Annotated in this window: 58 protein-coding genes and 1 other RNA gene (1 of these 59 running past the window's edge); 27 read left to right on the top strand and 32 right to left on the bottom strand. The window is 58.0% G+C overall.

Features of this window, described 5'->3' with window-relative positions; all coding sequences use genetic code 11:
• The 15 genes from QMP16_RS06595 to QMP16_RS06525 all read right to left on the bottom strand — a co-directional run.
• Nucleotides 1-1102, bottom strand: partial view of an ABC transporter ATP-binding protein gene (locus QMP16_RS06595; protein WP_282151711.1) — the 5' portion only. It extends 536 nt beyond the left edge of the window; 1102 of the gene's 1638 nt are visible here — the first part of the coding sequence; it begins with the start codon at nt 1100-1102; its stop codon lies beyond the left edge, outside the window.
• Nucleotides 1099-1914, bottom strand: a complete 816-nt coding sequence (locus QMP16_RS06590; protein ID WP_108859503.1) for an ABC transporter permease — start codon at nt 1912-1914, stop codon at nt 1099-1101. Before QMP16_RS06590 ends, QMP16_RS06595 begins: the two co-directional genes overlap by 4 nt.
• The gene (locus QMP16_RS06585) at nt 1914-2870 is read right to left on the bottom strand and encodes an ABC transporter permease (RefSeq protein WP_058276793.1); all 957 of its coding nucleotides are present in this window, start codon (nt 2868-2870) and stop codon (nt 1914-1916) included. Before QMP16_RS06585 ends, QMP16_RS06590 begins: the two co-directional genes overlap by 1 nt.
• Nucleotides 2871-2885: 15 nt before the next feature.
• On the bottom strand, nt 2886-4472 hold the full coding sequence (locus QMP16_RS06580) for an ABC transporter substrate-binding protein (RefSeq protein WP_282151710.1): 1587 nt from the start codon (nt 4470-4472) through the stop codon (nt 2886-2888).
• Between the two features lie 125 nt (nt 4473-4597).
• Nucleotides 4598-6592: a CocE/NonD family hydrolase gene (locus QMP16_RS06575; protein WP_282151709.1), complete on the bottom strand. Its 1995-nt coding sequence runs from the start codon at nt 6590-6592 to the stop codon at nt 4598-4600.
• 51 nt (nt 6593-6643) lie between these two features.
• Entirely contained in the window at nt 6644-7747 is a 1104-nt protein-coding gene (locus tag QMP16_RS06570) for a glycerate kinase type-2 family protein (protein WP_282151708.1), read from the bottom strand.
• Nucleotides 7747-8184 carry a D-aminoacyl-tRNA deacylase gene (gene dtd, locus QMP16_RS06565; RefSeq protein ID WP_282151707.1) on the bottom strand — a complete coding sequence of 146 codons (438 nt, stop codon included), beginning with the start codon at nt 8182-8184 and terminating at the stop codon, nt 7747-7749. Before dtd ends, QMP16_RS06570 begins: the two co-directional genes overlap by 1 nt.
• Before the next feature lie 25 nt (nt 8185-8209).
• Complete coding sequence (locus tag QMP16_RS06560; protein ID WP_282151706.1) at nt 8210-8878, bottom strand: nitroreductase; 669 nt, start codon at nt 8876-8878, stop codon at nt 8210-8212.
• 79 nt (nt 8879-8957) lie between these two features.
• Complete coding sequence (locus QMP16_RS06555) at nt 8958-10046, bottom strand: TFIIB-type zinc finger domain-containing protein (protein ID WP_282151705.1); 1089 nt, start codon at nt 10044-10046, stop codon at nt 8958-8960.
• Nucleotides 10043-10585 carry a hypothetical protein gene (locus QMP16_RS06550; RefSeq protein WP_282151704.1) on the bottom strand — a complete coding sequence of 181 codons (543 nt, stop codon included), beginning with the start codon at nt 10583-10585 and terminating at the stop codon, nt 10043-10045. Before QMP16_RS06550 ends, QMP16_RS06555 begins: the two co-directional genes overlap by 4 nt.
• A gap of 3 nt (nt 10586-10588) precedes the next feature.
• Nucleotides 10589-11737: an SPFH domain-containing protein gene (locus QMP16_RS06545; RefSeq protein ID WP_282151703.1), complete on the bottom strand. Its 1149-nt coding sequence runs from the start codon at nt 11735-11737 to the stop codon at nt 10589-10591.
• 21 nt (nt 11738-11758) lie between these two features.
• The gene (locus QMP16_RS06540) at nt 11759-12697 is read right to left on the bottom strand and encodes a DUF2927 domain-containing protein (protein ID WP_282151702.1); all 939 of its coding nucleotides are present in this window, start codon (nt 12695-12697) and stop codon (nt 11759-11761) included.
• Nucleotides 12698-12728: 31 nt separating this feature from the next.
• Nucleotides 12729-13919 carry a toxic anion resistance protein gene (locus QMP16_RS06535; protein WP_282151701.1) on the bottom strand — a complete coding sequence of 397 codons (1191 nt, stop codon included), beginning with the start codon at nt 13917-13919 and terminating at the stop codon, nt 12729-12731.
• Between the two features lie 30 nt (nt 13920-13949).
• Nucleotides 13950-14864: a 5-bromo-4-chloroindolyl phosphate hydrolysis family protein gene (locus QMP16_RS06530; protein ID WP_282151700.1), complete on the bottom strand. Its 915-nt coding sequence runs from the start codon at nt 14862-14864 to the stop codon at nt 13950-13952.
• A gap of 174 nt (nt 14865-15038) precedes the next feature.
• Nucleotides 15039-15929, bottom strand: coding sequence for a pseudouridine synthase (locus tag QMP16_RS06525; protein ID WP_282151699.1), 891 nt, complete (start codon nt 15927-15929; stop codon nt 15039-15041).
• Between QMP16_RS06525 and QMP16_RS06520 the strand changes: the two genes are divergently transcribed.
• The gene (locus QMP16_RS06520) at nt 15910-16359 is read left to right on the top strand and encodes a nucleoside deaminase (protein ID WP_282151698.1); all 450 of its coding nucleotides are present in this window, start codon (nt 15910-15912) and stop codon (nt 16357-16359) included. The two genes, QMP16_RS06525 and QMP16_RS06520, sit on opposite strands and share 20 nt — an antisense overlap.
• 2 nt (nt 16360-16361) lie before the next feature.
• Here the strand turns inward: QMP16_RS06520 and QMP16_RS06515 are convergent, their stop codons facing one another.
• On the bottom strand, nt 16362-17054 hold the full coding sequence (locus tag QMP16_RS06515) for a metal-dependent hydrolase (protein ID WP_058275616.1): 693 nt from the start codon (nt 17052-17054) through the stop codon (nt 16362-16364).
• 60 nt (nt 17055-17114) lie between these two features.
• Between QMP16_RS06515 and QMP16_RS06510 the strand changes: the two genes are divergently transcribed.
• The gene (locus QMP16_RS06510; protein ID WP_282151697.1) at nt 17115-17771 is read left to right on the top strand and encodes a ceramidase domain-containing protein; all 657 of its coding nucleotides are present in this window, start codon (nt 17115-17117) and stop codon (nt 17769-17771) included.
• Here QMP16_RS06510 and QMP16_RS06505 read toward each other — a convergent pair.
• Both QMP16_RS06505 and QMP16_RS06500 read right to left on the bottom strand, forming a co-directional pair.
• Nucleotides 17762-18325 (bottom strand): DUF4202 domain-containing protein, encoded by a 564-nt coding sequence (locus tag QMP16_RS06505; protein ID WP_282151696.1) that lies wholly within the window; start codon nt 18323-18325, stop codon nt 17762-17764. The genes QMP16_RS06510 and QMP16_RS06505 overlap by 10 nt on opposite strands.
• A 144-nt stretch (nt 18326-18469) precedes the next feature.
• Nucleotides 18470-18634, bottom strand: coding sequence for a hypothetical protein (locus QMP16_RS06500; RefSeq protein WP_282151695.1), 165 nt, complete (start codon nt 18632-18634; stop codon nt 18470-18472).
• A gap of 236 nt (nt 18635-18870) precedes the next feature.
• Here QMP16_RS06500 and gatC point away from each other — a divergent pair, with 236 nt between their 5' ends.
• The 5 genes from gatC to rnpB all read left to right on the top strand — a co-directional run bounded on the left by gatC (nt 18871) and on the right by rnpB (nt 22500).
• Entirely contained in the window at nt 18871-19158 is a 288-nt protein-coding gene (gene gatC, locus QMP16_RS06495) for an Asp-tRNA(Asn)/Glu-tRNA(Gln) amidotransferase subunit GatC (protein WP_058275619.1), read from the top strand.
• A gap of 3 nt (nt 19159-19161) precedes the next feature.
• A complete protein-coding gene (gene gatA, locus QMP16_RS06490; protein WP_282151694.1) occupies nt 19162-20649 on the top strand; it encodes an Asp-tRNA(Asn)/Glu-tRNA(Gln) amidotransferase subunit GatA in 1488 nt (495 codons plus the stop codon).
• Between the two features lie 40 nt (nt 20650-20689).
• Nucleotides 20690-21388, top strand: a complete 699-nt coding sequence (locus QMP16_RS06485; RefSeq protein WP_282151693.1) for a hypothetical protein — start codon at nt 20690-20692, stop codon at nt 21386-21388.
• The gene (locus QMP16_RS06480) at nt 21372-22049 is read left to right on the top strand and encodes an N-acetylmuramoyl-L-alanine amidase (protein WP_282151692.1); all 678 of its coding nucleotides are present in this window, start codon (nt 21372-21374) and stop codon (nt 22047-22049) included. Before QMP16_RS06485 ends, QMP16_RS06480 begins: the two co-directional genes overlap by 17 nt.
• 51 nt (nt 22050-22100) lie before the next feature.
• An RNA gene (gene rnpB, locus QMP16_RS06475) (RNase P RNA component class A) lies at nt 22101-22500 on the top strand.
• An 8-nt stretch (nt 22501-22508) separates the two neighbouring features.
• Here rnpB and QMP16_RS06470 read toward each other — a convergent pair.
• The 3 genes from QMP16_RS06470 to QMP16_RS06460 form a co-directional block, all read right to left on the bottom strand.
• A complete protein-coding gene (locus tag QMP16_RS06470; protein WP_058275623.1) occupies nt 22509-22841 on the bottom strand; it encodes a GYD domain-containing protein in 333 nt (110 codons plus the stop codon).
• A 68-nt stretch (nt 22842-22909) separates the two neighbouring features.
• Nucleotides 22910-23752 (bottom strand): DUF2182 domain-containing protein, encoded by an 843-nt coding sequence (locus QMP16_RS06465; RefSeq protein WP_282151691.1) that lies wholly within the window; start codon nt 23750-23752, stop codon nt 22910-22912.
• A 13-nt stretch (nt 23753-23765) separates the two neighbouring features.
• Entirely contained in the window at nt 23766-24401 is a 636-nt protein-coding gene (locus QMP16_RS06460) for a DUF1326 domain-containing protein (RefSeq protein WP_108859367.1), read from the bottom strand.
• Between the two features lie 316 nt (nt 24402-24717).
• On the opposite strand from QMP16_RS06460, the gene QMP16_RS06455 reads away from it, so the two are divergent.
• The 3 genes from QMP16_RS06455 to QMP16_RS06445 all read left to right on the top strand — a co-directional run bounded on the left by QMP16_RS06455 (nt 24718) and on the right by QMP16_RS06445 (nt 26432).
• Nucleotides 24718-25422, top strand: a complete 705-nt coding sequence (locus QMP16_RS06455; RefSeq protein ID WP_282151690.1) for a DUF533 domain-containing protein — start codon at nt 24718-24720, stop codon at nt 25420-25422.
• A gap of 126 nt (nt 25423-25548) precedes the next feature.
• Nucleotides 25549-25716 (top strand): 50S ribosomal protein L33, encoded by a 168-nt coding sequence (gene rpmG / locus QMP16_RS06450; protein ID WP_007799108.1) that lies wholly within the window; start codon nt 25549-25551, stop codon nt 25714-25716.
• A 209-nt stretch (nt 25717-25925) separates the two neighbouring features.
• On the top strand, nt 25926-26432 hold the full coding sequence (locus tag QMP16_RS06445; RefSeq protein WP_282151689.1) for a hypothetical protein: 507 nt from the start codon (nt 25926-25928) through the stop codon (nt 26430-26432).
• Nucleotides 26433-26608: 176 nt separating this feature from the next.
• On the opposite strand, the gene QMP16_RS06440 is transcribed toward QMP16_RS06445, so the two are convergent.
• A complete protein-coding gene (locus QMP16_RS06440; RefSeq protein ID WP_282151688.1) occupies nt 26609-27385 on the bottom strand; it encodes a Bax inhibitor-1/YccA family protein in 777 nt (258 codons plus the stop codon).
• A 181-nt stretch (nt 27386-27566) separates the two neighbouring features.
• A complete protein-coding gene (locus QMP16_RS06435; protein ID WP_058275628.1) occupies nt 27567-27776 on the bottom strand; it encodes a DUF1127 domain-containing protein in 210 nt (69 codons plus the stop codon).
• Nucleotides 27777-27903: 127 nt separating this feature from the next.
• On the opposite strand from QMP16_RS06435, the gene QMP16_RS06430 reads away from it, so the two are divergent.
• Nucleotides 27904-28785 (top strand): LysR family transcriptional regulator, encoded by an 882-nt coding sequence (locus tag QMP16_RS06430; protein ID WP_109313181.1) that lies wholly within the window; start codon nt 27904-27906, stop codon nt 28783-28785.
• A gap of 7 nt (nt 28786-28792) precedes the next feature.
• Here QMP16_RS06430 and QMP16_RS06425 read toward each other — a convergent pair whose 3' ends face one another.
• The gene (locus QMP16_RS06425) at nt 28793-29749 is read right to left on the bottom strand and encodes an NADPH:quinone oxidoreductase family protein (RefSeq protein WP_282151687.1); all 957 of its coding nucleotides are present in this window, start codon (nt 29747-29749) and stop codon (nt 28793-28795) included.
• 320 nt (nt 29750-30069) lie between these two features.
• Here QMP16_RS06425 and QMP16_RS06420 point away from each other — a divergent pair, with 320 nt between their 5' ends.
• From QMP16_RS06420 to QMP16_RS06410, 3 genes are all read left to right on the top strand, one after another.
• The gene (locus tag QMP16_RS06420; RefSeq protein WP_058275630.1) at nt 30070-30441 is read left to right on the top strand and encodes a helix-turn-helix domain-containing protein; all 372 of its coding nucleotides are present in this window, start codon (nt 30070-30072) and stop codon (nt 30439-30441) included.
• A gap of 44 nt (nt 30442-30485) precedes the next feature.
• A complete protein-coding gene (hisN, locus tag QMP16_RS06415) occupies nt 30486-31277 on the top strand; it encodes a histidinol-phosphatase (RefSeq protein WP_282151686.1) in 792 nt (263 codons plus the stop codon).
• A 114-nt stretch (nt 31278-31391) separates the two neighbouring features.
• A complete protein-coding gene (locus QMP16_RS06410; RefSeq protein WP_282151685.1) occupies nt 31392-32726 on the top strand; it encodes an 8-oxoguanine deaminase in 1335 nt (444 codons plus the stop codon).
• Here QMP16_RS06410 and guaD read toward each other — a convergent pair.
• On the bottom strand, nt 32723-34012 hold the full coding sequence (guaD, locus tag QMP16_RS06405) for a guanine deaminase (RefSeq protein ID WP_282151684.1): 1290 nt from the start codon (nt 34010-34012) through the stop codon (nt 32723-32725). The genes QMP16_RS06410 and guaD overlap by 4 nt on opposite strands.
• Nucleotides 34013-34152: 140 nt before the next feature.
• Here guaD and mgtE point away from each other — a divergent pair, with 140 nt between their 5' ends.
• Entirely contained in the window at nt 34153-35547 is a 1395-nt protein-coding gene (gene mgtE / locus QMP16_RS06400) for a magnesium transporter (protein ID WP_282151683.1), read from the top strand.
• On the top strand, nt 35544-36107 hold the full coding sequence (locus tag QMP16_RS06395) for a 5-formyltetrahydrofolate cyclo-ligase (RefSeq protein ID WP_282151682.1): 564 nt from the start codon (nt 35544-35546) through the stop codon (nt 36105-36107). The genes mgtE and QMP16_RS06395 overlap by 4 nt, the downstream gene beginning before the upstream one ends.
• 5 nt (nt 36108-36112) lie before the next feature.
• Here QMP16_RS06395 and QMP16_RS06390 read toward each other — a convergent pair whose 3' ends face one another.
• The gene (locus QMP16_RS06390) at nt 36113-36346 is read right to left on the bottom strand and encodes a putative hemolysin (RefSeq protein ID WP_058275635.1); all 234 of its coding nucleotides are present in this window, start codon (nt 36344-36346) and stop codon (nt 36113-36115) included.
• Between the two features lie 89 nt (nt 36347-36435).
• Here QMP16_RS06390 and QMP16_RS06385 point away from each other — a divergent pair, with 89 nt between their 5' ends.
• The 3 genes from QMP16_RS06385 (at nt 36436) to QMP16_RS06375 (ending at nt 39959) form a co-directional block, all read left to right on the top strand.
• Complete coding sequence (locus QMP16_RS06385; protein WP_282151681.1) at nt 36436-37251, top strand: TIGR00282 family metallophosphoesterase; 816 nt, start codon at nt 36436-36438, stop codon at nt 37249-37251.
• A 90-nt stretch (nt 37252-37341) separates the two neighbouring features.
• Entirely contained in the window at nt 37342-39120 is a 1779-nt protein-coding gene (locus QMP16_RS06380) for an SLC13 family permease (protein WP_282151680.1), read from the top strand.
• A gap of 98 nt (nt 39121-39218) precedes the next feature.
• Nucleotides 39219-39959, top strand: a complete 741-nt coding sequence (locus tag QMP16_RS06375; RefSeq protein ID WP_282151679.1) for a YbaY family lipoprotein — start codon at nt 39219-39221, stop codon at nt 39957-39959.
• 14 nt (nt 39960-39973) lie between these two features.
• Here QMP16_RS06375 and QMP16_RS06370 read toward each other — a convergent pair whose 3' ends face one another.
• The 4 genes from QMP16_RS06370 to QMP16_RS06355 all read right to left on the bottom strand — a co-directional run bounded on the left by QMP16_RS06370 (nt 39974) and on the right by QMP16_RS06355 (nt 45100).
• A complete protein-coding gene (locus QMP16_RS06370) occupies nt 39974-41635 on the bottom strand; it encodes an FAD-binding dehydrogenase (protein WP_282151678.1) in 1662 nt (553 codons plus the stop codon).
• An 11-nt stretch (nt 41636-41646) separates the two neighbouring features.
• Nucleotides 41647-42504 (bottom strand): bile acid:sodium symporter family protein, encoded by an 858-nt coding sequence (locus QMP16_RS06365; RefSeq protein WP_282151677.1) that lies wholly within the window; start codon nt 42502-42504, stop codon nt 41647-41649.
• Between the two features lie 72 nt (nt 42505-42576).
• Nucleotides 42577-43311 carry a glutamine amidotransferase gene (locus tag QMP16_RS06360; RefSeq protein WP_282151676.1) on the bottom strand — a complete coding sequence of 245 codons (735 nt, stop codon included), beginning with the start codon at nt 43309-43311 and terminating at the stop codon, nt 42577-42579.
• 16 nt (nt 43312-43327) lie between these two features.
• Complete coding sequence (locus tag QMP16_RS06355; protein WP_282151675.1) at nt 43328-45100, bottom strand: SLC13 family permease; 1773 nt, start codon at nt 45098-45100, stop codon at nt 43328-43330.
• 110 nt (nt 45101-45210) lie between these two features.
• On the opposite strand from QMP16_RS06355, the gene QMP16_RS06350 reads away from it, so the two are divergent.
• Together QMP16_RS06350 and QMP16_RS06345 are read left to right on the top strand one after the other, a co-directional pair.
• A complete protein-coding gene (locus QMP16_RS06350; RefSeq protein ID WP_282151674.1) occupies nt 45211-45951 on the top strand; it encodes a YebC/PmpR family DNA-binding transcriptional regulator in 741 nt (246 codons plus the stop codon).
• Nucleotides 45952-46106: 155 nt separating this feature from the next.
• Entirely contained in the window at nt 46107-47378 is a 1272-nt protein-coding gene (locus QMP16_RS06345) for a permease (protein WP_282151673.1), read from the top strand.
• Here the strand turns inward: QMP16_RS06345 and QMP16_RS06340 are convergent.
• Entirely contained in the window at nt 47375-48271 is an 897-nt protein-coding gene (locus QMP16_RS06340) for a LysR family transcriptional regulator ArgP (protein WP_282151672.1), read from the bottom strand. The genes QMP16_RS06345 and QMP16_RS06340 overlap by 4 nt on opposite strands.
• A gap of 86 nt (nt 48272-48357) precedes the next feature.
• Between QMP16_RS06340 and QMP16_RS06335 the strand changes: the two genes are divergently transcribed.
• The 6 genes from QMP16_RS06335 (at nt 48358) to QMP16_RS06310 (ending at nt 54135) form a co-directional block, all read left to right on the top strand.
• On the top strand, nt 48358-48957 hold the full coding sequence (locus tag QMP16_RS06335; RefSeq protein WP_282151671.1) for a LysE/ArgO family amino acid transporter: 600 nt from the start codon (nt 48358-48360) through the stop codon (nt 48955-48957).
• Nucleotides 48958-48997: 40 nt separating this feature from the next.
• Entirely contained in the window at nt 48998-49906 is a 909-nt protein-coding gene (locus QMP16_RS06330; protein ID WP_282151670.1) for a DMT family transporter, read from the top strand.
• Between the two features lie 88 nt (nt 49907-49994).
• Entirely contained in the window at nt 49995-50567 is a 573-nt protein-coding gene (betI, locus tag QMP16_RS06325) for a choline-binding transcriptional repressor BetI (protein ID WP_108859390.1), read from the top strand.
• The gene (gene betC, locus QMP16_RS06320) at nt 50564-52072 is read left to right on the top strand and encodes a choline-sulfatase (RefSeq protein ID WP_282151669.1); all 1509 of its coding nucleotides are present in this window, start codon (nt 50564-50566) and stop codon (nt 52070-52072) included. The genes betI and betC overlap by 4 nt, the downstream gene beginning before the upstream one ends.
• A 73-nt stretch (nt 52073-52145) precedes the next feature.
• On the top strand, nt 52146-53804 hold the full coding sequence (gene betA / locus QMP16_RS06315; protein ID WP_282151668.1) for a choline dehydrogenase: 1659 nt from the start codon (nt 52146-52148) through the stop codon (nt 53802-53804).
• 91 nt (nt 53805-53895) lie between these two features.
• Complete coding sequence (locus tag QMP16_RS06310) at nt 53896-54135, top strand: YdcH family protein (protein ID WP_109313161.1); 240 nt, start codon at nt 53896-53898, stop codon at nt 54133-54135.
• A 72-nt stretch (nt 54136-54207) separates the two neighbouring features.
• Here QMP16_RS06310 and QMP16_RS06305 read toward each other — a convergent pair whose 3' ends face one another.
• The gene (locus tag QMP16_RS06305) at nt 54208-55608 is read right to left on the bottom strand and encodes a helix-turn-helix domain-containing protein (protein WP_282151667.1); all 1401 of its coding nucleotides are present in this window, start codon (nt 55606-55608) and stop codon (nt 54208-54210) included.
• Nucleotides 55609-55646: the final 38 nt, after the last annotated feature.

Here is a 55646-nt window from a genome sequence, read left to right as displayed (position 1 = left end):
CGTCGGCCATCTGGTAGATCATCTGCAACTCACGCAGGTCTTCACGGCTGCGGCCCTTCAGATCGCCACTGAGCTTGCGGCCAGCAAAGGTGATCTCACCATCACGCGGCGGCAGCAAGCCTGTGATCACCCGCGCCAGTGTCGACTTGCCCGAGCCGGATTCGCCGACGACGGCCAGTGTCTGCCCCGGGTGAAGTTCGACATTGACGTTGTGTAGCACGTCGAAATTCAAACCCTTGTAGCGCGCGGTAATACCTTCGACGCTCAATACCGATTCCGGTGTGGGTTTTTTCTCTTCGTGCTCGATCGAGCGGACCGAAACCAGCGCCTTGGTATACTCTTCCTGCGGGTTGTTGATGATCTGGTCGGTATTTCCATACTCGACCGTATTGCCCATCCGCAGAACCATGATGTCATCACTGACCTGAGCGACAACGGCGAGGTCATGCGTGATATAGAGCGCAGCAACGCCAGTATCGCGAATGGCCTCTTTAATCGCCATCAGAACGTCGATCTGAGTGGTCACATCCAGTGCTGTGGTCGGTTCATCAAACACCACAAGATCAGGCTCGGGGCACAGCGCCAGCGCCGTCATGCAACGCTGTAGCTGACCGCCCGAGACCTGGTGCGGGTAACGATCACCGATATTGTCCGGATCGGGCAGCCCTAGCTTGGCGAACAGTTCCCGGGCACGGCCTTCGGCCTCTTTACGCGAAAACTTCTTATGTTCGACCGCCGCTTCGACCACCTGATCCATGATCTTCTTGGCCGGGTTAAACGACGCGGCCGCGGATTGCGAGACATAGGCAACTTCGCCCCCACGCAGATTGCGGATATCGCTATGCGGGGTCTTCAGAATGTCGCGCCCGTTGACCCAGACTTCGCCACCGGTCAGTTCGACGCCACCGCGGCCATAAGCCATGGACGCCAGACCGATGGTCGATTTACCGGCACCGGATTCACCTATCAGCCCCAAAACCTTGCCGCGTTCGAGGTCAAAGCTGACCCCATGCACGATTTCGATGTCATGGGGTTTTTCACCCGGCGGATAGACGGTCGCGCCGATCTTGAGGTTGCGGACCTTGAGAAGGGTATCACTCATCCCCGGCCTCCTTTCAGCGATGTGGTACGGTTCAAAACCCAGTCAGCAACAAGGTTGACCGAGATGGCGAGCGTCGCGATGGCTACAGCGGGGTACAGGGCCGCGCCGATGCCATAGACGATTCCGTCCTTGTTTTCCTTCACGATGCCGCCCCAGTCCGCCAGCGGCGGTTGGACGCCCAGGCCCAGGAACGACAGGGTCGAGATGAACAGGACCATGAAGATGAACCGCAGCCCGAATTCAGCCACCAGAGGCGACAGAGCGTTTGGCAGTATTTCCCGGAAGATGATCCAGCGCCGGCCTTCACCGCGCAGCTTTGCGGCTTCGACATAGTCCATCACGTTGATGTCCACGGCGACCGATCGAGACAGTCGGTAAGGACGTGTGGCGTCCAACAGCCCCATCACAAGGATCAGGATCGGAACGGTAACCGGAACAATCGCCAGGATAACCAGTGCCAGGATCAGCGTTGGGATCGACATGATCAGGTCAACCGTCCGGCTCAGCGCCTGGTCAGCCCAACCACCCAGAACCGCAGCCAAAAGGCCCAGCGAGGTGCCAGTGATAAAGCTGAGGATCGTAGCCATCGCAGCGATAAAGATGGTCGTGCGACCACCATAGATCATACGTGTCAGCAGATCGCGCCCGATATTGTCCGTGCCCAGCAGATGCTCGGCGCTTGACGGTTCCCACACATCACCGACCACTTCGGCCATTCCGTAAGGGGCGATCAGTGGGGCTGCGATCGCTATGAAAAAGTACAGTCCGGTGAAAAACAGACCGACGGCGGCCGAAATAGGAATGTTCTTCATCATTTCGGATGCCTCAGTCTTGGGTTGGCAAGGATAGACACAATATCGGCAACCATGTTGAGCCCGATATAGACCGCGGCAAAGACGACGCCGCAGGCCAGAACGACTGGCACGTCACGCTTGGTCACCGAATCCACCAAATATTGCCCCATGCCGGGATATACGAACACCACTTCAACAACGACGACGCCCACAACCAGATAGGCCAGGTTCAGCATCACAACGTTGACAATGGGGGAAATCGCGTTGGGAAACGCGTGGCGCGCAATGACCTGAAAATTCGAGAGGCCTTTCAGTTCGGCCGTTTCGATGTAGGCCGATTGCATCAGGTTCAGGATTGCAGCGCGGGTCATTCGCATCATCTGCGCCAGAACCACCAGTGTCAGAACGAAGGCAGGCAAGGCGATGGCATTGAGCTTTTGCCCGAAGGACATTGTGTCGTTGATCATTGCGAGTGAGGAGAACCAGCCCAGTTTTACTGAGACGAAGTAGATCACCACGTAACCGATCAGGAATTCCGGGATCGAAACCGTTGTCAGGGTGATGGCAGAGATCAGTTTGTCAGGCCAGCGGTTGCGGTACCGAACGGCCAGAAGGCCTAGAAAGATAGCAAGCGGCACGGATACGACGGCTGCAGCACATGCCAGGAAAAGGGTGTTCCCTAAGCGCTTTCCGATGCTTTCTGCGATGTCGAGTTTGTTGGTCAAAGACTGACCCAGATCGCCCTGCAGGATGCCGCCCAACCATTCGAAATATCGGGTTAAAGCGGGACGGTTGAGGCCCATTTCCTCGCGCAGGTTTGCCAGCGCCTCGGGGGTTGCGGATTGGCCAAGGACCGCTTGCGCAGCGTCCCCAGGCAGGGCTTCGGTGAGGCCGAAAATCAGAGCCGATGCACCGAAGAGAAGCAGGAGTCCCAGCGCGAGGCGCTGGGAAACCAGTTTGATGATAGGATGCATTATCCGTGGGCCCTATCAGGCGAACCACATCTTGCGTGACATGTTGCCATTCATCATCTCTTGGGTCGGGTCGCTTTCCCAACCTTCGAGCTGATTGGTGACGCCTTCGACAAAATCGTTGAACATCGGGCAGATCAGACCGCCCTGGTCGCGGACCATCATGCCCATTTTGCTGTAGATGTCCTTGCGTTTGTCGTTGTCCAGTTCGGCCCGTGCTGCAAACAGCATTTCGTCGAACTCTGGCACCTTGAAGCGGGTGTCGTTCCAGTCGGCAGTCGACAGATACGCTGTCGCGTACATCTGATCCTGCACCGGACGGCCACCCCAATAGGATGCGCAGAACGGCTGAACGTTCCAGACCTCGGACCAATAGCCATCGTTGGGCTCGCGCTTGATTTCCAGCGGGATACCGGCCTGAGCCGCGCTTTGCTGGAACAGGGCCGCTGCGTCAACGGCACCCGGGAAGGCGCCATCTGCGACACGCAGGATGATCGGCGAACCGTCATGGCCCGACTTCGCATAGTGCTCTGCCGCCTTTTCAAGGCTGAAGTCGCGTTGCGGGATAGAGCCGTCAAACAGCGGGTATGCCGCATTGATCGGCATGTCGTTGCCAATTGTGCCGTAGCCGCGCAGAACCTTGTCGACCAAGTCCTGGCGGTTGATTGCGTGTTTCAGCGCCAGCCGCAGTTCGTTGTTGTCGAACGGCGCGGTGTCGCAATGCATGATGAACACATAATGTCCACGGCCGGCGGTCGAGTGCACCGTCAAGTTCGGGGCGCGGCCCAGCAGATCGGCGACCTTTGGTTCGACGCGGTTGATCGCATGAACCTGACCGGATTGCAGAGCAGCCGTACGGGCAGTCGCATCGTTGATGACAATTACTTCGACGCTGTCGAAATTGCCGAAATCGGGGTTCCAGTGGTTGGCAAATTTCTTGAACACGTGGCGTACGCCGGGCTCGTCGACTTCCAACTGGTATGGTCCGGTGCCAATGCCAGCACCTGGGTTTTCCATTCCGCCATCAGGCTGAATGATCAGGTGATAATCGGCCATCAGATAAGGCAAGTCGGCATTTGGCTCAGTCAGTGTGACCTGGAAATTGTCGCCATCGGCCTTCATTGACTCGATGCCCTTCATGATACCCAGGGCACCGGACTTGGAGTCTTCGTTCGAGTGGCGCTCCATGGTTTTCAGCACGTCTTCGCTGGTCATGGTCTTGCCGTTGTGGAATTCGACGCCCTGACGCAGTTTGAACGTCCAAACTTTGGCGTCCGCGCTGCCTTCGACGGCTTCAGCCAGGCGCGGCTCGATCGACCCGTCGGGCGCAACTTCCACAAGCTGGTCACCGAATTGTTTGCCGTTCTGGAACGGCACCGAGCTGGCATAGGTCGCCGGATCCAGCGAGTTGGTGGATTCGCCGCCCTGCAAGCCAAATTTTAGATCGCCGCCCTTGTTCGGTCCTGCCGCGCGCGCAGCGTCAGCGAACATGGTGCTGGCCATCGCCGCCGACACACCCAGAGCCGCCGCTTTCCCCATGAATTCGCGACGGGTCAGTTTGCCCGCAGTGACCTGACCGGCCATGTGAGTGAGTTGTTCGTTCATTTAGTGATCTCCCAGTTGATTGAATTTCAGCCCTTCCCGGGCATTTTTATTGACGCATGAGTCAAGTTAGGCGCATTTCGGTCTACCGAGCAAGGACAAATGTCTGACCTTTGGCCACCAAAATATCACATCTGGTTTCGTGGAACGGCGTCCTCCGTTTGTTTAGAGAATACCAAAGTTTCGTTTTCAAAAGCACTTATCTGTGCCTTGAGAAAAAAGTTCTCACGATCCGACCACATTTCGCAGGATGTTTCCGTGCGCAGGTCTATCCCGTCCCGACTGATCTCCTGTGTCCAGCGGCACTGCCCGTGCGCGGATAGCGGGTCGTCGGGGTTGATGGTCCAGCGCTCATATGCTGTGCCACCATGCGTAAGCCCGTGGTGATTGTCCTTTACGCGACCAAAATCGTCTTCGATGATCATCCGGGTTTCACCTGAATTCAAGTCAGTTTCCACCCGGCGAGAATTGCTGCTTTTCCGCAGCGACGTCACGTCAATCGGGGTTTCAGAATCGGGTGGTTGAAACACATGTTCATCATCACCTGCAGTCGGCCGTTTCGGGATCGTAATCGTACCACCTGCCAGGTGCAGTTCGACGGGTTCGGGTGAGGGCCAGATCAGCGGCCAATACGCGCTGGAAACAGCCACCCGTACGCGATGCCCTTTGGGAACGCGATAGGCGATGTGATCCAGGTCCAATGAGATTTCGTAGGGCGCTCCGGGCGTCAACGGAGTTGGTTGCGCGTGGCAATCTCGGTGCGACAGGTTCAGAACGCCATAGGTGATCCGGGTTGAGGCCCCATCCGGATGGACATGATTTAACCTAACGGCAATCTGTGCCTGCGGTCGGTCGGCACTGACATTCAGGCAAATGCGCGGAGCGCCGACAATATCCAGATCTTCCGACAAAGGCGGGCCATCGAAACAGGCGGACAACGCATCATCGGCGCGCTGATCGCCAGGCATGTCGGGTCCCAGCCAAATTGCGCAATACTCGCCGCCATCCATGCCGCAGGTTTGGGGCGACTGGACCCGCATATCCAGCGGCTCATCTTTTCCGAGCCCACCGTCGGACAGGTTCAGTGTCAGGTTGGACAAATGCGAGGTCGCGCCGGCTTGCTCGCTGATCCAGCGCCCGGGTCTGTTGTTGTACCACCTCTTTGGGCGGACGCCGTCCATCAGATACGCTCGATAGTCTGGGTCGGTTTCAACGCCGCCATCCAGACCCTTCAGCCAATGATCCCACCAACGCAGCGCCTCTTGCAGAAAACCGATCCTCGGTTCGGGCACTGCGAAATGCGGGTATTTGTGCACCCATGGCCCCACGATTCCCTTGACCGGAGCGCTAAGCTGTTCGACCAGCAGCGGCACGGTATTCTTGTACGCGTCACCCCAGCCGCCTATGGCCAAAGTCGCCGCGCGGATCGCGCTGAAATCTTCGCAGACAGAGCCATGCTGCCAATAGGCGTCGCGCGTCTGGTGGCGCAGCCAGATCAAGGGTAGGAACGGTTGGTTTTCCAAACGCTCAAGCCATAACTCCCGCCAGTTGCGGCGCAGCGTAGGGTCCGGTGCGCGAGATGAGTACGACCACATGGTCGCGCCCCAACCCAGGTTTTCATTCAGCAAGCATCCGCCCTTAAAGTGGATGTCGTCTGCGTAACGATCTGCGGTTGAACACAGAGTGATAATTGCTTTCAGCGGCGCGGGTTGAAGGGCGGCAACCTGAAGCGCGTTGAACCCGCCCCAGCTGATTCCCATCATCCCAACGGTGCCCGAACACCACGGCTGATCCGCCAGCCATTGAATTGTGGAAACGGCATCATCCAGCTCTTGCTGGGTATACTCGTCTTCCATCAACCCTTCGCTGTCTCCATTGCCGCGCATGTCCACACGAATGCAAGCATAGCCGCGTTTGGCAAACCATGGATGGGTCAGGGCATCCCGCGTCGCCGTGCCGTCGCGCTTGCGATAGGGCAGGAACTCCAAAATGGCCGGAACGGGGTTACTGTCCGCATCCACCGGGCGCCAGACACGCGCTGAAAGACGACATCCATCCGGCATCACTATGCCGACATCCGGTAGATCTTCGATATCGCATAGCGAATTGGGCGAGCGAGTCATTTCGGAAGTCTTTCGGTCTTTGTCTTTTTGCAACGTACTAAAATCGTCAAATCACTGTTTGATTGCGACAACAAGGTCCATCACGTTCGTTCCGGTTGGGCCTGTCACCAGCAAAGCTCCGGCCTTGTCCAGAAAACTGCCACTGTCTGCCTGCTGCAAGGCGGTATCGGCCCCTTTGCCCCAAGTTTTGCCGTCGACTACGGCTCCGGCCGCATTGGTTGGACCATCGGTGCCGTCGGTACCACCGACAACAACAGTCAAGTTTGGTGTTCCAGCTATTTCCCGGGCGAGTGCCAGCGCCAACGCCTGATTGCGCCCGCCACGGCCTGGCTTGTCCGGCAAAACCACCGTTGGTTCGCCGCCGAAAACCATGACGCCGGGGGGCATATCCCTCAGGCGTTGCCCGATAAGGGATGCGACGCTTAAGAAGTCGTCATGCAGGCATTCTTCGTCAGCCAGTACTTGCAGGCTTTCACGATGCGCCAAATCTGCTGCCGCAGAACGCGCATGAGCGTTCGACGCAACAATCTGGGTCACGGCGTCAAATTCGTAAGTGTCGGGCAAGGTGCCAATCCCCGATCCGATGACATTCAGATCATCCCCGGGAACGTCCGAGATTGCCAGAACGGTGGCTTTTTCCCCTGTGAAATGGGCCAGCAGCCCACCGCCCTTGATCCGGGACAGCTTGCGGCGCTCGGCATTCATTGCGGTGATATCCATCCCTTCGGCCAGCAGCCTGCCGTTCAGCTGCTCCAGATCACTCAGAGTGTTCCCCGGCAGCAAATCCTCAGCCAGGGATGAGGCTCCGCCCGAAACCAAAAGCAGCACATGGGAATTGGGTGCCATGGCCTCGATCGTCGCCCGCAGGGCGCGACCGCCCTCAAGGCTGCGCACGTCGGGAACGGGGTGTGAGGCCTCGATCAGCTGAACATGTTCCGGAAGACCGCGTCCGTGATCATCCTTTGTGACCACCAGCGTCGGACGCGGGCCGAAATGGTCCAATGCCGCGCTGGCCATCGCTGCGGCTGCCTTGCCGACGGCCAGAATCCGGTCGGGCGTTTGGACCTCATCCAGAGCAGCTTTGGTGGCTCGTTTTCCGTCAACCGCATCAACACCGGCCTGCCAAATGCGAATTGCCTGTTGCCCTTGGCCCATCAGCTTTCCATCCAAATTGTGACCGGTCCATCATTGACCAGCTCTACTGCCATGTCGGCTCCGAACTGCCCGGTTTCCACAGGCACACCATGGGCCTGCAACCGTCGCGCAAATTCTTCATAAAGGCGCTGCCCCACATCAGGGGGGGCGGCCTCGGAATATCCCGGCCGGTTCCCGCGCGAGGTATCGGCGGCCAGCGTGAACTGGCTGATCACCAGCGCCGAGCCACCCACATCCACGACAGAGCGGTTCATCTTGCCGCTTTCATCTTTGAAAATACGCAGTTTTGAGACCTTGGCCGCCAGTTGTTCGACCTTTTGTTCGTCGTCACCCTTCATCGCACAGACCAGGATCATCAGCCCCGGACCGGACTGCCCAACTGTTTGTCCGTCAACCGAGACTTTTGCCCGGGAAACCCTTTGTAAAAGTGCACGCAAATCTGTTCTCCGTTTGGTGGCGTGGTTATCCGACCCAACGAGCGATCTCGTCCAGATCGGCCCGGTCGGTTCTAAACCCGTTCGCAGGGTGGTCTGCATCCGAGTATCCGAATGAGATTGCGCACAAGATCAACCGATCATCTGGAATGTCGAAGTACCGGTGCAGAAACTTGCCATAGCTGGCCACGGCGGCCTGAGGGATTGTGGCCACTCCCAAGGCCTGTGCGGCGAGGGTGAAGGCCATGACAAATCCACCACTGTCCATTGCTCCGTACGCGCCAAGTTCCTTAGGGCTTGAGATGATCGCACAATGGGGCGCACCGAAAAGGGCAAAGTTTTCCATCATTTGCTTGGCCGAACCGGCGCGGTCCCCGCGCTGCACGCCCACGGCTTCATATAATGCCCAGCCACATTCGCGACGTCGCTCCTGATAGATACCGGTATACGCCGTCGGGAACGGCAGGTCGGGTTCCGGTGCGCCGGTTGTGACTTCGTTTTGCAGCGCTTTTCGAAAAGCGTCAGTCTCGGCTCCACTGGTGATCACGATGTTCCAGGGCTGCGCATTACACCAGCTGGGCGCACGGGACGCGCTGGTCAGAATCTGTTCGATCTGGTCTTTGGGGACAGGTTCAGGTCGGAACGCCCGGCAAGAATGTCGCTCAGCCAGCAATCGATCCAAATCGGATAGCGTCACTCTGCGCCCCCTTCGTGTATCCGAGGCGCAGGATGGCGGTAGGATTGGCGATATTCAAGCGGTTAAAAGGGGACAGGCGCTATTGCTGACCAGTTGCCATGAGGTATCCGACACCCGCTGCAACCAGCAGACCCAACACAACAGCGATCGTGATCTTGATAGCGGACCAAGGGCGTTCGCCCTGAACACGCCCCGTTCTGCCGTTAACAACGAAACGATAGGTCTGACCCCGATATTTGTATGCGGCCAGCCAGACAGGCAGTAGAATATGTTTGAAGGTTACATTTTGCACATCCGTGTCGATTGCGTGAATGCGCTGCCGGTCGCCGCCGATATCAAAACGCACATCTCGTTCGATCACCCGGGCCATATGCCCGCGCGCTTCGGTATACCCGTCCTGCAATTCGACTGTATAAGCCTCGGCCCGAAAACCCGCCAGATACTCGGGCTGGTAAGGTTCAAGCGCCGGCAAGTCCCAGGGTTCCAACGCGTCAGTATAGCGTTTCGGCAATGACTGGGACGCCAGCACAAGAACATCGTCAAAGAACCGGGCAACCCGACCGGATTTTGGGGACCACCGCACCTTTGCCACCTGCTGTTGCTCGCGCTTGCCGTCACGCATGACGGTCCGGGTCTCGTAATACACCGTGCCGCGCTCGCCGCGATAAGCTGACTTGGTATCCGCGTCGAAGGTCCAGTAGGGGACGTAAATCCCCTGCATCTTGCGACCTTTGCGGGCATAATCCTTCAACCCGTTGGGCGCGAACCACAACTTGCCAAGCCAGCTCGACATCGCCTTATGAGCCGACCGTTCATCCAGAGCAAAGGGCAACACGCCTTTTGGCTTGATATGCCGGTTAACTCCCGTCTCCGTGACTACCGGAGTGGCACAGAACGGGCATTCGGCCGCATGGGTGTTCGGGTCAAACTCGACCTGAGCTGCGCAGTTGGGGCAGGACAGAACCCGCGTTTCCTCGATTTCCGCTTCTGGCAGCTTGTTTGTCACCGCGGCGTTGAAATCCAGTTCTTTCAGGCTGGCACCGCCCCACGGTCCGGCACCTATGGATTCCGAATGCCCGCAATGATCGCAGGTCAGGGTCCCGTCGCCCGGATTGAACCGATAGTCCGAGCCGCATTGCTCGCAGGGAAAGCGGTGTTCTTCAGTCATTGCTTGACCTCGGCTAGCTGAACGGGCTTTCCATGGCCGATGATTGCGTGGATCACGACAGCCACAAAGATGCAAATCACTATAAACAAAAGGGAATTCTGCGCCAGAACTTGCCATCCAAAAGGCGTCAGTATGCCATCAACAGATCGCACGAAATCGCCACCCCCGATTTGAGAATCGAATTTATCGTTGTGCGATTGATGCCATCCTCTTAGCCGACCGATTGCAATACTCAGCAGGACAAGACCTGTGCTGATCGCTCCCCCCCAATAAGCAGCCCGGAAAAAAGTAACCGGCTTGCGCATCATCGTGCGCAGGGCGGGTGCGACGAAAATCCATGCAATCAGAAAAGCCGAGGGTACACCAAATAAAGTCAATAACTGAAATAGAGACCACAGAGTGGCGTCCCATCTGCTTTGGAAAAGATCAAAAAGCATCGGCGCGCCAATCACGCAAAACCACCCGAGAATTGCACTCAAATTGACGGCGCGCCTGATCTCTCTTTGCGAATAGGCAGATATGTCGGCGTTTGCCGTCACCGATTACGCCCCCGGCGGAGGCGGCGGCAGAATGGTAAACAGCTGCGCAAGCTCCTGCACGTCGCCCGCTTTTTTCCAGCCGTCCTGACCGGCGGTCCAGACATGGGTGTCGCGGGTGATCTCACCATCAGTCGCCATGCGGCCCATCTTGGCCTTGGAAAACGGGCCGCTGGTCTGCCCATCCACGGCGATATGCCAGACATGCTCGACCGGCGGAGGAGGGGACGGTGCCGCATGCGCCGCTGGTTGCGGGGCAACGGGAGCGGAACCGCCCCACGGTCCGCTTGGTTGACCCGCTGCCATGTTTGCCATCTGGTTGGCCATCGCCATGCCCATGCCCATGCCAAGACCCGCACCCATGCCTCCACCTTGTCCGGGGTTGTTGGCGGCTGCAGTCATCGCCTCGGCGGCGGAATACTGAGTGAATTTGCCCAGATCGCCCGCCAATCCCATCGACGTCCGCTTGTCCAACGCAGCCTCGACGGCAGGCGGTAGCGAGATGTTCTCAATGTAGAACTCCGGCATCTCTAGCCCGTAACCTTCCAGCACGGGCGAGACTTCGGCCGCGATCAGTTTGCCCAGATCGGCGGTGTTGGCGGCCATGTCCAGCACCGGAATGCCCGATCCTGCGATCACGCGGCTGAACTCCTGCACGATGATATTACGGATCTGAAAGCTGATCTCATCCATGGTGAATTCACCATCGGTGCCGACGATTTCAATCAGGAACTTCGCGGGGTCCTTGACCCGGACCGTGTATGTGCCAAAGGCGCGGATACGGGTCGGTCCGAACTCCGGATCGCGCAGCATGATCGGGTTCTTGGTGCCCCATTTCAGATCATTGAAACGCGTCGTGTTGACGAAATAGATCTCGGATTTGAAGGGCGACTGAAATCCGTGATCCCAATGCTGTAGCGTCGTCAGGATCGGCATGTTGTTGGTCTCAAGCATATAAAGCCCGGGCGTAAACACGTCTGCCAGTTGTCCCTCGTGCACAAACACCGCTGCCTGTCCCTCACGCACCGTCAGTTTGGCACCGTACTTGATCGCATGCCCTTCACGCTCGAAACGCCAGACCATTGTGTCACGGGTGTCGTCAACCCAGTGAATGACGTCGATAAATTCTCCGGTCAGAAAATCGAAAATACCCATTGGGGTCTCCTTTTCTTGGGCTCAGAGCTGCTGGCCCATCAATTCGCGTGCAATAATCCGTACCACGGGGCGGGCGTCCTCGGCTGTCACACCGGGCTCAAGTCGCGGATCGTAGAGCATTGTCAGAAGTTTCTCATCATGGCTGGTCAACAGCGCAAACTCGTCATTGTCGTTGAATATCGACGGCCGTGCCGCCGGGCTGTCATTGGATAATCCAAGCCCTTGTGCAATTTCCTCGTGGATGCAGCTGCGCCGGGTGAGGTCCGGCAGTTCAGCCCGGATGAGCGTGACAGCCCGCACAAATTTATACGGTGAGGTATTGGTCGGCGACGCAAAAACGAGACAGTCAATATTGGCGCGCGGGTTTGCAACCAAATCCAGTGAAGGCGTGCTGATGCCGGGAATCAGCTGTTTCAGGCGTTTCACCACATAGGCGCTGTCATCTTTGCCTGCAAAGAAGATATGGAAATTGGCCTTGCGATTGACGACCGAGATTGGATGATCCGTCAATTTGCTCAGCCGTTCCGCAAACGCTTCGACGTCGGCGGAGTCTTTTGCGCGTATCTCGGGTGCCACGGACGGGGCGAATTCGGTCTGAATCCGCACAGGTCCTGCCCACCGGCTAAGCTGCCCGTCCGTTCGCCGAATGCGCGTGGTTACAGCGTGATCGGGGTATTCGCTGTAAAAGGCTATGGCCTCGAAATTGCGGGCCAGATCATCGGCATCATAGGGTGTGTCGGGGCCGCCTCCGTCCACGCGCAACATATCGCGGGTCAGCAGGTCACGTTCGACCCGCTGATAGAACCGGGCCAGATCCTGACTCGCCGCAGACGGGGGAACATAAGCATTAGGTGCCGGTGCAGGCGCCACCGGGCGCGGTTGCGGCACGACGGACGACGTCAGCGCCTCATCGCAATTGGCCAGCGCCAACAGCGCCACCATACCCAACAGGGGTTTCATATATCCCGGCACTCGCACGTTCTGCCCGCCTTTAGCTCGAAACCGCAGTTCCAGCGTTGTCGCCGACGCCGTCTTTGCGCGCCTTGGCAGAGGCAAGGGTGTCGCGCAGCTCGGTTTCCATTTTCTGCAGTTCCTGCTCGGCTGCGGCGCGCTTGGCCTTGCCTTCGTCAGCAATTGCAAGACTTTCGTTGATCGTACCGATCAGGTCAGCATTGGCTTGCTTGACCGCCTCGATATCAAACACACCGCGTTCCATTTCCTCGCGGATCATCTTGTTCGACTCACGCAGGTTCGCCGCGTTCGATGTCAGCAGTTCATTCGTCAGGTCATTCGCATCGCGCACGGCCGCGGCCGCCTCGGCGCTACGCTGGATGGTGACGGCCTGCGCCAGTTGCGTTTCCCACAGCGGCACGGTGTTGACGAGGGTCGAGTTGATCTTGGTCACCAGCGACTTGTCATTTTCCTGAACCAACCGGATCGAGGGCAGCGATTGCATCGTCACCTGTCGCGTCAGCTTCAGGTCGTGAACACGCCGTTCCAGATCATCCCGCGCTGCGCGCAGGTCACGCAGCTCTTGGGCCTTCATGACTTGTTGGTCTTCGGGCACGGCCTGAACTTCGGCTTCTTTTTCGGGGATGTTCTGGCTGTCCAGCTCGGTCAGTTTTTCTTCGCCTGCTGCGATATACAGCGCAAGCTCGTCATAAAAGCCCAGCGTCTTTTCATACAACAGGTCCAGTGACTTGATGTCTTTCAGCAGCGTATGTTCGTGGCCCAGCAAGTCGTCGGTGATCCTGTCGATCTGCCCCTGAACATCTTCAAACTTGGCGGTAAACTGGGCGAAAGGCGCAGCCTTGCCCAACAGCTTTTCCCACCAGCTGCGTTCGCGCCGGACGTCCAGCTCACTGACTGAAAACCCGCGGATCGTCGTGACGATATTGCGCAGGCTATCCCCGGCGGGCCCGACATCCTTGTTGCGGACATCCGCCAGCATGGCCTGGCTGATTTCCTGCAATTCCGCCTGGGCAGACGACCCGAACGCGACGATGGAATTGGTGTTATCCATGTCGATCTCATCCATGCGCTTGCGGATTTCGGCGCTGACAGGTTCGTCGGCCTCCTCAAGCAAGACGATTTCGGCGGTCGGGTCGGGCAGGGTGACAGCGGTCACTTCCTGCACCAGCGTTTCAGCCTCGACCGCCTTGTTCTTGATGTCATCGGACATGGGGGTAATCCTCTCTCAAATTGTGGCCGGTCAGTCCAACCGGACGCCTTCGCGTTGCAGCCGTTCGCGCAACACATCAATTTCAACCGTCAGATCACTGCGGTCGTCCAAAAGCAACTTGCGGGTACGCGCCGCGAAATTTTGTTCAAGATCATCCAGGAGGGACGAATAATCCTCCAGCGCCTGCGCATCGCGGGTGCGGGCATAAACGTCAGCAAATTTGACTGTCGCGTCACGCGCGCCCTTTAAGTAAACGGTCAGGTATTTTCGCGCACCGGCCAGATCGCGAGGGTCTTCCTCGACCGTGCGGAACAGGTCGCGGGCGGTATCCTGAAAACGTTCAACCCGGGCTTCGATCCTGCGGTCGCCTGCGCGTTTGATGGCGTCGGTCATCTCGGACAGATGTGTTTCAGCACCTTCCACGACGCGGGCAACGCGGTCTTGCTGGAAAGTGTCGATGCCTTCCATCCCTTTGTCAGTCATCGGATCAATTCCGAAAGAGACAGAGTGTAGGACGCTGGCCATCAAACCGAACAGAATCGGGGCGATCAGGCTGGCCTCAGACGCTGCGGCTGCATCCAGATATTCGGTGCGATAAGCAGCCAATCCGACGCCAAGTCCGGTCAGCAGGCTGGAGAATACCTTTCTGGGAAACGCCGGGCGACGGGCTGTGCGGCGAGCGTTGTAGGCGGATTCGGCCCGCAACCCTTCGCGCAGCAGAAATGCTGCAGCTGTCAAAAGACCCGCTGCGATCAGGCCGATCGTCAATCCGACGGCCCCATCGTTCAGCGACAGAAAAACCAAGGGAACAGCCGGAAGAAACAACAGGTTAGCGCGCGCCCCGGCCGGTTCGACCCGAGCGACGTCAAACTGTCCGCGCCGAGGTTGATTCGGAGACGATGAGTCGTCCTGTGGGCTGAATTTCCCGCCATACCGTTTGGCCATGTGCTTACAAGCCTCCCAACACGCCGGTGCAGACGCCGAACATCAGCATCAACAACACGACATAGGCCAGTTTTTGCACTCCGGTCCCGGACATGGCGCCCCCCAAAAATGTCCCTTGGGGAAATCTAGGCCATGAGAGACCGTGGCGCTAGGGGGAAGGTTGCCTAACCTGCGTCACTTGCGAGGTTTCTTGCCGATCGGGGGCCGATTTCGCTGTGGGCGAGCGGGTCGTTTGGCCGGTGCTTCGGGCTCGGCTTCCAACCCCAGTTGATCGCGCATGACCCGTCGGCGGATCTCTTCGACTTCGCCGGGTTTCAGGCTTCCCAGCTGGAAGGGGCCGTAGGACACTCGCAGCAGCCGGTTCACCGCAAAACCGATATCTTCTATCGCACGCCGAATTTCACGGTTCTTGCCTTCGCGCAGACCGATTGTCAGCCAGGCATTCGCGCCTTGTTGCCGGTCCAGCGTGACGTCCATCGGCAAAAAGCGTTCCCCGTCGATCACAAGCCCCTTACGCAGCGGTGCAAAATCCTCGTCCTTGGGGCGGCCATTCACCCGCACGCGGTATTTGCGTAGCCATCCGGTCGAGGGCAGTTCCAACTTGCGCTTGATGCCGCCATCATTGGTCAACAGCAGCAACCCTTCCGAGTTCAGGTCCAACCGCCCGACACTCATGACCCGGGGCATATCCTCGGGCAGTTTGTCAAAAATGGTCGCGCGCCCTTTTTCGTCACGTGTCGTTGTCACCAGACCCGAAGGTTTGTGATACAGCCACAGGCGCGAAGGTTCCGGCTCGGAAACCGGTTTCCCATCGACGGTGATCTTGTCTTTGGCTGTGACGTTCAGCGCGGGGCTGTCGATGGACTTGCCGTTTACACTCACACGACCTGCTTCGATCATGCGTTCGGCTTCCCGACGCGAGGCGACGCCTGCGCGGGCAAGGACTTTGGCGATCCGGTCGCCGGGAGGAGGGGATTTGGTCATCCGCAGCCCATAGCGCATCCCGGCCGCTTGCGAAAGACAGGTTTCTGTTGCAGTCAGAGGCATGGTGTTCAGATCGCACATGGATAAGGCGCTGGTTGAAGCGCGCGCTGCGGCGGATCGCGGCGAAGTACCTGTAGGTGCTGTTATTGCTGGCCCCGATGGCGTGATCGTGGCCTCTGCGGGTAACCGAACACGAGAGCTGAACGATCCCACCGCCCATGCCGAGATACTGGCCCTGCGCGCTGCATGTGCCGCAGCCGGATCCGAACGTCTGCCCGATCACGATCTCTATGTGACGTTGGAACCTTGCGCGATGTGTGCGGCGGCTCTGGCAGCGGCGCGTATCCGGCGCATCTATTACGGGGCTGCCGATCCGAAATCTGGCGGCGTTGACCATGGCGCGCGGGTTTTCACCCATACACAAGCGCACCACGTGCCAGAGGTTTACGACGGAATCCGAGGGCAGGAGGCCGCCGAGCTTCTGAAAGAGTTCTTCGCCGCACGGCGTTGACCCTAAATGGTAATGGCCTTCATCACCTCGGGTTCGATGACATCGACCCCCGGCAACCCATCGACCAGCGCCTGAGCTGATTGTTCGAGGATCGGGAAGGTCTTGTAGTGGCAGGGAATCACGGTCTTGAAGTTGAAATACCGCTTGGCCGCATATGCCGCGCCCTTCATGTCCATCGTGAAGTGACCGCCTGCCGACAGGATCCCGATATCGGGTTTGTAGTAATCCCCCATCCAATCCATATCGGCCATGATGTCGGTATCGCCCGAGACATACAGCATGTGCCCGTCCGAGGCGATCATGAACCCGACCTCGCTGCCGCCGGTGCGCAGCCCGTCGGGCGTGGAAAAGGTCGAGCTGTGCGAGGCTGGCACCATCGACACTTTGACGCCGTTCAGGTTCACGGTACCGCCCTTGTTGTACCCGATGGTTTCCAACCCCTCGGACTCGCTCCAATACCCCATCAGGTCGTATTGTCCGACCACGGGGACGTTCAGGTGCTTGGCCAGCGATACGACATCGGCGACGTGATCGAAATGTGTATGCGTCAAGAGGATATGAGTCGCCCCGTTTAGCGCGTCATCATGCTGTTCCTCGGACAAGACCGGGTTACCCGTCAGCCAGGGGTCGACCAGCAGAACCTGTCCGCCGGTTTCGATGCGGAAACTGCCGTGTCCCAGCCAAATGATGTTCATGAATTCATCCTCCCAAAACAAACTGTTGGCATTAACTTAGCATCGGCTATGTAAAAGTTCATGGACTGGTTTCAGGAAATTGATGGCTATTGCGAGCGCTTGTCGCCCGCCTATTGGGCCGAGCCGATAAACGCGGTGACAAACGCGGCGTTTCTGATTGCGGCTTTTGTCATGTGGCGACGTGTGCGCGGGCAGGGGGCGCCTTTGGCGATGGTGCTGGTCGTCATTCTCGCCGCTATCGGGGTCGGCAGTTACCTGTTCCATACCCACGCGCAGGCCTGGGCCGCGATGGCGGACGTTCTGCCGATCCTGCTGTACATTCTGGTCTACATCTTCGCGATCAACCGGGATGTCTGGCACATGCGGCCGCGTACGGCCGGGATCGCGACAGCCCTGTTCATTCCCTATGCCGCAGCTACGGTGCCCTTGTTCCAGCTTGTGCCGGGATTGGGTGGTTCAGCAGCCTATGCCCCGGTGCCGCTGCTGATCTTGATCTATGCGTTTCTTTTGCGCCACCGGGTGCCGGACACCGCCCGAGGTCTGGCCATCGGGGCGATGATCCTAATCGCCTCGATCACCTTTCGTGCGCTGGACGAACCCATATGTGGGCAGATCCCGTTTGGCACGCATTTCATGTGGCACATCCTGAATGCCCTCATGCTGGGCTGGATGATCGAGGTGTATCGTAGGCATCTGACCCGCGCGGCTCAGGCCTGAAACGCTGCGGCCAGTTCTGCGGGTAAGTCAAATTCAGACAGCACGCGTGCGCGGCCTTGATCCGACATCTTGCGCGCGGTTTTCTCGACGATGCTTTGGATTTTCTCGGCTGAGTGCTTTTCGGCGAACGGTGCGAAATACCATTTAAGGAAAACGAAACAGATTACATCCTCCAGCGCCTGCACCTCGTCGTCACGCTTGATGCCCTGTTTGCGCAGCATCCGACCGGCAGATTCGATATTCTCGGCAGAGTAGCCGTTCTGTTCCATAAGCCCCATCACGACCTCGGCGTGGTGGACGCCCTGCGCCTTGCGCCAGGCCAGATATCCAGCGCGACCTTCGGGGTATTCGCCGCGCGCCAGTTTCCACCGCTCTACATGCTGACCACGCGCTGCAATCTGCAACGGGTCAGAGGCGTCGGGGATCAACCTGTCCAACTCGGCGCTCATGCGCTGACCATAGAGCAGTTCAGCGGGCTGGCCGTCTTCGAGGTTGGGGTCGTATGAATTGGCCGCATCAATTGCGTCCAGAACAGCTTGCTTGCGCGCGTTCATCTTCCGCTCCGTTGGCTTGCCGGATCTGCAGGGCAGGCCGGCGGGTTACTTGTGGACCACCGTAGCGATACGCCGCGCGGAACGCAGCAGGCAATTGCCGGGCCGGGGCATTTGGACCCGACCCGCTTTTTTTGGGGGGCTAAATTACTTGCCCGGTTTGTTCTGATCCTGAGTGACAGGTTCCGAGACCTGATCGGGGAAAATCAGGCTGCGGGTCAGGGTGTCCATGCTTGGGCCAAAAGCGCCCGCCTGAGCTTGCGCAGCAAGAACCGTAGTGGCCAGTATAAAGGCAGTCATGAACGTTTTCATCGTTTTTCTCCATATAAGGCTGTGCCATGCTATATGAAATGAACAGTTCAGTTCAGTATTTCAAGATGCGAAGTGAACTAATCGGTTCATTTTTTGCATAGGGGTAATTAGAAATGAATGATCGGACAGGATTTATGGACCTTTGCCATGCGCTCAAGGGTGGATCAGCGCCTTGGCGGTCTTGCGACCCGGCGACCAGACAGGTAAATGCCCCCTAACGCATATGAGGATATCCGATGTCGATTGACCAAAGCAACGCCGCCAAGGTGGCCAAACTGGCCCGGATCAAGGTCGAGGATGACGCGCTGCCTGCGCTGGCATCCGAATTCAACACCATCCTTGGCTTCATCGAGCAACTCAACGAGGTTGATGTCGAAGGTGTCGAGCCGATGGTCTCGGTCGAGCCAATGCGCCTGAAACGCCGCGAGGATGTGGTCACTGACGGCAACCAGCAAGACAAGGTTCTGGCCAATGCCCCTGATGCGCGCGAAGGGTTCTTCGCTGTTCCCAAAGTTGTGGAGTAAGACATGAGCGATCTGAACAAACTGGGCCTGGCCGAAGCGCGCGACGCTCTGCGCGCGGGCGACGTAACCTCTGTCGAGCTGACCGAATCCTGCCTGAAGGCAATCGATGACGCCGACGCGCTGAACGCTTTTGTCCACAAGACGCCCGAGATCGCGCTGGAGCGCGCCAAGGCGGCGGATGAGCGGATCAAAGCAGGCGACGCGCCGTCGATGTGCGGCCTGCCGATCGGCATCAAGGATCTGTTCTGCACCAAAGGCGTACCGTCGCAGGCGGCTTCCAAAATTCTCGAAGGTTTCAAGCCCGAATACGAATCTACTGTGTCTCAGCAACTGGCAGACGCAGGCGCGGTTATGCTGGGCAAGCTGAACATGGACGAATTCGCCATGGGCTCGTCCAACGAAACTTCCGTGTACGGCAATGCGGTCAGCCCATGGCGCCGGGGCAATGACGATGCGCAACTGACACCCGGTGGATCGTCCGGTGGGTCGGCCTCGGCCGTCGCGGCAGATCTTTGCCTGGCCGCCACCGGTACCGATACCGGTGGTTCGATCCGCCAGCCCGCAGCATTTGTTGGTATCACCGGCATCAAGCCGACCTATGGTCGGTGCTCGCGCTGGGGTATTGTGGCGTTTGCTTCTTCATTGGATCAAGCCGGGCCGATGACCAAGAACGTGCGCGACGCTGCGATCATGCTCGAGACGATGTGTGGTCACGACCCCAAGGATTCGACCAGCACCGAACTGGCCGTGCCGAACTTTGAGGCGATGCTGACCGGCGATATCAAAGGCAAGAAGATCGGTATCCCAAAAGAATACCGCATGGAAGGCATGCCTGCCGAGATCGAAAAGCTGTGGGCCGAAGGCGCCGAGATGCTGAAAGCAGCGGGTGCAGAGATCGTCGACATTTCGCTGCCGCACACCAAATACGCGCTGCCTGCGTATTATGTGATTGCCCCGGCCGAAGCGTCCTCGAACCTTGCCCGCTATGACGGTGTGCGCTATGGCCGCCGCGCGCAGCTGGCACAGGGCGACGGCATCACCGAGATGTACGAAAAGACCCGTGCCGAGGGCTTCGGCCACGAAGTGCAGCGCCGGGTCATGATCGGCACCTATGTGCTGTCGGCAGGGTTCTATGATGCCTACTATAACCGCGCTCGCAAGGTGCGGACCCTGATCAAGAAAGACTTTGAAGATGTCTTCGCCGCAGGGATCGACGCAATCCTGACGCCTGCTACCCCTTCGGCGTCCTTTGGTCTGGGCGAGATGACCGAGGCGGACCCGGTGCAGATGTACCTCAACGACGTCTTTACCGTGACAGTGAACCTTGCCGGTTTGCCCGGTATCTCGGTTCCCGCAGGTTTGGACCAACAGGGCTTGCCGCTGGGTCTTCAACTGATCGGCCGTCCATGGGAAGAAGGCGATTTGCTGAACACAGCTTATGCGTTGGAAAGTGCCGCCGGATTTGTGGCCAAGCCAGGCAAATGGTGGTAATCCTCGGATCAGGCAAGACCAGCTAAAACGGAGCAGCTGAATGCGCTTTACGCTTCTGATCCCCGCAATCGGACTTGTGGCCGCCTGCAACTCGGTGGCCCCGGTCCAGGGTACTGGATTTAACACGCCTCAATATCAGGCACAGCGCGAGGCCGCGCTGGCCGGGCCGGGCTACACCGGAAACCCTTTGGTCGGCCCTGCTGACGTGTCAGAACAACAACTCGGCGCGCCCGGCAGCACACCGACCGGGGACAACGCTGATATCGCGTCTGCAACGGCAGCTGCCCTGGCAAATACATCGGGGCAAAGCACGTTGACGCAAGTCCCTCTGTCTGCCGCCAGTAGCAACGCGATCTCCGATGAACAGGATTTCGCCGCTGTATCAGGACGTCGTACGATCGAAAACGACGCGGCCCTGATCCAACAGAACCGCCAGACCTACGAAGTTGTCACCCCAACTGCTGTTCCGCAGCGCGGATCGGACGGCCAGCCCAATATCGTGCAATACGCTCTAAGCACTTCGAATCCAGTTGGTACACAGCTTTACAGCCGCGCTGGTTTCAATCTTGAGGCCAAGGCGCAGCGGAATTGCGCCAAGTTCCCGTCGCCTGACCAAGCTCAGATCGAGTTTCTGGCCAACGGCGGCCCGCAGCGTGATCGCAACGGTCTGGACCCGGATGGGGATGGGTACGCATGTGGCTGGGATCCAAGTGCATTCCGCAGTGCCGTCAACAACTGATCCACAAGCGCCAATCTGGCACGCTTCGCCTAACTACGGACCACGCAGGGACGGGCTGAAGCCGTCCCTGATCGTTTTGCACTATACGGCGATGAACAGCGCGCAAGAGGCGCTGGACAGGTTATGTGACCCTGTCCACGAAGTGTCGGCGCATTACCTGATTGGGGGCGACGGGACGCTCTGGCACATGGTGCGAGAAGAGGACCGCGCGTGGCATGCCGGGGCCGGAGAATGGAGCGGTCAGAAGGATATCAACTCCCGTTCGATTGGCATCGAGCTGGACAACACTGGCAGGCACCCATTTTCAGACCTGCAAATGCGCAGGCTGGAACAGTTGTTGCCTCAGATCATGCATCGCTGGATCATTCGACCATACGGTGTGATCGGTCATTCCGACATGGCACCCGGACGCAAATTTGATCCCGGACCGCGATTTGACTGGCTGCGGCTCGAGCGCAACAAACTGGCCGCGCCGCGCGGACAAAACGATGGCCCGCTAGATGCGCCGATGGATCAGTTTCGAATTCTGGCACAATCCGCCGGCTTCAGCGCTGACGTAGACGACGAAACTTTGCTATCCGCCGTTCGTCTGCGATATCGTCCTTGGGCTACAGGTCCGTTGCAGAGTGCTGATCTCGTACCGCTGACCGCCCGATCCTGATCCGCGCTGCACTCTTGACGCAGCCTGTCACAAGGCATACCCACCGCTTGCGCGGAGGGCCGGATGGCCGCTGGGGCCGCAAGGCCCGAGAGGAAAGTCCGGACTCCACAAGACAACGGTGCCGGGTAACGCCCGGGCGGGGCAACCCGACGGAAAGCGCCACAGAAATCAGACCGCCCCGGACTTCGGTCCGAGGTAAGGGTGAAACGGTGGGGTAAGAGCCCACCGCGCCGCTGGCAACAGTGGCGGCACGGCAAGCCCCACCGGGAGCAATGCCAAATAGGGTCCCCGCGCGGGCCGGTCGGCGCAAGCCGATACCGCCGCTAGGCACGTCCTGGCCAAGAGGGACCGGGTTGGCAGCTTGAGCCGCGCAGCAATGCGCGGCCTAGAGGAATGGTCATCGAAGGGGGTAACCCCGGAACAAGATCCGGCTTACAGGCCCTCCGCGCATAACTCTGTTCACTTACCGGGCGGCGTGTAAGCCCCGGTCAGCTTGGCAGCCTTCTTGGTAATGGCGGCAAAGTCCTTCGCCTTCCAGGCGCGTACTGTTTCAACGTTTGATACTGCACCCGAGGCCGCAACGGCCATTCCAATGGCTACTGCGTCAGTGCCATCCGGAACTTCACTTACGACCACCACGTCATTTTCGCCGGTCGTCATGTAAAAAGCCAAAAGCTTGCCGCCGACTTTTTTCAGCAACGCCCGGACGGCCGCCGTGCGGTCTGCAGGCTTCTTCAGCATTCCTTTGACGCCATCCTGCGAGTAGGTCGCGTAAGTTATGAAAATAGGCATAAGTCTTCTCCTTGTTTCAATGGTTTGGAACGCTGAAATTGGCCGGTTCCGCGGCCTGAAAACGGGACTTAAAAAATGCTCATAAGGGCGTCCAGAACGATCCAGAAACCCACTGCGATCAGCCCAAGACCGGTCAGGGTGGGCAACCATCGTGCACCCGGCAGCAGCTTTTCCAATGCGACGTAGACCGCAATTCCGGCAATCCAGTACAGGTTCATGATCCCGCCGACGAACAGCAGCGCCATCAAGGCCCAGCAACAGCCAAGGCAGTACAGCCCATGCAGCGCGCCGGTTCGGAACGCGCCAAACGCTCCGGGTCGGTGATGATCGGCAATGAACCGGGCAGGGCTTTGACAATGCCGCAGACAGGCGGTCTTGAGGTCCGACAACTGGTACGCGCCTGCCAAGATAAGGACGCAACCGGCGAATGTTTTGGACCGAATTGTCATCATTGGACCGTCAGACAGCCCGACACTTTCGAGGCCCCATTGTAGTCCCGTCGCGGCAACGCTGAAAAAAGCCCAGGCGATCAGATAGCCCGTCAGAAAGTAAAAGCTGAACTGCGCGGCCTTGTCACGTTCGGGTCCCGCACGCTTTATCGCCGAATACAGCAAGACCGCAGGTGCAGCGCTGGGGGTCATCATCGCGATCATCATGACCCACCACATCAGAAAGATCAGGATTACGTATTGCACGCCCCAACCGGGCGCTTCACCCATGTGCATGGGTTCTCCGATCGGACCTGCCATCGTGGTCATTTCGGTGGCCGTCATGTTCATGCCGATCCCGGCGATGGTGTACCAGGCTGCAACCAGAACAATCAGCGACACACCGAACAGCACGATGACCCGCTCACGCCGCATAAGCCGCTCGACCGCCCCGGTGCGGGGCGGTGTGGGGTGGGATGTCATGATGACCCCCGGATCAGGCGCCCAGGACACCGTGGCCCGAAATGTTCAGGTGGGCCAGATGAGCGTGCGTCGCGTCAAAGGTCAGACTGATTTCGCCGCCATGTGTCTTGGCCGAGCCCGAGGCAGCTTCGGCGTGTCGGTATTCAAACCCGTTTGGCAGCTGAATTGACGCCCGGTGCGCCGCACCCGAAACGATATGCGGAATCGGGCTGACTTCGACATCGAAGACGCCGTTCACCTTTGCAAACCCGGTGCGCTCGTCGCGGTCCCAGTTCAGTTCGATGGGCACGAAAAGCGTTTCATGTTTGGTCGGGGCCATCGCGCTGTAAACATACCAGAAGGTTGCCATTTCATCAGTATCTTCACCGGTCATGATGGCTTGCAGGGCAGCGCGCTGATCGGCGCTGGCGCTGGCATCTATAATCAGTTGCATCTGACCGTTGCCCTCATGGATTGGGCCGGGCCAATAGTACACCCCAGCCGCCCTTACGCCCGCCAGATCTGTGTCTCCATAGTGACCGCTTTCGATGTCGAATACGACGACGGCCTCGCAATTGCCATGTGTCGGAAGTACGCTGAACTGGCAAGGACAACCGAAGTTGCAGTTACAGTTGGCCAGTTCTTCGCCCTTAATAGTCCATTCAGTCATGATGCCCCCTAAACAAAATCAATCGTGCAAACCCTGCTTGCACGGTTGCTTGCCTGATCATGGAGCCTCGAAGATCGAGCCGAAAATTGGCTTCTTTGGATTGTTGATGGCGCGGTAACTATCACACATTCGAATTTCTGACAAATTAGACACGCGCTTGTGCGGGAATACGCCTGTTACATGTTCACTTGGTGAAGCGAAACCACCATTGGCCAGCTTTGCGCTAGCGTTAGAGCATCTGTCTAATCTGTGGATTTTTGAGTCGCAGATATCTGCTATATTGCAAAAACGCATTTTGAATATTGGGAGGATTGTTATGAGTTTCATGAAGGCACTGGCTTCGGTCGCAGTTGGATTTGCCGCCGCAAAAGGCATGGAAAAATACAAGCAGATGGGCGGAATGGCCGGCCTGCAAGACATGATGCAAGGCGCCGGGGGCGGCTTTGGCATGGATCAACTGGGCAAGATGGCAGAACAGTTCGGGATGCCTGGGGGTGCCGGTGGGTTGCAAGAGATGATTGGAAAGCTTGGCATGGCCAATCCGGCAGGGGCCGCTGGTCTTGGTGGGTTGATGAATGCCATGCAGGGCGCCGCAAAGACAGGCAATCAGCAGACCGTCGATATGATGGATACGGTGTTCAAAGGCACACCCGGGGGCGCGGCGATGGAGGCGCAAGCCAAGCTGATGCTGCGCGCGATGATCCAGGCAGCCAAGGCGGACGGAGAGCTAGATGAGCAAGAGAAGGAGACCATTCTGGGCGAATTGGGTGATGACATCAGCGACGAAGAACGCGCCTTTGTCCAGGATCAGTTGAATGGCCCGATTGATGTGATCGGCCTGGCTGCTGATTCCGGTGCACCATTGAAAGCACAGGTCTATGCCACGTCTCTGGCGGCGATTCGTCTGGATAACCAGCGCGAGGCCTCTTACCTTGTTCAACTAGCAACTGCGCTGGGTTTATCTGATGCCGAACGCGACCAGATTCACACGTATATGGGCGCGCCGACCCTTTCGACCTAGGCCTGATCCCTGATCAGCCGATCATGTGCCCAATTGCCCTTGACACGAGCCGTGCAAGGCGTAAAAGCGCACGCTCATAGGAATTCAACCGAAAGGCCCCTGCCTTTTCGGACGCAGGAGATAACCATGGCGAAGCCGACGACAATCAAGATCCGTCTGAACTCGACCGCGGGCACGGGCCACTTCTACGTGACCAAAAAGAACGCTCGCACCATGACCGAGAAAATGACCGTTCGTAAATACGATCCGGTTGTTCGGAAACATGTCGAGTACAAGGAAGGCAAGATTAAGTAATCTGCCGTCCAACTTGGACAGAATGGAAAAGGGTTTCGCTGATGCGGAACCCTTTTTCTTTGTGCATGCGGCTGGGTGAAATGCCCGGGATCGGGAATTGGCCGTTGCAGTGACGCATCAGCGTAACGGCCATTCGGTTGGGCGCCGGGTTGCTTTTTGGAACCTCTTGGCAATACGCTTCAGCAAATCGTTCCAAAATGTTGGTCGCCATGAAAAAAATCTTGTTATCCACAATTGCCGTATTTGCCCTTGCGGCTTGTGAAGACCCTTATAACCGCTCGGGTGTTGGCTTCACGGGCATCGATGGTGAGCCGCGGACCCTCTCGGATGTTCCGGGTGCGGTCTCGTTCCTTCCCGACGCCACGAATATTCCGGCGGAATTGGCTTTGTTGCCATCCATCCCGGTCGTAACGGATCAGACCGAAGCGGAAAAAGTAGCCCGCGTCGCGATCGACAATGGCGGACGCAGCGACACAAACTCAGTCGTTCTGACCGGTTCGGACATGAACCTGTTCTTAAGCACAGTCAGCGTGAACGGCACTTTGTTCGGAGTTCTTCGAACCGCAAACAACAGCACCCGCGTGGACAACGACATCGGCGCAGCCTTTGGCCAAAATGCCGAACAGTTTACCGGATGCCTGCCTGCGGGTGACGTGTTCCGCAAGGGATCGTCGACGCGCAGCTCTGGATTTGCGGTTGCTCTGAACTGCAGCTGATCGAACCATTCGGTTGCGAAATAAAAAGCCTCCACTGTCTCGGTGGAGGCTTTTTTTGTTTTTAGCGTTACTAGTCTGCGCCGCCTGTTTGCTGGCCCGGACAGGACGCCTTTCAGCGGTGCAAACAATAAAGGCGGGCCTATCTGGCCCGCCTTTGAAATCGAATTTCGGCCGTCTTATTCGCGATTGCCGAACAGCTGCAGCAGGAACATGAACATGTTGATAAAGTCCAGGTACAGGCTGAGCGCGCCCATGATTGCGGCTTTACCCAACCATTCCTGATCGCCCGAATGGGCCATCTGCAGGTATGTAGTTTTGATCTTCTGGGTGTCATAGGCGGTCAAACCAGCAAAGATCAGAACGCCGATCACCGAGATCGCGTACATGATCGCGGGTGACTGCAGGAAGATGTTTACAACCATCGCCACGATCAGGCCGATAAGACCCATGATCAGAAAGGTACCCATTCCAGACAGGTCTTTCTTGGTCACGTAGCCATACAAGGACAGCCCAGCGAAGGCGATCGAAGTAATCAGGAACACCTGTATGATCGACATGCCTGTAAAGGCAATGAAAATCCAGCTGATCGACAGGCCCATCACCGCTGCGAATGCATAGAATACCAGCTGCGCAGCTGCGGCGGACAAGCGGTTGATGCCGGCGCTAAAGCCAAAGATGAACGCCAGAGGTGCAAACATGATCACCCAGCGCAGGGGCGAGGTATAGATCGCGGCACCCAGCGACGTCAGATAGGTGCCCGAGCTGATTTGCCCAGCTGCGGCCGATGGGTCGGTTGTGGTTGCAAGCCCGGAAATGGCCCAAGCAGCCATGAATGTAATCAGCATGCCCACAGACATCGTGCCGTAGACTTTGTTCATATGGGCGCGTAGGCCCTCGTCAATCTGGGCAGCGCGCGCACCGGTCGCCGTCCGGATCGTGTCAAATTGTGCCATTAAGGGTCTCCCTTTGCATATTTCTTGTCGGGCCAATGAGATTGGCACCGTTCCCCGCAAATATCGGCAAGTGCGGGCTGTGTTTCAAGGGTTTAACGCCCGAAACTGGCTAAAACACGCAACAAAAATGGCAGCCCGACGGTTCGCGCTGCCATTCACCGAGAAAAGGTGCAGTGTCGAATCACTTTTGCCAGAACTCCGGCGCATCCCAAATGGATCGTGACGCCTCGGCTTCGGCCTGTTGGCGGGTGATGCCGATGTCTTCCAGAGCGCGATCATCAAGTCTGGCAAGCGTTTGGCGCTGGCGCAGAAGAGACAGCGAGTCCAGAAGCGAGGACAACAAAGAGCGACGCTGCGGTTTGCAGTGCTGTTTGATTGCAATTTGGGTCATATTTATTGTCCTTTCTCTGTTTCCTGATGGTTTGCCGTCTTTCCATCAACTTCCTTGATTTATATGGCGCAACATGTCACATTTTGAAAATGAATATTTATGAAGAGATACATAAGGATTTGTGAACATGCGAAATCTGGATATCACCACGCTTCGTTCCTTCGTTGCCGTTGCTGACCAGGGTGGCGTCACACGGGCCGCCGGATTTCTGCATCTGACGCAATCCGCTGTGTCTATGCAGTTGAAGCGGTTGGAAGAGCTGCTGGGCCTTGAATTGTTGGACCGTAGTGGGCGCACAATTGCGTTGACTGCATCCGGTGAACAGCTACTGGCCTATGCCCGGCGCATGATCGCGCTGAATGATGAAGTGATCTCAAAGCTCACGGATCAGGCCTATGAAGGCGAGGTTGTTCTGGGCGTTCCACATGACATCGTTTACCCGGCTATCCCGCGGGTCTTGCAGCGTTTCAATGCTGACTTCCCGCGGGTTCGGGTGCAGCTGATTTCGTCATATTCCCTTCAGCTGAAAGAAATGTTCAAACGCGGCGAGTGCGATTTGATCCTGACAACCGAAGCATCAGCCAGTGATGGATCGGAGACCGTCGCTGAGTTGCCCTTGCGGTGGATTGGGGCGCCGGGCGGGTCAGCATGGCGTAAGAATCCGATTCCATTGGCCGTTGGGCGGCGGTGCGCGTTTCGGCCCCAGATGATTTCGGCTCTCGATGCGGAAGGTATCCCGTGGGAACTGTCAGTCGAAACAGAAAACGACCGCACGATCGAGGCAACAGTAAGCGCGGATCTGGCTGTTCACGCGATGCTGGACGGGACCGAACCCGCACATCTTGAACAGATTGATACCGGAGGGGCATTGCCGGAACTGCCGGCCCACATGATCAATCTGTATGGGGGCGAGACTGGGCGCGGCGCTGTCGTCGAAGCGCTGGCTGCGCTGGTGCGTCAGAATTTTCGAATACTGGGCAGTGTACCGCTCAAGGCTGTTGTGGGGTAAGCGCCCGTCAGGGAGTAATAACCACTTTGCCGGTGGCCACGCGGTCGCGCAGCAACTGCATGCCTTTGTCGGCCTCGGCCAGCGGAAGAACGTGGCTGATATGCGGCTTGATCCGCCCCTCGGCGAGCCAGCCGAACAGCGTGTCAAAGCTGTCCTGAACGACCTGAGGTCGGAATCTCAGGTAGCCGCCGATGTAAAACCCAATCACGGTCAGGTTCTTTACCAGAAGATGGTTGGCCGGAATTTGGGGAACGTTGCCGCCCGCAAACCCGATGGGTAACAGACGGCCTTCGGGGTTGGTTGCCCGGAACGCGGCTTTGAAGACATCCCCTCCGACAGCGTCATAGACGACATCCGCGCCGCCCAGTTCCTTGACGCGTGCGCGCAAGTCTTCCGAGGCGTCGATCAGGTGATCCGCACCAGCCGCGCGGGCCACATCCAGTTTTTCCTGCCCGCGCGCATGGGCAATTACCGTCGCGCCCATAAGCTTGCCGATTTCGACGGCGGTAAGTCCAACCCCACCTGCGGCCCCGGTCACCAAAAGGGTCTCGCCCGGCCGCAGATGCGCCCGGTGATCAAGGGCGATGTGGCTGGTGCCGTAAGCGATCTGAATGGCCGCTGCATTTTCAAAGCTAATTGCGTCGGGCAGGGGTATCGCACGGCTCGCATCAAAAACGCCATATTCCGCCAGCCCGCCCTGACCGGAATATACGGCCACGCGGTCCCCGACATTCAGGCGCGTAACACCGTTACCCAGCTTGTCGACAACGCCCGCAACTTCCATACCCAGCGTGAACGGAGCCTCGGGCGTGTCCTGATACGTACCCTTCTGCATTAGCAGGTCGGCAAAATTCAATCCGCAGGCCTTGATTGCGATGCGCACTTGCCCTGTGCCGGGTTCGGGAAGGTCAATATCAGCCAATTGGGCCGCGCTTCCCTGGGATTGAATCGTGAATGCCTGCATGATCGCGCTCCGTAATTTTGAGGCATAGATTCTTTTCAGCCAGGGTTTGTCAATCATTTCTCCGGGCGCATTGGTTGCATTCGGGTGTCCGACAGCGGGTGCAGTACGCATCGAAGCGTCAAAAACACACAACCTTAAATCTTTGTGACGGGAAACGGATTCAACCTTCTTGAAAAATTACCCAAATGCGGCAATATTGCGCTATGGTGCTGTTTTGGGGGTATGTTCCAAATTAGGGAGTGGTTAAGTGCGACTCGCTAGTGTTGCGATAAAAAGCAACGCGCGCCCCTAGTAGTTGTGTGTAAAAGAGGAGAATACCAATGACCCATCACGTCGATGTCCATGTGGGCAAGCGCGTCCGGCATCGCCGCTGGCTGATTGGCATGACCCAGCAGCAGTTGGCGCAGCAAGTTGGTATTAAGTTTCAACAAATTCAAAAGTATGAAACTGGGGCCAACCGGATCAGCGCGTCTCGACTGTGGGACATTGCCGAGGCATTGGACGTTCCCGTCAGCTTTTTCTTTGAAGGTCTGGAAGAGGCCGAAAAAGAAACATCAGGCAAAAAGTCGGTTCCTGCCGATCTGATGGGGGACAAGGAAGCGCTGGACCTCGTGCGGTCCTATTACGCGATTCCCGAAAACCAACGTCGCCGCCTTTTTGAGCTGGCGCGGGTTCTTAGCGACGTCGCATAAATTAGCGGGTTGACTTCAAACCGTGCGCGCCTCACGGGTTACGCATGCAAGAGACCTCTCTAAGCGATCTGGAAGTTGCCGAAGAAATGGCCGACGCGGCGCGTGCGGCCATTCTTCCGTATTTTCGGCAAACCAATCTGCACACTGCGAACAAACTTGATGATGGGTTTGACCCCGTCACTATAGCCGACCGAAACGCCGAAAAGGCGATGCGCGCGGTTCTGGCACGCCATCGGCCCGAAGATGGCATTTTTGGCGAAGAGTTTGGTCGCGAAGAAGGCTCCAGCGGACGAACTTGGGTTCTGGACCCCATCGACGGTACCCGCGGTTTTATCAGCGGTACTCCGACTTGGGGGGTTCTGATTGCTCTCAGCACAACTGACGGCCCGATTATGGGGGTGATCGACCAACCCTATATCGGCGAACGGTTTGTGGGTTCGGCGGATATCGCGCAGGTCACCGGCCCATCCGGAACGGCACCGTTGAAGACACGCTCGACATCCGCTTTGGATCAGGCGGTTGTTTTTACGACCTTCCCAGAGGTTGGCACACCTGAGGATCGCGCAGGGTTCGAAGCGGTGGCCCGGCAAACAAAGCTGACCCGTTATGGCATGGATTGTTATGCCTATGCGCTGGTGGCGGCGGGGCAGGTTGATCTGGTGATCGAATCCAGCCTGAACGCCTATGACATTCAGGCCCCCATTGCAGTGATCGAGGCTGCTGGTGGGGTTGTGACTGACTGGCGGGGCGGTCCGGCCCATAATGGCGGGCGGGCTCTGGCGGCGGCGAATCCCGAACTGCACGCGGTCGCACTGGAAATCCTGCGCAACTATTGAAACTGGTTGCCGCAATTTGGCCGGTCGGGTAGGTTCTACGCGGCTGGTTCTTATGCCCGTTTTCCGCCAGCCTTTGCACTTCTTGCATGAGACGGGCTGTTGCAGGAGGGCGAATTGACCGAAATCCTTATCAAAAATGCAGATACCATTCTGACGATGGATGACGCGCGGCATGAGTTGTCGGGCGCAGACATTCTGATCGTGGGGGGGCAGATCGCGCAGATCGGCCACAACTTGCAAACCGACGGTGAGATCCACGATGCTGCGGGTTGTGTTGTGACGCCCGGGCTGGTGAATACCCATCACCATCTGTACCAAACCCTGACGCGGGCTGTGCCGGGCGGGCAGGATGCACTGCTGTTCGGATGGTTGCAGACACTCTATCCGATCTGGTCCCGTTTCGGCCCTGAAGAGATGTTTGTGTCGGCTCAGATTGGCCTGGCTGAATTGGCTCTGTCGGGCTGTACGCTCAGCTCTGACCACCTGTACCTTTACCCCAACGGCGCGCGCCTAGAGGATACGATCGCTGCCGCCGCCGAAATTGGTTTGCGGTTTCATCCGACTCGTGGAGCGATGAGTATCGGGGAAGGCGACGGCGGGTTGCCGCCAGATGCATTGGTCGAGGTCGAATCCGATATCCTCGACGACATGATCCGCGTGGTTGACGCGTTTCATGATCCATCCGATGGCGCGATGTGCCGGGTAGGGTTGGCACCTTGCTCCCCGTTTTCCGTCAGCAGGGACCTGATGCGCGACACCGCAATCCTTGCGCGCGACAAAGGTGTGATGCTGCACACTCATCTGGCGGAAAATGATGAGGATATAGCGTATTCGCAGGCGCAGTTCGGGTGCCGCCCTGGTCAATATGCCGAAGATCTGGGTTGGACCGGATCAGACGTCTGGCACGCGCATTGCGTGAAACTGGACGGGGCCGAGATTGACCTGTTCGCCAGAACCCAAACGGGCGTGGCGCATTGCCCGTGCTCGAACTGCCGCTTGGGGTCCGGTATCGCACCGGTTCGAACCATGCGTGATCACGGGGTTCCGGTGGGTCTGGGCGCCGACGGTTCGGCCAGTAACGATAACGGCAGTCTGATCCTCGAGGCCCGACAGGCCATGCTGCTGCAGCGCGTTGCCAATGGCGCGGATGCGATGTCGTCACGCGAAGCGTTGGAAATCGCGACACGCGGCGGGGCAGACGTGCTGAACCGCCCTGATTGTGGTCGGCTAGAGCCCGGCAAGCGCGCTGATATCGCCATATGGGACACGCGCGGTATCGAAAGTGCAGGCAGCTGGGACCCGGCCGCATTGCTGTTGGCCGGACCGATGAAGGTGAAACACTTGTTTGTTGAAGGCCGCCAGATCGTGCGCGACGGGCATGTCACGACGTTGGACCTGCCGCGCGTGATCGAACGGCAGACCCAATTGGCCCGCGCTTTGCAGGCCTAGGAAGACACGCGGCGACCGGCGATCCAAACCTCAGCAATCGCCCGGTCGTCGCCCATCATGATCGTAGGAAAGATCGCCTCCCACAGATCATCGGCGCAAGCTTCACGCTGGGCAATTGCGGGGGTTGAAGCGAGGTCAAGAACGACCAGATCAGCCTCCATCCCCGGTGCGACATTGCCGATGCAATCATCCATCCGCAGCGTACGGGCCGAGCCAACCGTGCCCAGCCACAGCAGTTGTGCCGCGTGCAGCGGCGAGCCGCGCAGTTGCCCGATTTCATAGGCCGAGGCCATCGTGTGCAGCATTGAAAAGCTCGACCCGCCGCCAGTATCTGTTGCCAGACCAACCCGGTGCCCTTCGCGCATCAGCCCGTCCATGTCGAACAAGCCGGATCCGATAAAGGTGTTCGAGGTCGGGCAGTGGATTAGCGAGGCATCAACCTCGCGTAGCCGGTCGCGCTCGCGCGATTCCAGGTGGATAACGTGGCCGTATACGCCATGCGAGCCCAGCAGTCCGAACTTTTCATAGGTATCCAAATAGTCCCGCGCATCAGGGAAAAGCTCACGAACCCATGAGATTTCGTCTGTCTGCTCGCTCAGATGTGTTTGCATCAGGCAATGCGGGTGTTCGGCCCACAGTGCGCCCATCGCCTCAAGCTGCTCGGGCGTGGATGTGGGCGAGAACCGTGGTGTGATGGCGTAGGATATCCGGTCGACACCGTGCCATTTCTCAAGCAGCGCCTGCGATTGATCATAGGCCGTCTGCGGGGTATCCCGCAGCCCTTCGGGCGCGTTGCGATCCATGCAGGTTTTGCCTGCCACCACACGCTGCCGGCGTTGCTGGGCGGCTGTGAAGAATGCGTCGACGCTTTCGGGGTGGATGGTGCAGAAACTGCACATTGTCGTGGTACCGTGCGACGCCGTCAGATCCAAATAACGGTTGGCGATCTCGGCTGCATAGTCGGGATTCCCGAACTTCATTTCCTCGGGGAAAGTATATGTGTTCAGCCAGTCGATCAGGCGCTTGCCCCAGCTGGCGATCATCGCGGTCTGTGGGTAATGGACATGCGCATCCACAAAGCCAGCCATGATCACGTGTTGACCGTGGTTTACAACTTCGGCATCGGGGTTCGCGGATATCAAGCTGTCGGCATCGCCGACTGCAGATATGCGGCCGTCTTCGATCAGGACCGCTTCGCTGATTGTCACAGCCTCTGTCGGTTCACCTTCGAATGGTGATCCGTTGAAGCTCAGGACACGCCCTTTCAGCAGCGTTTTTTGCGCCATTTCCGTTCATCTCCGCCTGTATGGGACTGCGAAACAGCATAGTGGGGCGAAACTTGTCGGTAAATCGGCGCATTGTCATTGTTTTCCGGTAGCTGCTTCTTCTAATTAGGGGTCAATGCGCGAACCAACCGGGGGCAGACATGACGACAGGCTATGATGAACCCGTAATCGATTCCGCAAGCGACGACGACGCCTATGCGCTGGATCGCCGGATGGTTGCCGCGATCCTGTATGCGGTTGATGTGGAAGATCGCGACAAGCTGATCGAGCTGATGGAGCCGCTGCACCCTGCGGACATTGCCGACCTCCTTGAACAGATTAATCCCTATGACCGTGGGCGTTTGATCCGTCTTTACGACAAGGAATTTGACGGCGATATCTTATCCGAACTGGATGAGTCCGTCCGAGAAGAGGTTATCAGTGTCCTGCGCCCCGACGTTCTGGCCGACGCCGTGCGGGAAATGGAGAGCGATGACGTCGTCGACCTGCTGGAAGACCTTGAAGAGCCGCAGCAAGAAGCCATCCTGGACGCGTTGGAAGATTCCGAGCGGATCGCCGCGGAACAGGCGCTGTCCTATCCGGAAAACTCAGCCGGTCGCCTCATGCAGCGCGAGGTTGTCATGTCGCCCGAGCATTGGACCGTGGGGCAGACCATTGATTTCATGCGCGCCAATGATGACTTGCCGGAACAGTTCTATCACGTTGTTCTGGTTGATCCGCGGCTCAAACCGGTGGCACAGGTCACGTTGGGCAAGCTGATGGCAACCCGGCGCGAAGTGCCGTTGCACGACATCGCCGAAGAGGAATTTCATACCATCCCCGTCGATCAGGACGAAGAGGATGTGGCCTACGCTTTTAACCAGTACCACCTGATTTCCGCCCCGGTGGTCGATGCCGATGGGCGTTTGGTCGGCGTGATTACCATTGATGACGCCATGGTTGTTCTGGACGAAGAATACGAAGAGGACATGTTACGCCTTGCCGGCGTCAGCGACGAAAGCTCGTTGTCCGACAGTGTCGCCGCGACCAGTAGGCGGCGTTTGCCGTGGCTGGCCGTCAACCTGTGTACCGCGATATGCGCGTCACTGGTCATCTCGCAGTTCGAAGCGGCGATCAATCAGTTGGTGGCACTGGCAATCCTGATGCCGATCGTGGCCTCGATGGGCGGTAATGCTGGGACGCAGTCGTTGACGGTTGCGGTGCGGGCGCTTGCAACGCGCGACCTGACCGGATCGAACGTGGCGCGCGTTATCCGGCGAGAATTGCTTGTCGGAGTACTCAATGGTCTGTGCTTTGCGACCGTTTTGGGGACTGTCGGCATGATGTGGTTTGATTCACCCTTGCTGGGTGTCGTGATCGGCTCGGCCTTGGTCGTGAATATGGCGATCGCAGGCTTCGCAGGTACGGTAGTACCGGTTGTGCTGGATCGTCTGGGCATTGACCCGGCGCTGGCGTCAGGGACTTTCGTGACCACCACAACGGATGTCATGGGGTTCTTCATCTTTCTTGGGCTTGCCAGCGTGGTGCTACTGTGACCGATCTGACTGAAATCAAGGCCGTCGCCCGTAAGGCGGCATTTGCGCGCCGGAAGGCTGCATTCGATGCGCGTTTGCCGGGTGCAGCCGGACGTTTGTCCGAAGTGCTTGCGGGGCATCGTGGCGTCCCGATGTCGGGGTACATGCCGATCCGCACCGAAATTGATCCTTTGCCTGCTATGGCCGAGGCCGCGGCTTATGGCCCGGTCGGTGTGCCGGTCATTCAGGCCGCCGGGCAGGCGTTGCGGTTTTCGCGCTGGACGCCGGAGGGCGTGCTAAAGGATGGCCCGTTCGGCGCCAAGGTTCCCGAGATTGATGAATATTTTGACCCCGAAATTCTGGTTGTGCCGCTGGTTGCTTTTGACGCGCAAGGCGGAAGACTGGGATATGGCGGTGGCTTTTATGACCGCACGCTGGAGGGATTGCGCGCCAAGCGCCCCACACTGGCCATCGGCTTTGCCTTTGACGCACAAGAAGCCGAAGGGCTGCCGTTGGAACCCACGGATCAGCCGTTGGATATGGTCATCACTGAAAGCCGAGTACTGACGTTCTCGGCCTGACCGCCTTAGGTCGGGCTGTTTTCGCGAAAGTACTCCCACGCGTCCACTTCGGTGCCGTCGGGCAGGATGCAGATGCCGATCTGGCCGCCTTCGCCATCTCGGATTTCGTAACGATTGCCGCTTTCAACGCAAAAGGTTGCTGCCGGGTTCGCCAGCTGGGTGGACGAGTCGTTTGAAGCAGGTTGGTCGCAAGCTGAAAGCGCGGTCAAACTGGCGGCGGTCAGAAGGGCAAGGCGCATGGGAAATCTCCTGCATAATGTGCTTTGGCGGTTTATTCTGCCAGCTTAACCACTTGTGCTTGAGAGATACCACACTTAGGACAGTTCGAATGAGGATACTTTTTCTGGGTGACGTGATGGGCCGCGCCGGACGCGCGGCCATTCAGCAACATTTGCCGCGTCTGCGCGACGAATGGCGGTTGGATTTTGTCGTGGTCAATGGCGAGAACGCATCAAACGGGATGGGTCTGACCGGGGATCACGCCAAGCTGCTGCTGGATGCCGGGGCCGATTGCCTGACACTGGGCGATCACGCGTTCGACCAGAAGGACATGTTGCAATTCATCGAAAGCGAACCCCGTATCGTGCGCCCGGTAAACTTTGCCAAAGGAGCGCCGGGCCGGGGGCACCGGTTGTACACTGCGCCCGGTGGGCGCAAGGTTCTGGTGGTTCAGGTGTTGGGGCAGGTCTTCATGAAACGCCCCTTCGACGATCCGTTTTCGGCGATTGAACCGATCCTGAAGTCGCACCCGCGTGGCGGACAGGCGCAGGCCGTGATCGTTGATATGCATTGCGAGGCCACGTCCGAAAAGATGGCCATGGGCCACTATTGCGACAAACGCGCCAGCCTTGTTGTGGGCACGCATACGCATGTGCCGACTGCGGACGCGCAAATCCTGCCGGGTGGCACGGCCTATCTGACGGATGCGGGCATGTGCGGCGATTATGACTCGGTCATCGGCATGGACAAACTGGAACCGATGCGCCGGTTTATCACTGGCATGCCCAAGGCCCGGTTCACTCCGGCTAATGGCGAGGCCACGCTAAGTGGCGTGTTCGTTGAAACCGACGACCGGGACGGTCAGGCGAAATCTGTTCAAATGGTGCGCGTTGGCGGGCGGCTACAGCAAGCTGGCCCACAGTAAGGGCACGTCAGGCTTGCTCTGTCGCGCGCAATGCGTGAAACTGCCTGACGGGCGCGTAAACCAGGCCAGGGTTCGGACAGAAAACCAAGAATGCAATTCCTTCAACTGACAGAAATGGGAAGCGCGATACTGGCGCTGTTGGTCGTTGCAGGCATGTTCATCATGTTCCTGCGCGAATCCTATCCGACTGAAGTGGTCGCAATTGGTGGCGTGGCCGTAATGCTGGTGACGGGCATTCTGCCTTACCAAAGCGCACTTGCCGTTCTGTCAAATCCGGCCCCTTGGACGATTGCCGCGATGTTCATCATCATGGGAGCATTGGTGCGTACCGGAGCACTGGACGCATTCACATCGACCGCACAAAAACAGGCACAGGTAAGTCCCAAAGTCGCAATCGCGACGTTGATAACCTTTGTTGTCTTTGCCTCGGCGGTGGTTTCAAACACGCCTGTTGTGGTCGTCATGATCCCCGTATTCGTGCAGATCGCACGGACGCTAAACGTGTCGGCCTCGAAACTGCTGATCCCGCTTAGCTATGCGGCCATTCTGGGTGGTACCCTGACCCTGATCGGGACCTCGACCAACCTGTTGGTTGATGGTGTCGCGCGGTCCCAGGGGATGGCTCCGTTTACGATCTTCGAGGTCACGCCGCTGGGCATTGCGCTGGTCATTTACGGCATGTTCTACCTGCGGTTTGTCGCGCCGCGCCTGCTGCCGGAACGGGACAGCATGGCGACAATGCTTAGCGATCGGTCGAAGATGAAGTTTTTTACCGAGGCTGTCATTCCCCCCGACAGCAACCTGATCGGGCGTGAGGTGACGGGCGTGCAGCTGTTCAAGCGACCGGGCGTGCGCCTGATCGACGTCGTGCGCGGCGACGAGTCGTTGCGGCGCAACCTCAAGGGCGTCGCATTGAAAGTTGGCGACCGTGTCGTTCTTCGGACCGAGATGACGGAACTGCTGAGCCTGCAAACCAACAGGGAACTCAAGCGTGTCGATCAGGTCTCGGCGGTTGAGACGAAAACGGTCGAGGTGCTGATCACTCCGGGTTGCCGCATGGTCGGGCGGACGCTTGGCGCGATGCGTTTACGCCGCCGTTATGGCGTCTATGTGCTGGCGGTGCATCGGAGAAACCAGAATATCGGGCGGCAATTGGATGATCTGGTCGTGCGGGTCGGTGACACGCTGCTGCTGGAGGGATCACCAGCGGATATCCGGAAACTGGCTGCTGATATGGATATGGTCGATGTGACCCAACCTTCGGCCCGCGCATTCCGCCGAAGCCACGCCCCGATTGCGATTGGTGCGCTGGTCATGATCGTTGTGCTGGCGGCGCTGGGTGTTGCACCGATCCTGCTACTGTCGATCCTTGCTGTTGCGATAGTTTTGATTACGCGCTGCATCGACGCGGATGAGGCGTTTTCCTTTGTCGAAGGACGATTGCTCGCCCTCATCTTCTCAATGCTGGCCATAGGCGCGGCCTTGGATAAATCCGGTGCAGTTTCCTTAATTGTCGAAGCCGTGGCGCCGGGTCTTGGTGCCCTGCCACCATTCCTGATCATCTGGGCTGTATACTTGCTGACCTCTGTGCTGACAGAGCTGGTGTCGAATAACGCCGTGGCAGTTGTGGTGACGCCGATTGCCATCGGTTTGGCGCAGGCGGTGGGCGTTGATCCGCGCCCGCTGGTCGTGGCGGTCATGGTGGCAGCCTCGGCTTCATTTGCGACGCCGATCGGATATCAGACCAACATGATGGTTTACGGCCCCGGTGGGTACAGGTTCACAGATTTTCTGAAAGTTGGCGTGCCACTGAATCTGACCGTGGGTTTGCTGGCTTCGCTGTTGATCCCTCTGATCTGGCCGCTTTGAGTTTGGCACGGAACCGCTGGTTTTCCGGCGAAGTCCTTGTAAAATCAAAACCTCATACAATGTTTTGAATAAGTGATTTTGCAAAAAGGAGCACGCCAATGCTCAAGACCGGATATAACGCGCTTACGGTTGCGGCCACATCAACCATGCTGAGTAGCGCGGCCATCGGCGGAACGATCGAAGGTACAGCCGCATATCGCGAGCGTATCGCCGTACCACCGGATGCGACGCTTTACGTGCAATTGCAAGACGTCTCGCGCGCGGACGCACCGTCGGTGACCCTGTCGGCAAAACGATATGCGCTGACCGGAGTGCCAGCACAATTCGAGCTGAGCTATGACGACGCCCTTATTCAAGAGGGGATGCGTTACGTGGTGCGTGGCTCGATCTTTCAGGGCGACAAGCTGTTGTTCACAACTGACACCGCCTATCCGGTTCTGACGAATGGGGCCGGGAATGCGACCGATCTGATGCTGGTCAAAGTACAACCGCCCGGGGCAGCCGTGCTGGAGAACACCAACTGGACTGCAACCGGCCTGAATGGCGCAGCACTTGAGACCGAAAGGCGCCCCGCGCTTTCATTCGCCAAGGATGGCGCATTCTCAGGCAGCGGTGGATGTAACCGGTTTTCCGGCCAAGCCGAGATTGCGGGCAACAATATTGAATTCCCCGACAACATGGCCGCCACCCTGATGGCCTGTCCGCCGCCACTGGATGAAGTTGAGCGGCAATTTTTCAAAGCCTTACAAGGGGTGACAGCATATGCTTTCAAAGGCGATACGCTGGTGTTTCTGGACAGCGCCGGGCAATCCGTCGTGCAATTTGCCCGGGAACAGTAAAGCATAACGGGCCGTCACGCGACGGCCCTCGACCGCCCTGCATTGCGGCCGGAGAAAATGCAGCCGCCCAGAAATGAACCTTCGAGCGCATTGTAACCGTGATAGCCACCGCCGCCAAAACCCGCGACCTCTCCGGCTGCGAACAGGCCGGGAACGACCTGACCGTCTGCGCCCACCATCTGACTGTCCAGATTGGTCTGAAGCCCACCCAGCGTTTTGCGCGTCAGCACGTGCAGTTTCACCGCGATCAGCGGGCCATTGGCCGGATCAAGGAACTTGTGCGGCTTGGCTGTCCGGATCAGCTTGTCACCACGGTAGTTGCGCGCGGCCAGAATGGCGGCCATCTGCGCATCCTTGGTGAACGGGTTGTCGATCTGGGAATCCCGCGCCTCGATCTGGGCGCGTAGATGCGCCTCATCGATCAGCCCTCCGCCCAGATGGTTCATGCCGTTAACAAGCTCGGTCAAGGTATTGGCAACAATGAAGTCTTCGCCGTGCTCCTTGAACGCCTCGACCGGAGCGGTGGCCTTGGACCCGGTCAGAATGCGTTGGAACAGAACCTCTTTCCAACCACCGTCCGTCATGTCGGGATTTTGTTCAGACCCGGACAGAGCGAACTCTTTTTTGATTACCTTCTGGGTCAAAACGAACCAGCTGTATTCATGTCCGGTTTTCAGGATTTCCTTCAGCGTCCCTAGCGTATCAAACCCCGGCAGGCATGGCGGTTTCAACCGGTTGCCTTCAGCGTCGAACCACATTGAGCTTGGGCCGGGCAGAATGCGAATACCGTGCGATGGCCAGATCGGATTCCAGTTACGCACGCCTTCGGTGTAATGCCACATCCGGTCGCCGTTGATCACATGACCGCCAGCCTTTTCGCTGATGCCGATCATGCGTCCATCGACGTGGAATGGTACGCCCGCGACCATGTCCTTCGGCGGCTCACCCAGACGGTCGCGTGGCCAGCTTTTGCGCACCATTTCAAAGTTGCCTCCGATGCCGCCTGACGTGACGATGACAGCTGGGGCGTAAAACTCGAACTCGCCGACCTCATCACGGTTGGTCTTGGCGCCGTGGGGAGCGGTGTCGTCGGCCAGAACTTCACCCGAGACGCCTTTGGCAGCGCCGTTCTGCATGATAATGTGGCTGACTTGATGGCGGAATTTAAGCTCGATCAATCCGTTGCTGACATGGTCACGCACCCGGCGTTTGAAATGTTCCAGAACACCTGGGCCGGTGCCCCAGGTGATATGAAAGCGGGGCACAGAATTGCCGTGACCATCCGCATATGATCCACCGCGTTCGGCCCAGCCGACTATCGGAAACCAGCGCAGGCCCATGTCATGCAGCCAAGGGCGCATCTCACCGGCGGCAAATTCCACATAGGCCTCGGCCCATTTCCTGGGCCATACGTCCTCGTCACGATCGAACTGCGCGCTGCCCATCCAGTCGCGCAAGGCAAGGTCGTAGCTGTCTTTGATGCCCATGCGCCGCTGTTCCGGCGTGTCGACCATGAATAGGCCGCCGAGACTCCAAAACGCCTGACCACCGAGGAAATGCGCGGGCTCCTGATCGACCACGATCACCTTCTTGCCACGGTCGCTCAGTTCGGCCGCGGCGGCCAACCCGGCCAGCCCAGCCCCCACGACGATTGCATCGGCAGAGTTATTCGTCATGTGTTATCCTTTCAGCGGCTGCGGAACCAAAGGATGAAAGGCAAGGCCACAACATACATCGTTATTCCGTACACAGCCGACGGCAGAGCCAACGGACTGAACCCGCTTTCCGTCGCCGTGATCAGTGCGGCCAGTGTAATCCCAAGTGTCGAGTTTTGTATGCCGGTTTCGATGGAGACCGTCTTGCTTTCATTCCACGTCAGGTTTGCTGCGCGCGCCAGCCCCAAACCGATCAACAGAAGCGCGATGTTCAATGAGATCAACCCAGCACCCATGATGCCGAGGTTGTCGACAAAGAGTTGCCAGTTTCCAGCCAGAGCAGCCACGACAATCAGAACGAACAGAACAGTTGCAAGCTTGGATAGCGCGGGCTCGATCCGCTTTGCAAAGTCAGTTGCAAAGCGGCGCAGTGTGACGCCAAGCGCCACGGGCAACGTGGTGATCAGGAACATCGCAATGGCCAATCCCGTAATGGAAACCTCGGGTGCGGCATCGCCCATGAAATAGTTCACGGACCATGCCGCAAGAAAGGGCACGGTCACCATTGACAGCAGGCTGATGACGGCAGTCAGGCTGACCGACAGGGCAACATCACCCTTTGCCAGTTTCGACAGGATGTTGCTGGTCACGCCGCCGGGACAAAAGCTGAGGATCATGAAGCCGACAGCGATCTCGGGTGGCAACGCAAAAAGTGTGACCGTGACAAAAGCCGCGACCGGCAGCAGTACAACCTGACACAACGCGCCGATGGCAAATGGGTAGCGTCGGCTAAAGACGCGGCGGAAATCTGCAACCTCTAGCCCGACGCCCAAAGACAGCATGATAATAGCCAGCGATAGCGGCAGGCCGACATTAATTAGAAGATCCAAGAACAACTCCTCCCAAAGCCGTTCGGGCCACCCTAAGCGAGCGGTCGTGGATCAGGCAATAACGCCGTTGGGTCACCCATAGCGTTCGGCAAATCTGCGGAGGATTGCGGCCGGTTGCGTGACGTCCGCAGCATGGCAGATATCGATCAGGCGCTGGGCGTCTTCGGGCGGAAAATAGCCGTGGTTCTTGTAGATATTGATGCGTTGCTCAAAATCGCGCGCGTCCGCCTCCGGGTGGAATTGAGTGGCATAAACATTCTGCCCCCAACGGATCATCTGAAACGGGCAGGGGTCCGAGGCCAGCAGGTGGATGCACCCGTTCGGCAGCGCCTGCACGGCTTCTTTGTGGCCCACGAAGGCGTCGAATGTTCCGGTCAGCCCTGCCGTTAGCGGGTCTTGCGCTCCGTCTGCAGTCAGGTGGCAGGTCGAAGGCCCGACGGGTTCGCCGAATTTCTCTTTGCTGACGTCACCGCCAAGATGGGCAGCCAGAATGCCCAGCCCATAGCAACAGCCCATGAAGGGATGATCCTGAGCGATGATCTGCGGCATCAATCCCATGATGGCCGCCTCGGTACGTGCATCAGTTTCCGATTTGGTTGCCGGATCGTCACTGACGCATCCCGGTCCACCGCCGACGATCACCCCGGAATAGTCCGTGACATCCAGATCCGCAGGTAAGTCCTCGCAATCCAGGCGAATTCGATGGGTTTGCTCGGGTTTCAGCCCGGTTTTATCCAGGATCGAGGCATATTCGGCATCCGAAGCATCGGTTTCCGGGCGCAGTTGCAGGATCAGAAATCGTTTCATGATTGGCTCTTAACCGTCAAAGAGGCCAGAAGACAAGGATGGCGGGAATGGAAACGGCGATGATCAGGATTTCCAGCGGCAACCCCATGCGCCAATAATCACCAAACTGATACCCTCCGGGCCCCAGCACCAGCGTATTGTTCTTGTGCCCGATCGGCGTCAGGAACGCGGCCGAGGCTGCGACGGCAACAGTCATCAGGAACGGGTCGGGTGAAACCTCAAGCGTGCGGGCCATCTGGATGCCGACCGGAGCCGCAACAATTGCGGTAGCCGTATTGTTCAGCACGTCCGATAGGGTCATGGTGACCACCATAAGCACAGTAAGAATGGCCCAGGCAGGCAGCCCGTCGGTCAACTGAATCAACGCATTCGCAATCAGTTCTGTACCGCCTGACGTCTCCAATGCGCTGCCTAGCGGGATCATCGAGCCCAGCAGAACGACAACGGGCCACTCGATATGATTGTAGATATCGGAAATCGGCATGATCTTGGTCAGAACATAGGCGACGACGACCAGCCCCAAAGCGACGGGCAGGTAGATCAGCCCGACACTGGCCGCCAGAACAGCTGCACCAAACAAGCCAATGGCAAGCCACGCTTTTTCGTTGGCGGTGACGTTCAGACCGCGTTCAGCAAGTGGCAAACAACCCAGCCATTCGGTCACATCGGCACTGCGATCACGTGGGCACAGCAGCAACAGAATGTCGCCTGCCTCAATCTGAGTTTTGCGGACCTGTTCGGTGATGCGACGACCCTGCCGTGAAATCCCCATCAATACGGTGCTTTGACGCCAGGCCAATCCCAGGCCTTGCGCAGTGCGACCGGTGACGCGTGCGTTTAGCGGCACAACTACCTCAATCACTTCAAGACCGTCCCCTTCGGCGGTCAGCAACTCCTGACGGCGGGTATCTGAGAAATCGAGGTTCAGCGCGGTGCGAAATTCGTCTAGCGCCTCGGGGCGGGCCTCTAGCACCAATGCGTCGCCCGGTTTGATGGTCGCATGGGCCGACCGACCATAGCGCCGTTTGCCATCTCGAATAAGGCCGATGATGGCCACGTCGGATTTCTCGGCGGCCTCATAAAGCTCGCTGACGCGTTTTCCGATTTGCGGCGACTCTGGCGGGACCGTCAGTTCCGCGATGTATTCGGCAAGGGTTTCTGAGGCCTCTTCTTGTGTTCCGCGATTGGGAATCAACCGCCATCCGACCAGCGCGACAAATGCCAGCCCGGCAATCGCTGCCAATCCACCAACGGGGGCGAAATCGAACATACGGAACGGTTCACCCAATGTCTCAGCCCGGATCGATGCGATGATGATGTTAGGGGGCGTTCCAATCAACGTGGCCATGCCGCCCAGAATAGTGGCAAAACTCAGCGGCATCAGGGTTAGGCCGACCGGTCGCCCCGCCTTGCGCGCGGTTTGGATATCGACCGGCATCAGCAGCGCCAGCGCGGCCACGTTGTTCATAAAGGCCGACAGAACAGCGCCAATCCCGCCCATCAATGCGATGTGCGCGCCAAGCCCGCGCGAGGCATCGACCAGTGTGCGGGTGATCAGGAAAACAGCGCCGGAGCGCACCAACCCGGCCGAGACAACCAATACCAAAGCGACGATGATCGTGGCGGGGTGACCGAACCCGGCAAAGGCGTCATCGACCGGCACAACACCCAGCGTAACTCCGATCAATAGCGCGGTGAAGGCCACAAGGTCGTATCGAAACTTCCCCCAAAGCAGCATTCCAAACACAGTGGCGAAAAGGGAAAAAAGAATAATCTGGTCTGTCGTCATGCGGCCACCATACCCTTCGCGGCGACTGTCGCAAGCCGCTCTCTTGATCCTTGGCCCCTCAAACGTCTATATGAGCGCCGAATACGCAATCACGATGACGAGGACGCAACATGGCAGGCCATTCCAAATGGGCCAACATCCAGCACCGCAAGGGGCGTCAGGACGCCGCGCGGTCCAAACTGTTTTCCAAACTGTCGAAAGAGATCACCGTCGCCGCCAAGATGGGCGACCCGGATCCTGAAAAAAACCCACGGCTGCGTTTGGCCGTGAAAGAAGCCAAGTCACAGTCGGTTCCAAAAGATGTCATCGACCGCGCGATCAAGAAATCGACGGCGGGCGAAGGCGATGAATACGAAGAGATCCGGTATGAGGGCTATGGCCCGAACGGTGTGGCGGTGATCGTCGAGACGATGACCGACAACCGCAATCGCACAGCGTCGACCGTGCGTTCGACCTTTTCCAAGAACGGGGGCAACCTGGGCGAAACCGGTTCAGTTGGCTTCATGTTCGAACGCAAGGGCGAAGTGGTTTATCCGGGTTCCGTCGGCGACGCGGACACCGTGTTCGAAGCCGCAATCGAAGCCGGTGCTGAAGATGTTGAAAGCTCGGAAGAAGGGCATATCATCTGGTGTGCCGATACCGACCTGAACGAAGTGTCGAGCGCCCTTGAAGCTGCGCTGGGGGAATCCGATTCCACCAAGCTGATCTGGAAGCCCACGACCACAACCGAGTTGGGTCTGGAAGACATGCAAAAACTGATGAAACTGGTCGATGCGCTGGAAGACGACGATGACGTTCAGCGCGTGACGACGAATTTCGAAGCCACGGACGAGGTCATGGCTCAGCTCTAACCCCACTTCAAGAAAAGCGCGAAAAACCCGGTCTTTGGCCGGGTTTTTTGCATTTAGCACAGGGTGTTCTTGGCCGGTCGCGTGGAACTCAGTACCATTGGCTGAATAAGCTTAAGCAGTATGCCTTTTTCAGGCCAAGGAACTCAGACGCCGGAATGATGGACAATTCACAGCATACGTCCAAAAGAAACGTTCCGGTTCTGGCCGGTCAAAGCATTCTGTCCCAGGTGGCGTGGACCCTTGGCAGCCCATCCGTGGTCTTGCCATTTCTCGCCGTGTCGCTTGAGCTTCCGATGTTCATAGCTGGCGCGCTGGTGTCGGTGCGGATGGTTGGCAGCATGATCTCGGATGTTTTCCTGGCGCATCCCATCGCGGCGCGGGACCGCAAGAAACGCGCAATCGCGACGACTGAGGTCGCAATCGGTGCCTGCCTGATTTTGGCTTTGTTGGTAGCCGCAACAGGTGTCGTTCCGGTCATAGGTGTGGCTTTTGTCGCGGCATTTTTCATGATCGGTTTGATCGAAGAAATTCAGTCGCTGATGTATACCGATCTGCTGGGCGATCAGGTGCGCTCCAAATCGCGGATGATCATGCATTATCTGCAGCTGGGGGTGGGTGGATTGGGCGCAATCGGATTGGCGTTGCTGGTTCACGAGATCACCAAAGAAAACCCACCGTTTTCGCGCCATTCCGCAGTCATCGCCGTTTCGGTAACATTCTTTGTCCTATCCGGCCTGTCGATTCTAATGATGTCCGAAACCGCCGGTCCCACCCAGGAACAGGGCGCGCAACGAGTCAAAAAGCGAAAGTTCCTGGATAACTTCACCGATATCGCCGCAATGTTCGATCAGCACTGGTTCCGCCGTTACATGATCATGCGCATGCCGCTTGTTGTCGTATCCCTGTCCGTACCGTTCTTTGCGCTGATCGCAGCCGAAGCGCACCACGATTCGGCCAGAGGGCTGACGGCGATGATCGTGTCGTCGGCGTCGGGGTATCTTGTATCTGCCCCACTGTGGCAATTGGTGAACATGAAATCGCATCGCGCCGTGATGGTCACCGGGAACCTGATGGTGGCACTGACGGGCGGTGCGCTTTTGTCCGTGCACTTTCTGGGCATGGACCATGACGTTCACTTACACGCCATTGCCTTGTTTGTTGTCACTGTTGCGGTGACAGGGATCAGCAGTGCCCGCAAGCTGTACTTCCTGGACGTTGCCCCAAAAGATCAGAGGGTCAAAGGTGCCGCAGCGATCAAGAGCATTTGCCGGATCTCCGGTGTATTGCTCTCGGCCGCGTTGGCAGGCGTTGCGCATTTGCACGAGGTCGCCTGGGCAATCGCCTTCATCGTCGCCACAAGCGTTTTCGCGGCGGTCGCCTGTTACCGTGTTGTTATTCCCAGCGAGAAAAAAGCGGTTCAGTCCTAGTCTGCCGTGTCAGCAGGAAGCAGGGCACCATTGGCGGCGCGTTTGACTGCGTCAGTCATCGGGGCCAACGCCGTGGATAGCACACGACCCACCTGCCAGGTCAGCCCTACGTCAAGATGCGCGCCCGGTACCAAAGGGCATAACCGGCCGTCTTCCAGCGCTGAGAGCGCAAGGTTTTCCGGATTCATTCCCCAACCAATCCCCGCAATGGCCGCTTCTACAAATCCCTGAGAGGACGGCAGGAAATGCGAAGGGGGTGATAGCCGTTGACCTGTCTGCCGGGTAATCCAGGCTTTTTGCAGCCCATCCTTGCGGTTGAATGTCAAACAGGTGGCGCGGGACAACGTGTCGACGTTTACACCGTCCGCGAACCATTTGCGCATGAAATCGGGGCTGGCCGTGGGGATGTACCGCAGGGCGCCAAGGGCGACGGCGTCGCTGCCTGGGACTGTATCACCTCCGACCGTTATGGCGGCGCTGACCTCTCCGCGCCTCAGCCATTCCGCCGAATGATCCTGATCGTCAACGACCAGATCGAACAGCAGGCCGTCGACCTGAGACATGACATTGATGAACCACGTCGCCAGGACGTCGGCTGGCACGGCGACGCGCACGCGCGCGGGGCCGTTGGTTTGATCAAGCGTCAGTTCGCGGGCCAGATGCGTCTCAAGTAGCCCGATGTCCTCAGCGTGTTGAGCGATGCGCAAACCCATCGGAGTGCCCGTGCAGGGCGTTCCCCGATTGATCAGGGTTGCGCCGACAAGGTCTTCCAGCGCTTTGATCCGCTGTGAAACCGCGGAAGGCGTAACCGCAAGTTCTGAGGCGGCCGCGTCAAAACTGCCATGACGCAGGATGGCAGACAACGCAGTCAGGTGGTTTGGATCCAGCAGCATTAGACAGACTTAATTCAGGTCAGTTTCTTTAATTTGATAGATGCTTGGTAAGCAAGTAGTCAACGCCTCAGACTATCGGAGGTTTCATGTCCACATCCTTGATCGCAGGCTTTGTGCTTGGCTTCAGCCTGATCCTCGCCATTGGCGCGCAAAACGCCTTTGTTCTGCGTCAGGGATTGCGGCGCGAGCATGTGTTCCCACTGTGCCTGACTTGCGCGGTGTCTGATGCCATACTCATAGCCGCCGGCGTTGCGGGTTTCGGAACATTGGCGCACGCGTTGCCCTGGTTCGAGACTGTCATGCGATATGGCGGGGCGATCTTCCTGATATGGTACGGTTTGCGCAGCCTGAGTTCGGCCTGGCGCGGCGGAGCGGTGATGGAGATCGGCGAAGGTAAGCGGGTCAGCCTGAAATCTGTTCTGCTGACCGTTCTTGCGTTCACATGGCTGAACCCGCATGTCTATCTGGATACAGTTGTGCTGATTGGTTCAATCTCGGCGCAGTATGAGGATCGGCTGGCCTTTGCGCTTGGGGCAATGACGTCCAGCTTTGTGTTCTTCTTTTCGCTGGGATATGGGGCAGGGATGCTGTCCCCGATTTTTGCAAGACCACGGGCGTGGCAGGTGCTGGATTTAATAATCGGCGTGGTCATGCTGGCAATTGCTGCAAAGCTCGTATTGATGTGACGGGTTGCCTCTACCAAGTATTCGGTGTTCAACCGTTAACATGTCAACTTTAACCGCCCAACACCGCCCCGTAGCTGGCATGCTCTGGATGTTTTCGGCAGGCTTGTCGTTTGTGGTCATGACCGCGTTGGTAAAGTCGCTGGGCTCCACGATGGACCCTACGCAGGCTGCGTTCCTACGCTTTGCCTTCGGCTTGATCTTTCTGTTGCCAGCGTTGCGCCTGGTGTTGAAAACCCACCTTACACGCAGCCACATCGTATTGCTGGGGACACGCGGTGTCGTCCACGCATTTGCAGTGATGCTGTGGTTCTTCTCGATGACCCAGATCCCGCTGGCCGAGGTTACGGCGATGAACTACATGACGCCGGTCTATGTCACGTTGGGGGCCGCATTGTTTCTGGGCGAAAAGCTGGCCATCCGTCGGATCGCCGCGATTGGCGTGGCACTGGTTGGCGTTCTGATCATCCTAAGGCCGGGTTTTCGTGAGATTTCACTGGGTCATATCACCATGCTGGGCACGGCCCTGACCCTGGGCGGATCTTATCTGATCGCCAAAGTGCTTGTGCGTGATCTGCCGCCGTCGGTCGTTGTGGCGCATATGTCGATCTGGGTGACCATAGCCTTGATCCCCTTTGCTATTGCAGTTTGGACCACGCCCAGCTTGCGCGACCTCGGCGTGCTGTTTCTGGTGGCCAGTTTTGCCACGGCGGGCCACTATTTCATGACGATCGCACTCAAGGCGGCCCCGGTCGCGGTCACACAGCCGGTTACGTTCCTGCAGCTGATCTGGGCCACCCTGTTGGGCGCGCTGGTCTTCAACGAAAGCATCGACATTTGGGTTGTCGCGGGTGGTACGGTGATTCTGCTAGCGGTCAGTTTCATTGCCTGGCGCGAAGCGGTTTTGAACCGCAGCAGCTTGACGACCCCCAGTATCGCACCCAAACTCTGACCGTTGACGGTCGCGTGAAACGTTATTGATTGACGGGTCAATAAAAACCCCTTAGCGTTTTCTCACTATACTTAGTGAGGGGATAGCGATGCCGAAACTCGGAATGGAGCCAATCCGCCGTGACGCGATCGTCAAGGCAACAATTGCCGAACTCGGGTCGAAGAAATCCCTTGATGTAACTGTCAGCCAGATTGCCAAACGGGCGGGTATGTCCAGTGCGCTGGCGCATCATTATTTCGGTGGCAAAGACCAGATCTTTCTGGCTGCCATGCGCCGCATCCTGTCGGACTTTGCCGACGAGGCTAGGCAGGAACTAAAGAATGCTGTCCCGCAGGAACGCGCGCAGGCCATTATCCGGGCCTGTTTTGCACCATCGTGTTTCACACCGGATGTCATCGCTGCGTGGATGACGTTTTACGTGTTGGCCCAAACGAATGATGACGCCTTGCGCCTGTGGCAAATCTATCAGGCGCGTATCCGGTCGAACCTGACACACGCCCTGCGCCCCTTGCTGGGCGACCCGGCCGAGGCGGCCGAAAACATGATCGCCCTGATCGATGGGCTGTATATCCGCGCCGCACTAAGCGCGCCGGAAGAACCGCAGCTGGCGGTCAATCACGCGATGCGTGTCCTCAACACTCTGCTCGAGGCTGAAAAATGACAAAACCGAACATTCTGATCCTGATGGTGGATCAGCTGAACGGGACCCTCTTTCCAGACGGTCCCGCTGACTGGCTTCACGCTCCGAACCTGAAGAAGTTGGCTGAGCGGTCGACCCGGTTTGCCAATGCTTATACGGCTTCGCCGCTTTGCGCGCCGGGGCGGGCCAGCTTCATGTCCGGTCAGCTGCCTTCGCGCACGGGTGTTTATGACAACGCCGCAGAATTCCGCAGCGACATCCCGACCTATGCGCACCATCTGCGCCGTGCGGGCTACTACACCTGCCTGTCCGGCAAGATGCACTTTGTCGGCCCCGATCAGATGCACGGGTTCGAGGATCGTCTGACCACTGATATCTATCCGGCTGACTTCGGTTGGACGCCGGATTATCGCAAGCCGGGCGAGCGTATTGACTGGTGGTACCACAATATGGGTTCGGTGACGGGTGCAGGCGTGGCCGAAATCTCCAACCAGATGGAGTATGACGACGAGGTCGCTTACAACGCCAAGGCCAAGCTTTATGATCTGGCGCGCGGCAAGGATGACCGCCCGTGGTGCGTGACCGTCAGCTTTACCCACCCGCACGACCCTTACGTGGCGCGCCGCAAGTATTGGGATCTATACGAAGATTGCGAGCACCTGCAGCCCGAGGTTGCGGACATTGGCTATGACAATCAGGACCCGCACTCAAAGCGTATCTTTGATGCCAATGATTGGCGCAGCTTCGACATCACAGAAGAAGACATCCGCAAGTCGCGCCGCGCGTACTTTTCCAATATCTCGTATCTGGACGACAAGATCGGTGAAATCCTCGATGTGCTGGAAACAACCCGGCAAGAGGCAATCATCATGTTTGTTTCGGATCACGGCGACATGCTGGGTGAACGGGGCCTGTGGTTCAAAATGAACTTCTACGAAGGCTCGGCACGCGTGCCGTTGATGATTGCCGCGCCGGATATGCCGGCAGGCCGTATCGACACACCGGTATCGACAATCGACGTCACGCCAACCCTTGGCGCACTGGCGGGTGTAGATATGGCCGAGATTGCGCCGTGGACCGATGGCGAAGACCTTGTGCCGCTGGCCAATGGCACCGAACGGACTGCCCCGGTGAAGATGGAATACGCAGCCGAAGGCTCGTATGCGCCGCTGGTTTCGCTGCGCTATGGCAAGTGGAAATACAATCGCTGCGCATTGGACCCTGATCAGTTGTACGATCTTGAGGCTGACCCCCACGAGTTGGAAAATCTTGCGGAAATCCCCGAACACGCAGGTACGCTGGAAACTCTGCGCGCGAAATCTCAGGCGCGTTGGGACTTGGATCAATTCGACGCGGATGTCCGCGCCAGCCAGGCGCGCCGCTGGGTTGTTTACGAGGCGTTGCGGCAGGGTGGGTATTACCCTTGGGATTATCAGCCACTGCAGAAGGCATCCGAACGCTACATGCGCAATCACATGGATCTGAATGTCGTCGAGGAAAACGCCCGCTTCCCACGCGGCGAGTAACCTCTTCACCTTTTTGAAAATACTCCTGCCGAACGGTTCAAAACGCGGTTCGGCAGGATATGGAGACCTGAAAATGGAAGCAGATTTCGTCATCGTCGGCGCAGGATCAGCGGGTTGCGCAATGGCGTATCGCCTGAGCGAGGCCGGGGCCTCGGTTCTGGTGATCGAACATGGCGGGACAGATGCGGGTCCGTTTATTCAGATGCCAGCGGCATTGAGCTATCCGATGAACATGCCGATGTACGATTGGGGTTACAAGTCCGAGCCCGAGCCGCACCTGAATAACCGCGAACTGGCTTGCCCGCGCGGCAAGGTTATCGGTGGATCATCCTCGATCAACGGCATGGTTTACGTACGTGGCCACGCGCGTGATTTTGACACTTGGGCCGAGATGGGTGCCGATGGCTGGTCCTATGCGGATGTGCTGCCCTATTACAAACGCATGGAGACCTGGCATGACGGTGGACATGGTGGTGATCCGACATGGCGCGGCACTGATGGCCCGCTGCATGTCTCGCGCGGGCCGCGCGAGAACCCGCTGTTCCAGGCATTTGTCGATGCGGGGCAGCAGGCGGGCTATGAGGTTACCGGTGACTATAACGGTGAAAAGCAGGAAGGCTTTGGCCCGATGGAGCAAACCGTCTGGAAAGGACGGCGTTGGTCGGCGGCGAATGCCTATCTGAAACCTGCGCTCAAGCGCGACAACTGCGATATCGTGCGCGGACTGGCCTCAAAGGTGGTTATGGAAAATGGCCGCGCAATCGGGGTCGAATTGATCCGAGGTGGCAAGACTGAGGTCATCCGCGCCCGGCGCGAGGTGGTTCTTGCCGCGTCCTCCATCAACTCTCCCAAGCTGCTGATGTTGTCAGGCATCGGTCCGGCAGCGCATCTGGCCGAGCATGGGATCGACATCGTGGCGGATCGCCCGGGTGTGGGTGCGAACCTTCAGGACCATCTGGAGCTTTATATCCAGCAGGCATCCCTACAGCCGATCACGCTGTACAAACACTGGAACCTGATCAGCAAAGGTCTGATCGGGGCGCAGTGGCTGTTCACAAAAACCGGTCTGGGTACATCCAACCAATTCGAAAGCGCGGCGTTTATTCGGTCCAAGCCGGGCGTAGAATACCCTGATATTCAATATCACTTCCTGCCAATTGCCGTCCGCTATGACGGTCAAGCCGCGGCCGAAGGCCATGGGTTCCAGGCGCATGTCGGGCCGATGCGCTCGCCCTCGCGCGGGGCGGTGACGCTGCGGTCAGCCAATGTCGAAGACGCGCCAGTGATCCGCTTCAACTACATGAGCCATGAAGAGGATTGGGCAGATTTCCGCGCCTGTATTCGCCTGACGCGTGAGATTTTCGGGCAGGATGCGTTCAAACCTTATTCCGGTAAAGAAATCCAACCGGGTGCAGATGTGCAGTCTGACGAAGCGCTTAATGCCTTTATCGCCGAACATGCTGAAAGTGCTTATCACCCCTGTGGAACCTGCCGTATGGGTCGGGCGGATGATAGAAATGCTGTGGTCGATCCGCAGGGACGCGTGATTGGTGTGGATGGCTTGCGTGTTGCCGACAGCTCGATCTTTCCGCAGATCACCAATGGCAATCTGAACGCGCCGTCGATCATGGTGGGTGAGAAAATGTCTGACCATCTGTTGGGCAAGGAAGCTTTGCCTTCCGCCAATGACCGCCCTTGGATTCACCCGCAATGGGCTGTTGCCCAACGGTGAAAGACGGCATGATTTGATCCGCGTCAAAGCTTGACGGGGCCGGGACGAATAGACTTGAATCGTAACGACATATTTTCAGGAGCGAACAGGAATGTCCCACACCCCGCACGAACTGGCCGAAGAGTTTCCGGACAAGGTTGAGTTGATGAGCCAGCTTAAGCAAACGGACGCTCATTTTTCACGGCTGGCGGACGAGTATCATGAGATCAACCGCGAGGTTCATCGTGCCGAAACGAATGTCGAACCGATGGATGATATCGCTGAGACAGATCTGCGTAAAAGACGTGCGGTTCTGAAAGACGAGATCTGGGCGATCTTGTCCAAGTCCTGAGAAATGGCGGGGGCTCTGCCCCCGTCGCGACAAGCCGCCACGCCCCCGGGATTTTTTTAGGCCAGGTGAAGATCAGGTGACTTCATAGGGCAAGGTACCGCGGGTATGGGTGTCGATCGTCAGGCGTCTTTCCAATGGCGGGACCGATCGCTGATGACAATTCGGCCGCTCGCAGATGCGGCAGGATATGCCAATTGGCTCGTAAGCGCTGGCGTTGTTGAAATCCAGATTGTCGGCATAAACCAGCGCCTCGGCGTGGCGCACCTCGCAACCTAGTGCAATCGCATAACGGCGCACAGGTGCGCCGAATGAGCCGCCTGATTTCGACACGTCCCGAGCCAAAGATATGTACTGAACACCATCGGGTGTTTCTGCCAGCTGTCGCAGGAAGTGGCCGGGCGTTTCGAAAGCGCGGTGGACGTTCCATAGGGGGCAGGCGCCGCCGAACCGGGCAAATTGCAGGCGCGTGGCCGAGTGTCTTTTGGTGATCGTTCCGGCCTGATCAACGCGAACGAAAAAAAACGGAATGCCTTTTGCGCCAGGGCGTTGCAGGGTCGACAACCTGTGCGCCACCTGTTCGATCGATGCGCCAAACCGGTTACTAAGCAGTTCAAGGTCGTGACGATATTCCTGTGCTGTGGCCAGAAATTTGGCATAAGGCATCAGTGATGCGCCGGCGAAGTAATTTGCCAGCCCGATCTTGGCAATGGCACGGGCCTCATCGCTGTGAAATTTGGCAAAATCTAGCGTTGCTTCAAGAAGTTTGTCCTGACTGATCAGTGCAACCTGCAACAACAACTGAAACACCTGAGTTTGTGGTGCGGTTCTGGACGAAAGCTGCAGTGTTTTGTTTTCTGGGTCGTACTTTCGGGTTTCATCGATATCCGGGAATTGTACCCGGATGCCGCGCTCCGCGAGGCCGTCCAGGGCTGCGGCGCGTATGCCACCTGCATCCTCGGCGCGCCCGGAAAATCGTTCAGCCGCGCGGTCTACCGCGTCGATATAGTTGTCGCAATAGTGGAAGAAGTCCCGCACTTCCTCCCATGGGCTGGCCTGGATTTGCGCGTCTTCGCGCCCCAATGCTTCGTCAAGAGAGGCCAGGCGTTCATGCGTCTGACGATAGGTGCGGTGCAGTGCAATGAAGGCCCGTGCCAGAGCCGGTGCGTTTGAAGCCGTCAGGCGGAGATCGGCGAGCGGTGGAACAGCGTCGTCAAAGACCGGATCGGCCAATGCCTCGCGCATGTCCGAGACCAGGCGTTCACTGTCGCCGGTGCTCAACTCGGTGACATCCATTCCGAATTCCTGCGCCAGCGCCAGAACAACCGTGGTCGAAATTGGGCGGTTGTTGTTCTCCATCTGGTTTAGATAGGGCAGGGAAACACCCAGTTTGGCGGCGAATTCCTTTTGGGTCAGTGACAAGCGCGTACGCATTTCGCGTAGCTTTGCACCTGCATAGAGTTTCTGAGTCGCCATGTCGGGCCTTTGCAACTTTCCTAATTCGGCAAGCTAAC

Source organism: Ruegeria atlantica, from assembly GCF_947495585.1.
Lineage (GTDB): Bacteria > Pseudomonadota > Alphaproteobacteria > Rhodobacterales > Rhodobacteraceae > Ruegeria > Ruegeria atlantica_G.
The sequence above is the reverse complement of the archived record's forward strand: the minus strand, read 5'-3'. Positions and strand labels throughout refer to the sequence as shown.

What these genes read in the sequence shown, in the direction of transcription:
- betA (WP_282151668.1), top strand. Translation starts at nt 52,146, where the DNA reads ATGGAAGCAGATTTCGTCATCGTCGGCGCAGGATCAGCGGGTTGCGCA.
- QMP16_RS06535 (WP_282151701.1), bottom strand. Translation starts at nt 13,919, where the DNA reads ATGTCCGATGACATCAAGAACAAGGCGGTCGAGGCTGAAACGCTGGTG.
- QMP16_RS06425 (WP_282151687.1), bottom strand. Translation starts at nt 29,749, where the DNA reads ATGCAGGCATTCACGATTCAATCCCAGGGAAGCGCGGCCCAATTGGCT.
- QMP16_RS06310 (WP_109313161.1), top strand. Translation starts at nt 53,896, where the DNA reads ATGTCCCACACCCCGCACGAACTGGCCGAAGAGTTTCCGGACAAGGTT.
- QMP16_RS06335 (WP_282151671.1), top strand. Translation starts at nt 48,358, where the DNA reads ATGTCCACATCCTTGATCGCAGGCTTTGTGCTTGGCTTCAGCCTGATC.
- QMP16_RS06350 (WP_282151674.1), top strand. Translation starts at nt 45,211, where the DNA reads ATGGCAGGCCATTCCAAATGGGCCAACATCCAGCACCGCAAGGGGCGT.
- QMP16_RS06455 (WP_282151690.1), top strand. Translation starts at nt 24,718, where the DNA reads ATGAGTTTCATGAAGGCACTGGCTTCGGTCGCAGTTGGATTTGCCGCC.
- QMP16_RS06360 (WP_282151676.1), bottom strand. Translation starts at nt 43,311, where the DNA reads ATGAAACGATTTCTGATCCTGCAACTGCGCCCGGAAACCGATGCTTCG.
- QMP16_RS06435 (WP_058275628.1), bottom strand. Translation starts at nt 27,776, where the DNA reads ATGACCCAAATTGCAATCAAACAGCACTGCAAACCGCAGCGTCGCTCT.
- QMP16_RS06520 (WP_282151698.1), top strand. Translation starts at nt 15,910, where the DNA reads ATGGTGTTCAGATCGCACATGGATAAGGCGCTGGTTGAAGCGCGCGCT.
- gatA (WP_282151694.1), top strand. Translation starts at nt 19,162, where the DNA reads ATGAGCGATCTGAACAAACTGGGCCTGGCCGAAGCGCGCGACGCTCTG.
- QMP16_RS06465 (WP_282151691.1), bottom strand. Translation starts at nt 23,752, where the DNA reads ATGACATCCCACCCCACACCGCCCCGCACCGGGGCGGTCGAGCGGCTT.
- QMP16_RS06545 (WP_282151703.1), bottom strand. Translation starts at nt 11,737, where the DNA reads ATGGGTATTTTCGATTTTCTGACCGGAGAATTTATCGACGTCATTCAC.
- guaD (WP_282151684.1), bottom strand. Translation starts at nt 34,012, where the DNA reads ATGGCGCAAAAAACGCTGCTGAAAGGGCGTGTCCTGAGCTTCAACGGA.
- QMP16_RS06485 (WP_282151693.1), top strand. Translation starts at nt 20,690, where the DNA reads ATGCGCTTTACGCTTCTGATCCCCGCAATCGGACTTGTGGCCGCCTGC.
- QMP16_RS06440 (WP_282151688.1), bottom strand. Translation starts at nt 27,385, where the DNA reads ATGGCACAATTTGACACGATCCGGACGGCGACCGGTGCGCGCGCTGCC.
- QMP16_RS06575 (WP_282151709.1), bottom strand. Translation starts at nt 6,592, where the DNA reads ATGACTCGCTCGCCCAATTCGCTATGCGATATCGAAGATCTACCGGAT.
- QMP16_RS06355 (WP_282151675.1), bottom strand. Translation starts at nt 45,100, where the DNA reads ATGACGACAGACCAGATTATTCTTTTTTCCCTTTTCGCCACTGTGTTT.
- QMP16_RS06445 (WP_282151689.1), top strand. Translation starts at nt 25,926, where the DNA reads ATGAAAAAAATCTTGTTATCCACAATTGCCGTATTTGCCCTTGCGGCT.
- QMP16_RS06420 (WP_058275630.1), top strand. Translation starts at nt 30,070, where the DNA reads ATGACCCATCACGTCGATGTCCATGTGGGCAAGCGCGTCCGGCATCGC.
- QMP16_RS06385 (WP_282151681.1), top strand. Translation starts at nt 36,436, where the DNA reads ATGAGGATACTTTTTCTGGGTGACGTGATGGGCCGCGCCGGACGCGCG.
- QMP16_RS06555 (WP_282151705.1), bottom strand. Translation starts at nt 10,046, where the DNA reads ATGACTGAAGAACACCGCTTTCCCTGCGAGCAATGCGGCTCGGACTAT.
- QMP16_RS06430 (WP_109313181.1), top strand. Translation starts at nt 27,904, where the DNA reads ATGCGAAATCTGGATATCACCACGCTTCGTTCCTTCGTTGCCGTTGCT.
- QMP16_RS06590 (WP_108859503.1), bottom strand. Translation starts at nt 1,914, where the DNA reads ATGAAGAACATTCCTATTTCGGCCGCCGTCGGTCTGTTTTTCACCGGA.
- QMP16_RS06390 (WP_058275635.1), bottom strand. Translation starts at nt 36,346, where the DNA reads ATGCGCCTTGCCCTTCTGACCGCCGCCAGTTTGACCGCGCTTTCAGCT.
- rpmG (WP_007799108.1), top strand. Translation starts at nt 25,549, where the DNA reads ATGGCGAAGCCGACGACAATCAAGATCCGTCTGAACTCGACCGCGGGC.
- QMP16_RS06515 (WP_058275616.1), bottom strand. Translation starts at nt 17,054, where the DNA reads ATGAACATCATTTGGCTGGGACACGGCAGTTTCCGCATCGAAACCGGC.
- betI (WP_108859390.1), top strand. Translation starts at nt 49,995, where the DNA reads ATGCCGAAACTCGGAATGGAGCCAATCCGCCGTGACGCGATCGTCAAG.
- QMP16_RS06375 (WP_282151679.1), top strand. Translation starts at nt 39,219, where the DNA reads ATGCTCAAGACCGGATATAACGCGCTTACGGTTGCGGCCACATCAACC.
- QMP16_RS06380 (WP_282151680.1), top strand. Translation starts at nt 37,342, where the DNA reads ATGCAATTCCTTCAACTGACAGAAATGGGAAGCGCGATACTGGCGCTG.
- QMP16_RS06370 (WP_282151678.1), bottom strand. Translation starts at nt 41,635, where the DNA reads ATGACGAATAACTCTGCCGATGCAATCGTCGTGGGGGCTGGGCTGGCC.
- QMP16_RS06500 (WP_282151695.1), bottom strand. Translation starts at nt 18,634, where the DNA reads ATGAAAACGTTCATGACTGCCTTTATACTGGCCACTACGGTTCTTGCT.
- QMP16_RS06580 (WP_282151710.1), bottom strand. Translation starts at nt 4,472, where the DNA reads ATGAACGAACAACTCACTCACATGGCCGGTCAGGTCACTGCGGGCAAA.
- QMP16_RS06345 (WP_282151673.1), top strand. Translation starts at nt 46,107, where the DNA reads ATGATGGACAATTCACAGCATACGTCCAAAAGAAACGTTCCGGTTCTG.
- QMP16_RS06540 (WP_282151702.1), bottom strand. Translation starts at nt 12,697, where the DNA reads ATGAAACCCCTGTTGGGTATGGTGGCGCTGTTGGCGCTGGCCAATTGC.
- QMP16_RS06340 (WP_282151672.1), bottom strand. Translation starts at nt 48,271, where the DNA reads ATGCTGCTGGATCCAAACCACCTGACTGCGTTGTCTGCCATCCTGCGT.
- QMP16_RS06460 (WP_108859367.1), bottom strand. Translation starts at nt 24,401, where the DNA reads ATGACTGAATGGACTATTAAGGGCGAAGAACTGGCCAACTGTAACTGC.
- QMP16_RS06585 (WP_058276793.1), bottom strand. Translation starts at nt 2,870, where the DNA reads ATGCATCCTATCATCAAACTGGTTTCCCAGCGCCTCGCGCTGGGACTC.
- QMP16_RS06510 (WP_282151697.1), top strand. Translation starts at nt 17,115, where the DNA reads ATGGACTGGTTTCAGGAAATTGATGGCTATTGCGAGCGCTTGTCGCCC.
- QMP16_RS06505 (WP_282151696.1), bottom strand. Translation starts at nt 18,325, where the DNA reads ATGAACGCGCGCAAGCAAGCTGTTCTGGACGCAATTGATGCGGCCAAT.
- hisN (WP_282151686.1), top strand. Translation starts at nt 30,486, where the DNA reads ATGCAAGAGACCTCTCTAAGCGATCTGGAAGTTGCCGAAGAAATGGCC.
- betC (WP_282151669.1), top strand. Translation starts at nt 50,564, where the DNA reads ATGACAAAACCGAACATTCTGATCCTGATGGTGGATCAGCTGAACGGG.
- QMP16_RS06525 (WP_282151699.1), bottom strand. Translation starts at nt 15,929, where the DNA reads ATGTGCGATCTGAACACCATGCCTCTGACTGCAACAGAAACCTGTCTT.
- QMP16_RS06530 (WP_282151700.1), bottom strand. Translation starts at nt 14,864, where the DNA reads ATGGCCAAACGGTATGGCGGGAAATTCAGCCCACAGGACGACTCATCG.
- QMP16_RS06330 (WP_282151670.1), top strand. Translation starts at nt 48,998, where the DNA reads ATGTCAACTTTAACCGCCCAACACCGCCCCGTAGCTGGCATGCTCTGG.
- mgtE (WP_282151683.1), top strand. Translation starts at nt 34,153, where the DNA reads ATGACGACAGGCTATGATGAACCCGTAATCGATTCCGCAAGCGACGAC.
- QMP16_RS06470 (WP_058275623.1), bottom strand. Translation starts at nt 22,841, where the DNA reads ATGCCTATTTTCATAACTTACGCGACCTACTCGCAGGATGGCGTCAAA.
- gatC (WP_058275619.1), top strand. Translation starts at nt 18,871, where the DNA reads ATGTCGATTGACCAAAGCAACGCCGCCAAGGTGGCCAAACTGGCCCGG.
- QMP16_RS06305 (WP_282151667.1), bottom strand. Translation starts at nt 55,608, where the DNA reads ATGGCGACTCAGAAACTCTATGCAGGTGCAAAGCTACGCGAAATGCGT.
- QMP16_RS06570 (WP_282151708.1), bottom strand. Translation starts at nt 7,747, where the DNA reads ATGGGCCAAGGGCAACAGGCAATTCGCATTTGGCAGGCCGGTGTTGAT.